The organism is Ruegeria sp. BB7 (assembly GCF_056539365.1).
This window is the reverse complement of sequence record NZ_JBQFUV010000005.1, coordinates 53344-109263: the sequence shown is the minus strand read 5'-3', so window position 1 is coordinate 109263 and position 55920 is coordinate 53344. Positions and strand designations below refer to the sequence as shown.

General features: G+C 58.4%; 56 protein-coding genes (2 of these 56 cut by a window edge). 21 read left to right on the top strand and 35 right to left on the bottom strand.

The features are described from left to right. Positions 1-413, top strand: the final stretch of a protein-coding gene (locus tag ACR0D7_RS10975) for a sensor histidine kinase (protein WP_480679048.1). The gene continues 1039 nt to the left of window position 1, outside the view; only the last 413 of its 1452 coding nucleotides appear in the window; the start codon falls outside the window, past its left edge; it ends in the stop codon at positions 411-413. A gap of 4 nt (positions 414-417) precedes the next feature. Here ACR0D7_RS10975 and fliP read toward each other — a convergent pair whose 3' ends face one another. From fliP to fliF, 4 genes are read right to left on the bottom strand one after another with little or no spacing between them, the layout of a single operon-like run. Then, positions 418-1149, bottom strand: a complete 732-nt coding sequence (gene fliP, locus ACR0D7_RS10970) for a flagellar type III secretion system pore protein FliP (protein ID WP_480679047.1) — start codon at positions 1147-1149, stop codon at positions 418-420. Next, positions 1149-1436, bottom strand: a complete 288-nt coding sequence (locus tag ACR0D7_RS10965) for a FliM/FliN family flagellar motor switch protein (RefSeq protein WP_480679046.1) — start codon at positions 1434-1436, stop codon at positions 1149-1151. Before ACR0D7_RS10965 ends, fliP begins: the two co-directional genes overlap by 1 nt. Further along, the gene (locus tag ACR0D7_RS10960; protein WP_480679045.1) at positions 1429-2025 is read right to left on the bottom strand and encodes a FliH/SctL family protein; all 597 of its coding nucleotides are present in this window, start codon (positions 2023-2025) and stop codon (positions 1429-1431) included. The genes ACR0D7_RS10965 and ACR0D7_RS10960 overlap by 8 nt, the downstream gene beginning before the upstream one ends. After that, positions 2025-3614: a flagellar basal-body MS-ring/collar protein FliF gene (gene fliF, locus ACR0D7_RS10955; protein ID WP_480679044.1), complete on the bottom strand. Its 1590-nt coding sequence runs from the start codon at positions 3612-3614 to the stop codon at positions 2025-2027. Before fliF ends, ACR0D7_RS10960 begins: the two co-directional genes overlap by 1 nt. A 119-nt stretch (positions 3615-3733) precedes the next feature. On the opposite strand from fliF, the gene ACR0D7_RS10950 reads away from it, so the two are divergent. The 5 genes from ACR0D7_RS10950 to ACR0D7_RS10930 are packed head-to-tail and all read left to right on the top strand — an operon-like array spanning position 3734 to position 8331. Beyond that, positions 3734-4231 (top strand): flagellar basal body-associated FliL family protein, encoded by a 498-nt coding sequence (locus ACR0D7_RS10950; protein ID WP_480679043.1) that lies wholly within the window; start codon positions 3734-3736, stop codon positions 4229-4231. Positions 4232-4240: 9 nt separating this feature from the next. After that, positions 4241-4723 carry a hypothetical protein gene (locus ACR0D7_RS10945; protein ID WP_480679042.1) on the top strand — a complete coding sequence of 161 codons (483 nt, stop codon included), beginning with the start codon at positions 4241-4243 and terminating at the stop codon, positions 4721-4723. Then, on the top strand, positions 4720-5295 hold the full coding sequence (locus ACR0D7_RS10940) for a MotE family protein (protein WP_480679041.1): 576 nt from the start codon (positions 4720-4722) through the stop codon (positions 5293-5295). Before ACR0D7_RS10945 ends, ACR0D7_RS10940 begins: the two co-directional genes overlap by 4 nt. Before the next feature lie 37 nt (positions 5296-5332). Further along, positions 5333-6202, top strand: coding sequence for a flagellar motor stator protein MotA (gene motA, locus ACR0D7_RS10935; RefSeq protein ID WP_480679040.1), 870 nt, complete (start codon positions 5333-5335; stop codon positions 6200-6202). Then, positions 6199-8331: a hypothetical protein gene (locus ACR0D7_RS10930; RefSeq protein WP_480679039.1), complete on the top strand. Its 2133-nt coding sequence runs from the start codon at positions 6199-6201 to the stop codon at positions 8329-8331. The genes motA and ACR0D7_RS10930 overlap by 4 nt, the downstream gene beginning before the upstream one ends. Positions 8332-8630: 299 nt before the next feature. Here ACR0D7_RS10930 and betB read toward each other — a convergent pair whose 3' ends face one another. Then, positions 8631-10085, bottom strand: coding sequence for a betaine-aldehyde dehydrogenase (betB, locus tag ACR0D7_RS10925; RefSeq protein WP_480679038.1), 1455 nt, complete (start codon positions 10083-10085; stop codon positions 8631-8633). 180 nt (positions 10086-10265) lie between these two features. On the opposite strand from betB, the gene ACR0D7_RS10920 reads away from it, so the two are divergent. Then, positions 10266-10595 carry a hypothetical protein gene (locus tag ACR0D7_RS10920; RefSeq protein WP_480679037.1) on the top strand — a complete coding sequence of 110 codons (330 nt, stop codon included), beginning with the start codon at positions 10266-10268 and terminating at the stop codon, positions 10593-10595. Between the two features lie 4 nt (positions 10596-10599). Here the strand turns inward: ACR0D7_RS10920 and ACR0D7_RS10915 are convergent, their stop codons facing one another. Together ACR0D7_RS10915 and trhO are read right to left on the bottom strand one after the other, a co-directional pair. Next, on the bottom strand, positions 10600-11103 hold the full coding sequence (locus tag ACR0D7_RS10915; protein WP_480679036.1) for a potassium channel family protein: 504 nt from the start codon (positions 11101-11103) through the stop codon (positions 10600-10602). A 75-nt stretch (positions 11104-11178) separates the two neighbouring features. Continuing rightward, complete coding sequence (gene trhO / locus ACR0D7_RS10910; RefSeq protein ID WP_480679035.1) at positions 11179-12084, bottom strand: oxygen-dependent tRNA uridine(34) hydroxylase TrhO; 906 nt, start codon at positions 12082-12084, stop codon at positions 11179-11181. Between the two features lie 92 nt (positions 12085-12176). Between trhO and pncA the strand changes: the two genes are divergently transcribed. Further along, on the top strand, positions 12177-12770 hold the full coding sequence (gene pncA, locus ACR0D7_RS10905; RefSeq protein WP_480679034.1) for a bifunctional nicotinamidase/pyrazinamidase: 594 nt from the start codon (positions 12177-12179) through the stop codon (positions 12768-12770). On the opposite strand, the gene ACR0D7_RS10900 is transcribed toward pncA, so the two are convergent. Beyond that, entirely contained in the window at positions 12767-13300 is a 534-nt protein-coding gene (locus tag ACR0D7_RS10900) for a hypothetical protein (protein ID WP_480679033.1), read from the bottom strand. The two genes, pncA and ACR0D7_RS10900, sit on opposite strands and share 4 nt — an antisense overlap. Positions 13301-13393: 93 nt before the next feature. Between ACR0D7_RS10900 and pncB the strand changes: the two genes are divergently transcribed. Next, a complete protein-coding gene (gene pncB, locus ACR0D7_RS10895; protein WP_480679032.1) occupies positions 13394-14686 on the top strand; it encodes a nicotinate phosphoribosyltransferase in 1293 nt (430 codons plus the stop codon). A gap of 3 nt (positions 14687-14689) precedes the next feature. Here the strand turns inward: pncB and ACR0D7_RS10890 are convergent, their stop codons facing one another. From ACR0D7_RS10890 to ACR0D7_RS10865, 6 genes are read right to left on the bottom strand one after another with little or no spacing between them, the layout of a single operon-like run. Next, positions 14690-16141, bottom strand: coding sequence for an aldehyde dehydrogenase family protein (locus ACR0D7_RS10890; RefSeq protein ID WP_480679031.1), 1452 nt, complete (start codon positions 16139-16141; stop codon positions 14690-14692). 19 nt (positions 16142-16160) lie between these two features. Beyond that, complete coding sequence (locus ACR0D7_RS10885; RefSeq protein WP_480679030.1) at positions 16161-17771, bottom strand: ABC transporter ATP-binding protein; 1611 nt, start codon at positions 17769-17771, stop codon at positions 16161-16163. Then, a complete protein-coding gene (locus ACR0D7_RS10880; protein WP_480679029.1) occupies positions 17768-18583 on the bottom strand; it encodes an ABC transporter permease in 816 nt (271 codons plus the stop codon). Before ACR0D7_RS10880 ends, ACR0D7_RS10885 begins: the two co-directional genes overlap by 4 nt. Next, on the bottom strand, positions 18580-19527 hold the full coding sequence (locus ACR0D7_RS10875) for an ABC transporter permease (protein WP_480679028.1): 948 nt from the start codon (positions 19525-19527) through the stop codon (positions 18580-18582). The genes ACR0D7_RS10880 and ACR0D7_RS10875 overlap by 4 nt, the downstream gene beginning before the upstream one ends. Positions 19528-19567: 40 nt before the next feature. Next, a complete protein-coding gene (locus tag ACR0D7_RS10870; protein WP_480679027.1) occupies positions 19568-20638 on the bottom strand; it encodes a ligand-gated ion channel in 1071 nt (356 codons plus the stop codon). 60 nt (positions 20639-20698) lie between these two features. Next, the gene (locus tag ACR0D7_RS10865) at positions 20699-22180 is read right to left on the bottom strand and encodes an ABC transporter substrate-binding protein (protein WP_480679026.1); all 1482 of its coding nucleotides are present in this window, start codon (positions 22178-22180) and stop codon (positions 20699-20701) included. Between the two features lie 173 nt (positions 22181-22353). Between ACR0D7_RS10865 and panB the strand changes: the two genes are divergently transcribed. The 3 genes from panB (at position 22354) to glpK (ending at position 25578) form a co-directional block, all read left to right on the top strand. Continuing rightward, complete coding sequence (gene panB, locus ACR0D7_RS10860) at positions 22354-23193, top strand: 3-methyl-2-oxobutanoate hydroxymethyltransferase (RefSeq protein WP_480679025.1); 840 nt, start codon at positions 22354-22356, stop codon at positions 23191-23193. Next, entirely contained in the window at positions 23190-24032 is an 843-nt protein-coding gene (gene panC, locus ACR0D7_RS10855; protein ID WP_480679024.1) for a pantoate--beta-alanine ligase, read from the top strand. The genes panB and panC overlap by 4 nt, the downstream gene beginning before the upstream one ends. A 67-nt stretch (positions 24033-24099) precedes the next feature. Continuing rightward, a complete protein-coding gene (gene glpK, locus ACR0D7_RS10850) occupies positions 24100-25578 on the top strand; it encodes a glycerol kinase GlpK (RefSeq protein ID WP_480679023.1) in 1479 nt (492 codons plus the stop codon). Between the two features lie 16 nt (positions 25579-25594). On the opposite strand, the gene smpB is transcribed toward glpK, so the two are convergent. The 10 genes from smpB to ACR0D7_RS10800 form a co-directional block, all read right to left on the bottom strand. Then, positions 25595-26077 carry an SsrA-binding protein SmpB gene (gene smpB, locus ACR0D7_RS10845; RefSeq protein ID WP_170382128.1) on the bottom strand — a complete coding sequence of 161 codons (483 nt, stop codon included), beginning with the start codon at positions 26075-26077 and terminating at the stop codon, positions 25595-25597. Between the two features lie 47 nt (positions 26078-26124). Then, positions 26125-26667, bottom strand: a complete 543-nt coding sequence (idi, locus tag ACR0D7_RS10840) for an isopentenyl-diphosphate delta-isomerase (protein ID WP_480679022.1) — start codon at positions 26665-26667, stop codon at positions 26125-26127. A gap of 205 nt (positions 26668-26872) precedes the next feature. Next, positions 26873-27286, bottom strand: coding sequence for a c-type cytochrome (locus ACR0D7_RS10835; protein WP_170571376.1), 414 nt, complete (start codon positions 27284-27286; stop codon positions 26873-26875). A gap of 114 nt (positions 27287-27400) precedes the next feature. Continuing rightward, positions 27401-28417: a P1 family peptidase gene (locus tag ACR0D7_RS10830; RefSeq protein WP_480679021.1), complete on the bottom strand. Its 1017-nt coding sequence runs from the start codon at positions 28415-28417 to the stop codon at positions 27401-27403. 81 nt (positions 28418-28498) lie between these two features. After that, complete coding sequence (locus ACR0D7_RS10825; protein WP_480679020.1) at positions 28499-29245, bottom strand: SDR family oxidoreductase; 747 nt, start codon at positions 29243-29245, stop codon at positions 28499-28501. A 54-nt stretch (positions 29246-29299) separates the two neighbouring features. Next, on the bottom strand, positions 29300-29719 hold the full coding sequence (gene arfB / locus ACR0D7_RS10820) for an alternative ribosome rescue aminoacyl-tRNA hydrolase ArfB (protein ID WP_170382133.1): 420 nt from the start codon (positions 29717-29719) through the stop codon (positions 29300-29302). A gap of 264 nt (positions 29720-29983) precedes the next feature. Next, complete coding sequence (locus tag ACR0D7_RS10815) at positions 29984-30628, bottom strand: queuosine precursor transporter (RefSeq protein WP_480679019.1); 645 nt, start codon at positions 30626-30628, stop codon at positions 29984-29986. Positions 30629-30719: 91 nt separating this feature from the next. After that, entirely contained in the window at positions 30720-31604 is an 885-nt protein-coding gene (locus ACR0D7_RS10810) for an esterase-like activity of phytase family protein (RefSeq protein ID WP_480679018.1), read from the bottom strand. Continuing rightward, a complete protein-coding gene (mepA, locus tag ACR0D7_RS10805) occupies positions 31577-32440 on the bottom strand; it encodes a penicillin-insensitive murein endopeptidase (protein WP_480679017.1) in 864 nt (287 codons plus the stop codon). Before mepA ends, ACR0D7_RS10810 begins: the two co-directional genes overlap by 28 nt. Continuing rightward, a complete protein-coding gene (locus ACR0D7_RS10800) occupies positions 32437-33804 on the bottom strand; it encodes an MFS transporter (RefSeq protein WP_480679016.1) in 1368 nt (455 codons plus the stop codon). Before ACR0D7_RS10800 ends, mepA begins: the two co-directional genes overlap by 4 nt. Before the next feature lie 129 nt (positions 33805-33933). Here ACR0D7_RS10800 and ACR0D7_RS10795 point away from each other — a divergent pair, with 129 nt between their 5' ends. The 3 genes from ACR0D7_RS10795 to yaaA all read left to right on the top strand — a co-directional run bounded on the left by ACR0D7_RS10795 (position 33934) and on the right by yaaA (position 37142). Beyond that, a complete protein-coding gene (locus ACR0D7_RS10795) occupies positions 33934-34221 on the top strand; it encodes a YggT family protein (RefSeq protein ID WP_170382138.1) in 288 nt (95 codons plus the stop codon). Positions 34222-34298: 77 nt separating this feature from the next. Further along, entirely contained in the window at positions 34299-36338 is a 2040-nt protein-coding gene (gene recQ / locus ACR0D7_RS10790; RefSeq protein ID WP_480679015.1) for a DNA helicase RecQ, read from the top strand. Positions 36339-36371: 33 nt separating this feature from the next. Beyond that, a complete protein-coding gene (yaaA, locus tag ACR0D7_RS10785) occupies positions 36372-37142 on the top strand; it encodes a peroxide stress protein YaaA (protein ID WP_480679014.1) in 771 nt (256 codons plus the stop codon). Here yaaA and ACR0D7_RS10780 read toward each other — a convergent pair. Genes ACR0D7_RS10780 through ACR0D7_RS10770 form a run of 3 tightly spaced genes read right to left on the bottom strand, consistent with a single transcriptional unit; the run spans position 37133 to position 39808 of the window. Continuing rightward, entirely contained in the window at positions 37133-37258 is a 126-nt protein-coding gene (locus tag ACR0D7_RS10780) for a VOC family protein (RefSeq protein ID WP_480679013.1), read from the bottom strand. The genes yaaA and ACR0D7_RS10780 overlap by 10 nt on opposite strands. A gap of 6 nt (positions 37259-37264) precedes the next feature. After that, a complete protein-coding gene (locus ACR0D7_RS10775; protein ID WP_480679012.1) occupies positions 37265-37591 on the bottom strand; it encodes a VOC family protein in 327 nt (108 codons plus the stop codon). Positions 37592-37600: 9 nt separating this feature from the next. Further along, positions 37601-39808 carry a response regulator gene (locus tag ACR0D7_RS10770; RefSeq protein WP_480679011.1) on the bottom strand — a complete coding sequence of 736 codons (2208 nt, stop codon included), beginning with the start codon at positions 39806-39808 and terminating at the stop codon, positions 37601-37603. 116 nt (positions 39809-39924) lie between these two features. On the opposite strand from ACR0D7_RS10770, the gene ACR0D7_RS10765 reads away from it, so the two are divergent. After that, positions 39925-40773, top strand: coding sequence for a 2-keto-4-pentenoate hydratase (locus tag ACR0D7_RS10765; protein ID WP_480679010.1), 849 nt, complete (start codon positions 39925-39927; stop codon positions 40771-40773). On the opposite strand, the gene ACR0D7_RS10760 is transcribed toward ACR0D7_RS10765, so the two are convergent. From ACR0D7_RS10760 to ACR0D7_RS10745, 4 genes are read right to left on the bottom strand one after another with little or no spacing between them, the layout of a single operon-like run. Then, positions 40774-42816 (bottom strand): hypothetical protein, encoded by a 2043-nt coding sequence (locus ACR0D7_RS10760; RefSeq protein ID WP_480679009.1) that lies wholly within the window; start codon positions 42814-42816, stop codon positions 40774-40776. It abuts the gene before it with no gap. Next, positions 42813-45575, bottom strand: a complete 2763-nt coding sequence (locus tag ACR0D7_RS10755) for a DUF4159 domain-containing protein (RefSeq protein WP_480679008.1) — start codon at positions 45573-45575, stop codon at positions 42813-42815. Before ACR0D7_RS10755 ends, ACR0D7_RS10760 begins: the two co-directional genes overlap by 4 nt. Beyond that, positions 45572-46447, bottom strand: coding sequence for a DUF58 domain-containing protein (locus ACR0D7_RS10750; RefSeq protein ID WP_480679007.1), 876 nt, complete (start codon positions 46445-46447; stop codon positions 45572-45574). The genes ACR0D7_RS10755 and ACR0D7_RS10750 overlap by 4 nt, the downstream gene beginning before the upstream one ends. Next, positions 46444-47451 carry an AAA family ATPase gene (locus tag ACR0D7_RS10745; protein ID WP_480679006.1) on the bottom strand — a complete coding sequence of 336 codons (1008 nt, stop codon included), beginning with the start codon at positions 47449-47451 and terminating at the stop codon, positions 46444-46446. The genes ACR0D7_RS10750 and ACR0D7_RS10745 overlap by 4 nt, the downstream gene beginning before the upstream one ends. A gap of 64 nt (positions 47452-47515) precedes the next feature. Between ACR0D7_RS10745 and ACR0D7_RS10740 the strand changes: the two genes are divergently transcribed. Continuing rightward, positions 47516-48094, top strand: a complete 579-nt coding sequence (locus tag ACR0D7_RS10740; protein ID WP_480679005.1) for a DUF1285 domain-containing protein — start codon at positions 47516-47518, stop codon at positions 48092-48094. On the opposite strand, the gene ACR0D7_RS10735 is transcribed toward ACR0D7_RS10740, so the two are convergent. Beyond that, positions 48091-49035 (bottom strand): DMT family transporter, encoded by a 945-nt coding sequence (locus tag ACR0D7_RS10735; RefSeq protein WP_480679004.1) that lies wholly within the window; start codon positions 49033-49035, stop codon positions 48091-48093. The two genes, ACR0D7_RS10740 and ACR0D7_RS10735, sit on opposite strands and share 4 nt — an antisense overlap. Positions 49036-49210: 175 nt before the next feature. Between ACR0D7_RS10735 and ACR0D7_RS10730 the strand changes: the two genes are divergently transcribed. Continuing rightward, positions 49211-49966 carry a hydroxypyruvate isomerase family protein gene (locus ACR0D7_RS10730; protein ID WP_480679003.1) on the top strand — a complete coding sequence of 252 codons (756 nt, stop codon included), beginning with the start codon at positions 49211-49213 and terminating at the stop codon, positions 49964-49966. A 62-nt stretch (positions 49967-50028) separates the two neighbouring features. Then, positions 50029-50259 carry a DUF2798 domain-containing protein gene (locus ACR0D7_RS10725; RefSeq protein ID WP_170382150.1) on the top strand — a complete coding sequence of 77 codons (231 nt, stop codon included), beginning with the start codon at positions 50029-50031 and terminating at the stop codon, positions 50257-50259. Between the two features lie 45 nt (positions 50260-50304). On the opposite strand, the gene polA is transcribed toward ACR0D7_RS10725, so the two are convergent. Both polA and ACR0D7_RS10715 read right to left on the bottom strand, forming a co-directional pair. Then, positions 50305-53106: a DNA polymerase I gene (polA, locus tag ACR0D7_RS10720; protein WP_480679002.1), complete on the bottom strand. Its 2802-nt coding sequence runs from the start codon at positions 53104-53106 to the stop codon at positions 50305-50307. Positions 53107-53233: 127 nt separating this feature from the next. After that, positions 53234-53413, bottom strand: coding sequence for a zinc-finger domain-containing protein (locus tag ACR0D7_RS10715; RefSeq protein ID WP_480679001.1), 180 nt, complete (start codon positions 53411-53413; stop codon positions 53234-53236). A gap of 87 nt (positions 53414-53500) precedes the next feature. Here ACR0D7_RS10715 and ACR0D7_RS10710 point away from each other — a divergent pair, with 87 nt between their 5' ends. Further along, the gene (locus tag ACR0D7_RS10710) at positions 53501-54490 is read left to right on the top strand and encodes an ABC transporter ATP-binding protein (RefSeq protein ID WP_480679124.1); all 990 of its coding nucleotides are present in this window, start codon (positions 53501-53503) and stop codon (positions 54488-54490) included. Here ACR0D7_RS10710 and ACR0D7_RS10705 read toward each other — a convergent pair. Next, positions 54487-54951: a DUF1203 domain-containing protein gene (locus ACR0D7_RS10705; RefSeq protein WP_480679000.1), complete on the bottom strand. Its 465-nt coding sequence runs from the start codon at positions 54949-54951 to the stop codon at positions 54487-54489. The genes ACR0D7_RS10710 and ACR0D7_RS10705 overlap by 4 nt on opposite strands. A gap of 110 nt (positions 54952-55061) precedes the next feature. Between ACR0D7_RS10705 and ACR0D7_RS10700 the strand changes: the two genes are divergently transcribed. Beyond that, positions 55062-55920: the start of an error-prone DNA polymerase gene (locus tag ACR0D7_RS10700; RefSeq protein WP_480678999.1), read on the top strand. 2060 nt of this gene lie beyond the right edge of the window; only the first 859 of its 2919 coding nucleotides appear in the window; the start codon lies at positions 55062-55064; its stop codon lies beyond the right edge, outside the window.

Below are 55920 nucleotides of genomic sequence, written 5' to 3'. Positions count from 1 at the left end.
TAGATCCGGTCGCGGTCGAAGGTGCGCCATCGCTGTTCATGTCCCGTCGCGGGCACGGATCGTTGCCGGAAACGCGGCGCATGCTAGTAATGGGGCGGCCAATTTCACTGAGGCGCGCTCTGACCAACCTGATCGACAACGCGCTGAAATATGGTCGCCATGCCGAGGTTCAACTGGAAACCGATGCCCGCACGGCCACTATTACAGTCGAAGACAAGGGTGCTGATCTGTCGGTCTCAGATATCGAGGACCTGATGGCACCGTTCCGGCGGGGTTCCAATATCGGCTCGTCCGACGGGTTCGGTCTGGGTCTGACCATCGCTGCAACTGTCGCAGAACAACATGGCGGCGCGCTGAGTTTCGAAGCCGGAGATCGGGGCTTGCGGGCGCGGCTGCAAATCACCCGACAATGATGGTTCAGGTCATGTAACTGCGCACCAGCGCACCGGCAATAAGCGACCATCCATCTGCAATAACAAAAAAGGCCAGCTTGAACGGAAGCGATACAGTCGCGGGAGGTACCATCATCATCCCCATCGACATCAGCACTGCGGCCACTACCAGATCAATAATCAGAAATGGTAGGAAGATCAGGAACCCGATCTGAAAAGCCCGTGCAATCTCGGACAACATGAAGGACGGCATCAAAATCGACAGTGGAGCATCGGGCGCTAACGCAATTGCGTCTCCGCCGGGGCGCAATGCTGCCATGGCGTGAAACGTGTTGGGGTCCAGCCTTGCGGCCATGAACGAACGGAAGGGTCGAATGGCGATCTGCAGCGCCGGTTCGACCTCTAAGGTTTCGTCGATCATCGGTCGGATACCGGTGGTCCATGCCTCGCTAAACACCGGTTCCATGATGAAATAGGTCAGGAACATCGCGAGGCTGACGATCAGCATGTTGGGTGGCGATTGCTGTAGGCCGATTCCCTGCCGCAGAATGGCCAGCACGGTGATCAGAAACGGGAAACAGGTGACCATGATCGCCAGCCCCGGCGCAAGGCTTAGGATCGTTATCAATAGAATCAGCTGAATTGTCCGCGCCGAGATAGATCCACCCTTGTCCAATGACAGCGACAGCTCCTGCGCCGCGACCAGCGAGGGGAACAGTGTTGCCAGTACGACCACAACCCAGAGCAGATGCCGCATCAACCGATTCCGTTCTGAAAATCTGCAATCTCGGTCAGGCGCACAGCAAGCTGCCCAGCCGGATCGCCCTCGACCTCTTCCAGCTGGCCACGGGCGACCAGTTGATCCCCGACATACAGGTCCACTGGGTCTTCGATCCGCTTGTCCAGCGTCAGAACGGCGTTTTCGCCCATGTTCAGCAAATCACGGATGAGTGGACGTGCGCGCCCAACCGAGACCGTCACCTCAATCGGAACTGCTTCAAACGGATTGGCTTTTTCGGGTTTTGGGGTCTGGGGATCACTCATTGTTCATTGCCTCTTTTGCCTCGAATACATACGCGTCAAATGCCGCTGCGACCGAGGCGAGCAGACCGCTGCAATCCACCTCGCGCTGGGATGTACCGACCTGCAATCGCGCTTGCCCTGGCTCAAGCGATAGGTCTTCAATCACGCGGGTAGGCAGCGATAGGTCTGGCGGCAGCAGCGCATCGACGTCAGCCGCACATCCTTTAGGAACATATATCTGCATGGGCTGGCCGATCTGCTCACGCGCCATATCGGTTAGTTGTTCGACCAGCCGGGCGGCAAAGCCTCGGTCCAGCATTTCGGGCAGGACGACATTCACCAGGCTTTGGAACATCGCCTCCAGCGACAGGGTCATGCGGCTGGTGGCTTCGTGATAGGTAAAGGACATATCCTCCAAAGATCTGGCCAGATCAGTCGAAATCTGACCCCGGCTTTGCCCCTGCGCCTGAACCGCGTCTTCCCATCCGGCGCTATAGCCCTGTTCGAAAGCAGCCAGTCGGTGTTCCTCCAAGGTCTCCTCATCCAGTAGCTGGAGCTTGCCGCCCTCGGCCTGCAACGTGAAATCCTGAAGAAGATGAGCAATCGACATCAGACACGCTCCTCACCTTCTTCAAGCCAACTGCGCAAGATTTCGACAGTCTCTTCCTGCTTGTCACCGATCATCGCCCGCAGACGATCCACCGGATCAGCGCCTTGCTGCACAGCCAACGCCGGAACGCCCCCAGCAGGCGCTTGCTCTGGAAGGGGGGTGAATTGACCGCTCTCGTCGGTTGCAATTTCGCCGGTCAGATAGGCTTCGGGCCCGGGAGTGGTCCCTGCTGGTAACAGCGCGGGTGCCATCACTGGTTTCGTCAGGATTGGGCGGATCACGAACAGGCCGAGCACCAGCGAGACAATCGCCAGAACCGCCATCTGGATCAGCGACATCGCGTCGAAATGCACTTTTTGCCAGATCGACATTGAAGCAAGCGTACCTTGTGGTTCAACCACCGGAAGATTAAGTGATTTCAAGGTGATAACGTCTCCGCGGTCCGCATCAAAACCCACGGCTGACGCCACCAGCTCTTTCAGCGCATCCATCTCGGCCTCAGGCATCGGTTCAAAAGTTTCTACGCCAGCAGCATCCACAGACCGCGTTCCATTGACCAGAACCGCAACCGTCAGCCGTTTGATCGCACCAGGGGCATTGTGGACCTCCAACTCGGTTTCCGAGACCTCATAATTCACCCGCTCCCTCGTCTGGGTCGCGTTGGAATTTGATCCGTCCCCGCCAGCGACATCGCCATCTGGCAAGTTCGAAGCCACGGTGACATCAGCGGATTGATTGCGGGCGCTGTCCGAACGTTCCTCGATATCGGTGCTTATGGCGACGCGGCCATTGGGGTCAAAACGGCGTTCACGGATGGATTCTGTTTTGGTCACCGTATCAACGCTGACCTCAACCACAGCATTACCCGCGCCAACGCGCGCCTCGACAAGCCGCATCACCCGCTCGCGCAACTGGCGTGCCTTGTCATCAGCGGTATCAGCGGCAACGGCAGTTTCCTGCCCCCCGATCACCGATCCGTTTGAATCGACCACCGTGACATTCTCGGGTGCCAAACCGCTGACTGCCGAGGCGACAAGAAAACGGATCGCCTTGGCCTGCTCGGCAGTGATCTGAGCCCCGGACGGCACCAGATAAACCGAGGCCGTCGGCGCAACGCTACGCTGAAACGGATTGTTTGAGCCGTTGGCGACATGCACCCGCGCCTGACTGACATGTGGGCTGCCGACGATTGTACGGGCCAGTTCACCCTCTTTCGCGCGCCAATAGGCAGCGTCGAACATCTGTGACGTTGTGCCAAACCCGCTGAGCGAATCCAGCAGTTCATAGCCTTGATTTCCATTGGCAGGCAGGCCCTCGCTGGCCAGTGTCAGACGCAGCTCATCCCGCTGCGAACCGGGCACATAGATCGAACTGTCGCGAACCTCGTACGGGATCCCACGCTGATCCAATGAGCGGACGATATCCCCTGCTGCACCGCTTTCCAGCCCGGCATATAGCAAGGTCATCGAGGGCGCTGTCACCAGTCGCGACATCGCGAGGACCCCGAGGAATACCAGTACGACCGCACCGGCGACGATGATTTGTTTACGCCTGTCCAAACTTGCCCAGACAGTTCCGATCTGCTGCACGCTCACCTCCGACTCGCCGACATTCTGCCCGGCGCATCCCTTGTTTGGACGATTGCCCTTAACAATCGGTTAGTCCCTGCCGGGTTATGACAATTGCTGAACGGACAAATGAGGACGCCATGGCTGACGCGACTGCAGAACAGGCAGAAGCCCCAGATAAATCTGGGAAAAAGGGGATGATCATCGGGGTGATTCTGGTCTTCATCGGGGCTGGGACAGGCTTTTTCCTGACGTCCTCTGGGCTGCTACCCTTTGGGGGTAAACCCACGGTGGAAGAGGTCGGGGAAAAGGGAAAAGACAAGTCCGTAGTGGCCTTGCCGCAGGTGGGGTTTATCGACCTGCCGCCAGTGATCGTCTCGGTAAACGCAGGCGATTCGCGGCATTTGAAGTTTCACGCTCAACTTGAGGTGAACAGCGAACACATCCCCGACGTTGAAAAGATGAAACCGCGAATCATGGACGTCCTGAATGGTTACCTGCGCGCGGTCGAAGTGTCCGACCTTGAGGATTCGCTCGCCCTGATGCGCATCCGTGGTCATCTGCTGCGGCGCATCGAACTCGTCGTCGGCGAGGGGCGCGTGCGCGATGTCCTCGTCATGGAATTTGTGCTGAATTAGGAGGCGAAATTGGAGCTGATTGCAGATATTTTGCTGGTCGCCGGCGCGCTGGGTGCGGGTCTTTATTGTTTCGTGCTTTCCCGGCGGCTCAGGCGGTTCACCGACCTGGAAAAGGGCGTTGGCGGTGCGGTTGCCGTTCTGTCGACACAAGCGGATGAGTTGAAGAAATCTCTGGATTCGGCGCGGGATGCTTCGGACCAATCCGGTGCGGTTCTGAAGGAGTTAACGCAACGGGCCGAAACGGTTGCACAGCGGCTGGAGCTGATGATGGCCTCTATGCACGATGTCGTTCCACCTGAGGAAAAGACAGAGGAACCAACGCCAGCCGCCCCACCAAAAGACGCAACCGAAGAGGAACAGGAAGAAAGCACCGAAGCTATAGAAAAGCTTGATGAGTCGGGCAGTGAAGTATCCGCCGCGGCTCAGGCCAAGCGGCCCAGTGGTTTGATGTTCTTCAGACATGACCGCTCACAGGGTGGGGCCACCATATGACCGGGCAACAGATTGATAGGCGTCCAAAAGGCGGCGTGCTGGCGGTCATCTCTTTGTTGATGATCGGGTCTGCCGCGATTCGACTTGGGTTAGAGGCCGGGCCCGCGCTGGCGAAAACGGTCGAACCTTCCGCACCCAAGATGAAGCAGGCGCAAGCTGATCTGCCCGGAGCACAGGTATTGCTGACTGAATTGCTGCGCCGGGAAGAAACCGTGAAGCGGCGCGAAGCGGCAGTATTGGACAAGGAAAAGGCGCTTTCCATAGCCAATCAGGCGATCGAGACGCGTCTGGCCGCCCTGCAAGAGGCCGAAGAGTCTCTGCGCGCAACCCTCGCCATAGCCGAAAAGGCAGCCGAAACCGACCTGACGCGCCTGACGGATGTCTATCAAAGCATGAAGCCAAAAGACGCGGCCGCTCTGTTTGAAACGATGGATCCGGGTTTCGCTGCCGGTTTCATGTCACGCATGCCTCCGGACGCGGCCGCGGGCATTCTGGCCGGGCTCAACCCCGAGGCGGCTTACACAATCAGCGTTATCATGGCCGGTCGTAATGCTGCGGCCCCTCAGGAATAAGATTTAACCCCTCAAAGGGCTTTGCTGGAGACTTACCATGATCGGACTAATCGGAATTGTCGTCATCTTCGCCATGGTGTTTGGCGGTTATCTGGCTGCGGGTGGCAAAATGGCTATCATTATGAAATCCCTGCCCTTTGAGATGATGATGATCGGTGGGGCAGCCGTAGGCGCTTTCTTGATCAGCAACGACATGAGCGCGGTCAAACACACGGCCAAGGACATGGGCAAAGTGTTCAAGGGGCCGAAATGGAAATCCGAGGACTACCGCGATCTTCTGTGCCTTTTGTTTTCGCTGATCCGTATCGCCAAAGCCAACCCGGTCGAGGTCGAACAGCACATCGAAGATCCCGAAAACTCATCACTGTTTTCGGCCTATCCGAAAATTCAATCGGATAAAGAGGCGGTTGACCTGATCTGTGACACGATGCGGTCGGCGTCGATGAACTATGACGATCCGCATCAGGTGGAAGAGGTGTTGGAGAAACGAATGGAAGCGAATTTCCACCACGCTATGCACTCTAGCCACGCCTTGCAGACGGTTGCAGATGGCCTGCCTGCCTTGGGCATTGTTGCGGCGGTGTTGGGGGTGATCAAAACGATGGGTTCCATCGACCAACCGCCAGAAGTGTTGGGCAAACTGATCGGTGGCGCCCTTGTGGGAACCTTTCTGGGCGTGTTCCTGGCCTACGGTCTGGTCGGTCCTTTTGCAGGCAAGCTGAAGGCCGTTGTCGAAGAAGACAACCATTTCTACCAATTGATCAAAGAGGTTCTGGTCGCCAACCTGCACAATCACAACGCGGCCATGTGCATCGAAGTCGGACGTCAGAATACGCCAACTCACAACCGTCCGAACTTCACCGAACTGGAAGAAGCACTGAAAGAGCTTAAACGGGCGGCGGCATGACCCGATTCGCAATCGTTGTCTCTGCCCTGATCGCGACGGCCAGTGGCGCGAGTGCCCAGAATTTGACGGTGCGCTCGGGCGAGCATGAAGGCTATACCAGACTGGTTGTTCAGGTTCCGCCAGATACAGGATGGGTTTTGAAACAAACGAAGAATGGCGCGCGTCTGAATGTCGAACTGAAGGATGTGGTCTTTCAAACCGGCTCAGTCTTTCAACGGCTGACCGAAAACCGATTGGCGGCAATTTCCCAACCGGAACCCGGCGCAGCTCTTGAGTTGGAGTTTGGTTGCGACTGTGTCGCCTCGGCCTTTTTGTTCAAGCAAACAATGATCGTGATGGACATCTCGCCCGGAACCTTCCTGCCACCGCCGACCAGCGACATCCCGTTACCCGTTCTGCCCAAGGCCCCTAAGAAAACGCGGGATTCCGATCTGACAATTGATGCCCCGGCCCTGCCGTTGCTGAATCTGAACGCAAACGGCTTCGAAGACCAACTGTCGACGCGGCTGCTGCAAGGGGCGGATCGAGGGATCGTGGACCTTAACATTGCTCCGGCTGGATCACGTACATCTACCAGTAATCAGACTCTGTTTATGCCTTCAAATGTCGAGCTGAACGTACAGGTGACTACAATTCTAGACGACCTGAACGGGCTATTGGGCCCCGACATCCCGCCGTTAGAACGCCGCCCACCCTGTATATCCAACGCCGAATTTGCATTTGAGAAATGGTCAGATCATCGACCATTTACCGAACAGGCTGCGCAGCTACGATCTGGTCTTTTTCAAGAGTTCGACATCATCGACAAAACGCATGCGCTCCAACTGGCTAAGCTCTATGCATATTCCGGCTTCGGTGCCGAAGCACAAACGGCTCTCGGTCTGCTGGGAGAACAATCGGCCGAATCTGAGCGTATCGCCGCTATTGCCCGCGTTCTGGACCATGGGCCGTTGACTGGGAAAAACCCGTTCTTGGGACTACAGCGATGCGACAGCGATGCCGCTTTGTGGGCAGTACTATCCGAAGGTCGCTTGCGCGCGGACGCCAACTTGACGGCGATAGAACAGGCATTTGCGCGTTTACCCGATCATCTACGGCGCCATGTCGGTCCGGCGCTGTCGGAAATTCTGGTGGACGGGGACGAACTGGAAGCCGCCCGCCGAATTTTGCGTTCGGTTGATCGGGTCAGAACACAAGCCCGGGCAAGTGTAACGCAGGCAAAGGCCAAAGTTTCATCGGCCGAAGGTGACGCACCCAGAACCGAAACGTTGCTGACCGAGGTGATCGGATCACCGGACGCCACCCTGGAAGCTCCATTGGCGCTGGTTCGCCTGGTCGACAAACGCTGGACCGAACGCGGATCAATGTCGCCTCAGGAACTCCAATTGTCCGAATCCTACACGGTCGAGTTCCGCAGGGCCAAGATCGGCCCAACGATGCTGCAGACCCATGCGGTTGCGCTGGGTTTGGGTCAAGAATTCGACGCGGCGCTCGACCTTTTTGCGGATATGCCGAAAGACCCAGCAAACGCCGAGATGCTGAATCGTGTGGTGTTAATTTTGACCGAACGGGCCGATGACGCCACTTTTTTACGCCGTATCCTCAACATGCCAACTGCGCAATCGATGGAACTGACAACGGACGCCGCCATTTCCGTAGCGGACAGGTTGGCAAACCTCGGGTTCCCGCGACAGGCACATGCTCTGGCAAAACGTCCTCAGGATAGGGTCAGGCGGGGTGAGAGAGCCCGCCTACGTGCCATGTCCGCACTTTTGGCACAGCGCCCCCATCAAGCGATGTTGGAACTGGAAGACGATCCAACGGAAGAGGGCGTTGCGCTGCGTGCCGAAGCTTTGACCGCAGTCCAGGATTATGCAGCGGCGGGTGCTCTGATGCGCGGTTCCGATCATGTGAATGAAGCAAACCGGCTGTTTTGGCTTGCCGACCTGCCAGATGAAGCGGATCTGCAATATGGCACGAAGTTCAGCAAGGTTGTGCAGATGACTCAGGATCTAACCGCGCCACAATTACGTGTGCCTGACAAACCACTGGCCGACGCCGAGAATTTACTGCGTGACAGCGCGGCGGCTCGCGAAAAGATAGCCGAGTTGTTCAAGGTACTGAAGTAGGAATAAGACGGCTCTAACACTGAGATTTTACGAGTCAGATGGATTATTAACTCTGCCTTTTGGTCCTCAAACTCTCAGAGACAAAGGCCGCAAACCGATTATGTTCCGATGAGATGAGTGCCGGGACTTGATCGCGATGTGTGAGTATCTCGAGATACCGGCGTCATTTATCTGAATTCAGCAAACAGTTTTACAAAAGGGCAAAGAAGCGCGGCTGAAAGCCACCCTTTTGGTTCCCACTGATCCGCCCTGTTCCGTACAGAGTTTTGTACGGAACAGGGCGTGGATCGCCATCTTGATCAGTAAGGCGCTTCGACGTCATTCATCGAAACATAAACCGTTTTCATCTCGCTGAAGTGATTGATCGCCAATTTCGAATTCTCACGTCCGACACCAGACATCTTCGACCCACCAAAGGGGGCCTCGACCGGGGCGAGATTGTAGGTGTTGATATAACAGGTGCCCGCCTCGAATCCCGCCACGATGCGATGGGCGCGGGTCAGGTCATTGGTAAACACCCCGGCTGCCAGCCCGAACTCGGTGTCATTGGCGCGGGCCAGAACCTCTTCCTCGGTGTCGAAATCCAGCACGGACATAACCGGGCCAAAGATTTCCTCGCGCGCGATGGTCATATCGTCAGTGACATCGGCAAAAACTGTGGGCTGCATGTAGAACCCGTCGCCGTCGATGCGCGCACCACCAAAGACCAGCCGCGCACCTTCGGCTTTGCCCTTTTCGACATAGCTCAGCGCAATGTTCATCTGGTTTTCACTGACCATGGGCCCAAAGTTGACATCTTCATCCAGAGGGTCGCCTATTTTCGCAGTGGTAAGTCGTTCAGACAGCCGCGCAAGGAATGCTTCTTTGATGCCTTTCTGAACGAATACTCGGGTGCCATTGGAGCAAACCTGCCCCGAAGAATAAAAGTTACCTAGAATCGCACCCGAAACGGCGTTTTCAATATCAGCATCTTCAAACACGATCATCGGGGATTTGCCGCCCAATTCCATCGTGACGTGCTTCATCCCGTCTGCCGCTGCGGCATATACCTTGCGGCCGGTCGGCACAGACCCGGTGAGCGAAACCTTGGCCACGCGCGGATCGGTGACCAGCGACGCGCCCACATCACCATAGCCCTGCACCACGTTATAAACGCCTTTTGGCGCACCGGCTTCGATCAGAATCTCGGCCACTTTCAACGCGGAAAGAGGTGTAGTTTCTGAGGGTTTGAACACCATCGTGTTGCCGCAGGCCAGTGCAGGTGCACCTTTCCAGCAGGCGATCTGAGTCGGATAGTTCCACGCGCCAATCCCCACGCAGACGCCCAGTGCCTCACGGATGGTGTAAACAAAGTCGCCGCCACCCAGTGGGATGTGTTCGCCAGTCAATGAGGCCGTCAGACCGCCGAAATACTCCAGCGCATCAGCGCCGCTTGTCGCGTCTGCCACGAGTGTTTCCTGCAAGGGCTTACCGGTGTCATGAGTTTCCAGGACCGACAGTTCATAATTGCGGTCACGCATGATGTCAGCAGCGCGGCGCAGAACACGCCCACGCTCGGTTCCTGACATCGCAGCCCATTCTGCCTGAGCCTGTTTTGCATTGTTTAGAGCCTTATTAACAATCTCAGGTGTGGCCGAATGCAGCCGCGCGATGACTTCTCCGGTCGCCGGGTAGATGACGTCGATCGGAGCGCCGTTCGTGTCCTCAACATATTCGCCATCAATGAAGTGGCTGGCCTTAGGCTGATATTTCATGCCGCGTCCTTTTCATGTGTGCCCGCCTGTCTGCACAGGGCATTTCCAAGCGGATTTATCGTTTATTGATTGGTCAGTCAATAAACAGGGAGCCTGCGGTTTCCCGCCCAGCCCCACCATCATCTCTTAAAAAAATGGTTAATGTTCTATATTTGTTTCACACAGTCAGAGGAACATCCGATGGCCCAGTACTCACGAAATTCCGCCCTGAGCGGACCATCCAATGACTATCACCTGCTCCCGGTGACAGACCGGCAGATGCGGTATGCCCGCGCGATTGCCGAACAGTCAGCGCTGGAAATCCCCGTTGAGGCGCGCCGCGACCGAAAGGCGATGTCAGCCTGGATTTCGGCGCATAAACCGCACGACCCATCGCCTTTTGCCAATTATCCTACCGGCAAACAGGTGGCCTTTGCCGAGCGGATTTCGCGCAGCAAACGCAGGCCTATCCCGTCCGAGTGTTTCCGGGACAAACACGCCATGTCTGCGTGGATCGACCACAATAAGTGATAGGTCAGTGTCGACCGTGATCGCGCGCGTAAATGCCCACTGCGGCCGCGACGAACAAGCCAAGCAATATATATCCGGTAATTGCCTCGGCCACAGCCAAACCTCGGCACAGGCCAGCGGGGTGCAGATCGCCGAAACCAACGGTCGTAAATGTGACGTATGAAAAATACAGAACATCCGAAGGCCCTTTGGCCCCCACAACACACAGATCGTAATATCCAAACGAGCCGTAGACAGCGGCGAACAGGAACGGCACGACCTGAATGAAAGAAATCCCCATCAGCAGCAGTTGACGGCGCGGCGATTTTACCTGGGTCATGTAGTACCAGGTCTGCGACACCAACCAGATCATCAGCAACACTGTGGTTGCCGTGCCGATCTTGTCCCCTGCGGTCGTCTCACTGAGCCGTGAAAGACCATACCAGGCGACAAAACTCACGATCACCAAACCTATTGCGGCGACCAGAGTCGATTTCCATTCTTCCAGAGTTTTCGGGTCGCGGCGCATGTAACCTCCGATACGGCGATACGGGCACTATGATCGACATTCCGGCACGCGCCCGCAACTTTATTTATCAGAGAGTTAGTCGGCCCCCAGGTGCTCTTGCCCGCGCTGGCGTGCCAGACCGATCTGTTTCTGCCGTTCGCGGAAACGTATTTTGTCGGCCTCGGATGTTTCGTTGACGCACTGGTGACAAGACACGCCGTGTTCATATTCCGGGCGTTTCATATCCTCGGGCAGGATCGGGCGGCGGCAGCCGTGGCACAGGTTGTGCGGTCCCTCGACCAACCCGTGTCCAACTGAAACGCGATTGTCGAACACAAAACACTCACCCTGCCAGGTGCTGTCATCAGAGGGCATTTCCTCAAGATAGCGCAGAATTCCGCCTTTCAGGTGATACACATCCTCGACCCCCTGCCCCAGCAGGAAGTTGGTGGATTTCTCACAGCGAATGCCACCGGTGCAGAACATGGCGACGCGCTTGTTGTGGAAACGGTCCTTGTTGTCTTCCCACCAAGCCGGAAACTCGCGGAAGCTAGCTGTTTCAGGGTCTATTGCGCCTTCAAACGTGCCAATCGCCACCTCGTAATCGTTGCGCGTGTCGATCACCACTACATCGTCTGAGCGGATTAGTTCATTCCAGTCCTCGGGTTCGACATAGTTGCCGACACGGGCGCGCGGATCGACATCCGGCTGGCCCATGGTCACGATCTCTTTCTTTAACCGCACCTTCATCTTGCCAAAGGGCGGATGATCGGCGGTGGCTTCTTTCCACTCAAGATCGGCGCAACCGGGCAGCGACTTGATATGCGACAGTACGGCGTCAATCCCGGCACGGGGGCCTGCGATAGTGCCGTTGATCCCCTCCTGCGCAAGCAGCAATGTGCCTTTGACGGATTGTGCGCGGCACAGGTCCAGCAGCGGCTCGCGCAGGGCAGCGTGATCCGGGAAACGGGTGAAGTGATAGAGAGCAGCTATCGTATACATAAGGGCCGTCTAAACCCGCATTCAAAGAGTCGCAAGGGATCGGATTGACGCCCCCTGCCCATCCCCGTACCGATAGTGAAAAGGAGACCGAGATGCCCCATGCCCTGCTCGTAATCGACGTTCAGAATGATTTCTGCCCTGGCGGCGCGTTGGCGGTCCCCGGTGGAGATGAGATTGTTCCCGCGATCAACGCCATGATGGATGATTTCGACTCTGTGATCCTGACTCAGGATTGGCATCCGGCTGGGCATTCCTCTTTCGCCAGCTCTCATGCCGGGAAGAACCCTTTCGACCTGACCGAAATGCCCTATGGCTCACAGGTCCTATGGCCGGACCACTGTGTGCAAGGAACGCAAGGCGCCGAATTTCACCCAGATCTGCGTACAGACGGCGATCTGATCCTTCGGAAAGGGTTCCGCAGTAGCATCGACAGCTATTCCGCCTTTTTTGAGAATGACCAGACCACGCCGACAGGGCTGCAAGGCTACCTGACCGCGCGTGGTATCGACAAACTGACTCTGGTGGGATTGGCTACGGATTTCTGCGTCTACTTCTCGGCCGTGGACGCAGCGCAGCTTGGGTTTGACGTAACTGTGCGGATGGACGCCTGCCGGGCAATTGATCTGGATGGGTCATTAGCTGCCGCGAAAAATGCGATGCGCGCCGGGGGCGTTACTTTGGCCTAGGGGGTGGCCCCGATCGATGCCAGAAATCTCAGGATAACAATCACAAGAACGGCCAGGCCAAACGCAACTCCGACACGCACGAGAATTGACCGCCTTTTTGGCTCGGCCTCAGGAGATTGCCTAGGCTTTGGAGTTTGGTCCGGCAGATCACGGATTATCTCTGCTTTTGGCCGCGCTCTTTTCACGTCATCGAGAAACTGCCAGAAATCGAAATCTCCACAATTCTCACCTTGCACACCCATGTTGCGGATATTTGCAAACAACCGTTTCAGGATACGTTCACGGTCTTGTGCGTCTTCGGCCCAGTAAAGGCCATGCGGTAGGTCTCCACCTCTTGCCTCAAGGCTAAAACCTGATTCAGCAAATATTCGGCGAATCTTCGGAGACGCACTGTGCAGAGCCTGAACAGTTCGAGTATTGCGAAACGAAGCACGCACGGCGCGGTGACCTGTTACGGCAGCCACACCGTGTTCAGGATCCACTTCATGCGGTGCGATCGCCACAATATCAAAGTCGTACTCGAGACCCATTCACTAATTAAACCTTGTCACTGTCCCCAATCTAGCCACTCTTGCCAATCCATGCACCTATTGATCTAACAACGGAAATCGCAGGAGTTCCCCATGGTCGATATTGCGACGCGCGTGTACAATCATAAATGGAAGATTGACCCGATTGTCCGGTCTTTAATCGACACAGACTTCTACAAACTGCTGATGTGCCAGTCAGTGTTTCGAAATAAGCCCCAAACGGATGTGGTATTTTCACTGATCAACCGGTCGAATCACATTCCTTTGGCTGAATTGATTGACGAAGGCGAGTTGCGCGAACAATTGGATCATATCCGGTCGCTCAGCCTCAGCCGGGGTGAAAGCACCTGGTTGCGGGGCAATACCTTCTACGGAAAACGGCAGATGTTCCGCTCGGACTTCATGGAGTGGTTCGAGAATATGCGCCTGCCGCCCTATCACCTGGAGCGCAAGGGCGATCAGTTTGAACTGACATTCGAAGGCAAATGGCATGAAGTCATGCTATGGGAAATTCCTGCGCTTGCGGTGCTCATGGAACTGCGGTCCCGCGCGGTGCTGAACAATATGCGCCGGTTCGAACTGCAGGTGCTTTATGCCCGCGCGATGACCCGAGTGTGGGAAAAAATCGAACAGCTGCGCCAGATCGACGGGCTGGGCATTGCTGATTTCGGCACACGCCGACGGCATTCCTTCCTTTGGCAGGACTGGTGCACACAAGCGATGATCGAAGGGCTGGGCTCGGCATTTACCGGCACTTCGAACTGCCTGATCGCCATGCGGCGCGAGGTTGAGGCAATCGGGACCAACGCGCACGAACTGCCCATGGTGTATTCCGCACTGGCTGAAACGGATGAAGCGCTGGCGCAGGCCCCATATGACGTTTTGAGCGATTGGCATGACGAGCACGATGGCAATCTGCGTATCATTCTGCCTGATACCTATGGCACGCAAGGGTTTCTGAACCATGCACCCGATTGGCTGGCGGGCTGGACCGGTATCCGCGTCGACAGCGGCGACCCGGCTGCAGGTGCCGAGATCGCCATCAGTTGGTGGAAGTCGCGTGGCGAGGACCCAACACAAAAGCGGATCATCTTCTCGGACGGGCTGGATGTAGAGAAGATTAAGGAACTGCATAGCCAATTTGCGGACCGTGCAAATATATCCTTTGGCTGGGGCACCTTGTTGACCAATGATTTCCGCGGGTTGGTGCCTGATGACGCACTGGCGCCGTTTTCACTGGTCTGCAAAGCAATCTCGGCCAATGGACGCCCGACCGTTAAACTGTCGGACAACCCGGAAAAGGCGATGGGGCCGAAGGATGAAATCGAACGCTACAAGCGGGTGTTCGGCGTCGGCACGCAGCAGTCGATTGAGGTCATCGTTTAGACCTTAACCATGGTACGCAGCCACGGTTTTTACCTGTGAAAACCCATAGAGCGCTTCGAACCCTTTTTCGCGCCCGTGACCTGACTTTCCAACTCCGCCAAAGGGCAATTCCACCCCGCCGCCCGCGCCGTAGTTGTTGATAAACACCTGACCCGAGCGCAACCGTTTCGCCAGCCGCATCTGCCGTGCTCCGTCGCGGGTCCAAACGCTGGCGACCAGACCGTATTCGGTGGCATTGGCGATCTGGATGGCTTCTTCCTCGGTCTCAAAGGGGATCAAAACTTGCACCGGGCCAAATATCTCATCCTGAGCCAGAATGTGATCAGGAGGGACATCGGCAAAAAGGGTGGGCTGCACGAAAGCGCCGTCATCTGGCGCATGATCAATAATGCGCCCCCGACCGGCGACGCTGAGATCCGCGCCCTTGGCTAGATATTCGGTAACAATCTGTTTCTGACGGATGGAGATCAGCGGTCCAACCCTCAAATCCTCTTGCGCCGGACCAACAGTCAGCTCGGAATAAGCTTCTGCCATTCGAGCTTTCACATGCTCATACACCCCACGCTGCACAAGAATACGGGACGAGGCCGAACAGGTCTGCCCTGCGTTCTGAATGCCCGCATTCACCAGAAACGGCAGTGCGGCGTCCAGATCGGCATCGTCAAACACCAGTTGCGGGGACTTTCCGCCCAGTTCCAGCGTCACTGGCACCACATTGCGCCCCGCCGCCTGCTGGACCAGCGCGCCCGTGGCGACCGAGCCGGTGAATGAGATATGGTTTACGCCCGGATGTGCCGCCAGCGCGGCCCCGGCTTCGGCCCCCAATCCCGGCACGACGTTCAGCGCGCCGGCAGGCAGACCGGCCTGTTGCGCCAAATGGGCAAAGGCCAGCGCGGTCAGACAAGCCTCTTCCGCAGGTTTCAGCACACAGGCATTGCCCATCGCTAGCGCGGCCCCAACCGAGCGGCCAATAATCTGCATTGGATAATTCCACGGCACGATATGGCCGGTCACCCCATGTGGTTCACGCAGGGTATATACAGTGTAGCCATCCAGATAGGGGATCGTCTCGCCCATCACCTTGTCCGCCGCACCGCCATAAAACTCGCAATATCGCGCCAGGGCCACTGCATCGGCGCGCGCCTGCGTCAGCGGTTTTCCCACATCCATTGCCTCAAGCTTGGCAAGGTCATCAACGCGCTCTAAAACCATCTGCCCCAGACGTGTAAGGATGCGCCCTCTCTCTAATGCGGTTTTGCGACCCCAGTCTCCATCCAGGGCAGCTTCGGCGGCGTCGACAGCCTTTTGTATGTCCGCGTCGGTTCCTCGTGCGATCTGGCAGATTTCCGAGCCATCCGACGGGTCGATCATCGGGATCGTCTGTTGTGAGACTGCGGGAACCCACGCGCCGCCAATCAGACAAAGTGAGGGATTGAACCAGAGTGGATTGGACATAGGGGCCTCCATCTAGGCTCTAACAAATAGGTTTATCCATATTTCTACCAATTTCAGGCAGTGCCGGCGCGGCCTGAATCAGGCTTTGGGTATAGGGGTGTTTCGGCTCCGAAAAGACCTGTTCTGTCTCGCCGTGTTCAACGATCCTACCCGCTTTCATGACCAAAACTCGGTCAGTGATCGTGCGTACGACACTCAGATCATGGCTGATGAAAAGATAGGTCAGATCATAGGCGGCGCAAAGCTCGGCCAGCAGATCCAGAATTTGCGCCCGGACCGAAACATCCAGCGCCGAGACCGCCTCATCAAATAGGATCAGTTCCGGGCGGATGATCAAGGCACGGGCAATGGCGATCCGCTGCCGCTGCCCGCCCGAGAATTCGTGGATGTATTTGCTGGCATCATTGGGGCTGAGACCGACAGCCGTCAGTATATCGTCGATACGGTCCTGTCGTTCCGCCCCGGTTGGCGGCGCGTCCAACAGATAAAACGGTTCGGTGATCAGACGCGCGACGCGATGGCGGGGATTGAAGCTGCCATAGGGATCCTGAAACACCACCTGCACCTTGCGACGCACATCCCGGTTGGGTGTGTGGCCCGAAAAGACAGGCTTACCGTCCAGCCGAATTTCACCGCTCTGTACGTCCTCCAGCCCTAATATTGCCTTTGTTAGGGTCGATTTTCCGCAACCAGACTCACCGACCAATCCCAGTCGCTCACCCCGATTGAGGGTGAAGCTGACATCATTCACCGCACGGTGCTGGCCCGGCACCCCGAACAGACGTTTCCTGGGCAGACGATAATCACGAACGACATTTCTAACTTCAAGCAATGGGCGCGGCTGTGGCGGTTCTGGCAGCGCCACCTGATGGCCCGAGGCTTCAAACAACATGCGGGTGTAAGGGTGCTGCATGTTGTACAACAAATCGGTGGTTGCCCCGCTTTCGACCACCTCGCCGTGCCGCATCACAACAATCCGATCTGCCAAATCGGACACCACCGCCAGATCATGGGTGATCATCAGCAACCCTATGCTATATTCCCCCACCAACCCTTTAAGCAGGTCGAGAATTTGCGCTTGCGTGGTCACATCCAGCGCCGTTGTCGGCTCATCCGCGATCAACAGCTTTGGTCGGAGGGCGATGGCCATGGCGATCACCACCCGCTGACGTTGCCCCCCGGACAGCTCATGCGGATAGCGTGACAGAGGGAAACGGTCAGACGGCAAACCGACACGGGTCAGGACCTCTTTGGCGCGTTCGCGGGCTTGCGCACGGGGCATGGCTTTGTGAATCAGGATGGTCTCCATCACCTGATCGCCGATGGTCTTGACCGGGTTGAGCGCCGTCATCGGTTCCTGAAACACCATCCCGATGGACGCGCCGCGCAGGGCGCACATCTCGGCCTCAGGACGGCTCAGCAGGTCTTGGCCCTCGAGCCGGATTGATCCTTCTGTTTTGGCTCCATTGGGCAACAACTGCATCACCGCCAATGCGGTCATAGATTTGCCCGAGCCGCTCTCACCTGTTACGGCCACGATCTGGCCTAGGTCGACGGAAAAACTGACCTGTTTCAGGATTTTCGTCCCGTGGATGGCCACAGACAGATTTTCGATCTGCAGCAAACTCATACGCGTGCCACCCTGATCCGTGGGTCCAACCAGTCGCGCAGCCCGTCGCCCAGCAGGTTCAATCCCAGCACTGTGATGATGATCGCCAAGCCGGGAATCAGAGCCAAATGCGGGGCAAAACTGACCATTGTCTGCGCATCGGCCAGCATTCGGCCCCAGCTGGGCGTGGGCGGCTGCGCACCCAAACCGACATAGGACAACCCGGCTTCGGCCAGAATGCCCAAGCTGAACTGGATGGTTCCCTGCACAATCAGCAGGTTCGCCACATTGGGCAGGATATGTTCGGCCGAGATGCGCGCTGCACCTTTGCCTGACACACGGGCGGCGAGAATGAACTCACGCTCCCACAGCGACAGAGCCGCGCCGCGGGTTATGCGAGCGAAGACGGGAATGTTGAAAATGCCGATGGCGATGATGGCATTGATGGCTCCGGCACCGAATACGGCGGTGATCAGGATGGCGATAACCAGCGAGGGAAAGGCAAAGACCAGATCATTGCCGCGCATGATTACCTCATCAAGCCACGACCCCTTACGCGCCGCTGCAGTCAGGCCAAGGGGCACGCCTAGCGCCATGCCGATACCCACCGCCACCAATGCCACGGCGATGGACGTCCGCGCACCGACCATGATCATCGAAAACATGTCCCGGCCAAAGTGATCGGTGCCAAACACGTGCTGCGTATTTGGCGGCTGTAGTTTTCTGGGAATGTTCAGCACCGCGTGGTCATAAGGCGTCCAGACGAACGAGATCAGCGCCGCCAGCAAAACCAGAGAAGACAGAGTCGCACCAAGGATTAGATTGCGCCTCATGTCCGGCTCCTCAGGCGCGGGTCAACGGCGGCATAGGCCAGATCAACCAGAAAATTCACAGTAATGACGGCGAAGACCAGAAGCATGACAACGGATTCAACCACGATCAGGTCACGCGCCGAAATGGCCTGAAACACCAACCGGCCGAGACCGGGTAAATAGAATACCTGCTCGATGATAATCGACCCGGCCAGCAGGAAAGAGAACTGTAAACCGATAATGGTCAGTACCGGGATCAGCGCGTTGCGCACCCCATGCCGCCACAGCGCCTGACGACGCAACAAGCCCTTGGCGCGCGCAGTGCGCATGAAATCCTCACCCAGGATATCCAGCAGGGAAGATCGCATGACCCTTGCCAGAATGGCCGCCTGAGGCAAGGCCAGCGCAATGGCGGGCAAGGTCAGCGAGTGTATTCCGGCCAAGAACCCTTTGTCCCAACCAACGAACCCTCCGGCGTTGAACCATCGCAGATCGATGGCAAAGATCAGCACCAGCATCATCGCGAACCAGAAATTCGGCACCGCGATACCCAGTTGCGTCGCGCCCATGACTGTCAGGTCTCCGGGTTTACCCCGGCGGGCTGCTGCATAGATTCCGGCTGGAAAGGCGATCACGGTGGACAGTGCCAGCGCATAAAGCGCCAGTGGCAGAGACACCCACAGCCGGTCCGTGATCATCTGCGACACCGGCGTGCGATAGGTGTAGGAGGTGCCGAAATCCCCCACTACCATGCCGCCTACCCACGTAAAATAGCGCTGCACTTTAGAGCCGTCCAACCCAAGCTCGGCCCGCAGCGCGGCTAGCGTATCCTCTTGTGCATTCACGCCCAACATGAATGAGGCCGGGTCGCCCGGTGCCACCTCGATCACTGAGAAAATGACAACCGAAGCAACCGCGAGGCTGATCAGCAAAGATATCAGACGTTTGAGGGCATAGCGGAGCATTGAGACCACGTTAGGATCACATATCTCGCGGGTCCAGCACCTAAGGCACCAGCAGATAGGCAAAAATCGCATAGCCGACGATGGCGGCATAGCCCAAAGGATAGATCCACTTGATCGCGTAATTGTCCAGCATTCTCGCCCCATCCTCTCGCCCAGAGACCTTCAACTTGCGCAAGGCCACGTTGAACACGATCAACGCCCCGGTCATCAGGAACATGCATTGCAGAACAAAATCCAGAAAGGTCAGGTATCCAAGCTTGGGCAGGTCGGCAGAAATCGCCCAATTGAAGGCTACAAAGACCAGCAGGTTGCCCCCGGCGATCTCAATCCGGCGTCGATATTCATCGAGGAAAAACAGCGCCCAGCCCACTGTAATCAGAACCAGCATCGGCAGGAAAACCCGGATCACGTAATAGGTCAGGTGACGGTGGCCCTCAAACGCCAGCGCAATCTGATCGCTGTCGCGACCGGACAGGCCAATGACTGTCGAGTGTTGAACCCTTGCGTTGTCCAGTATCCACTCTTCTTCTCCCAGCAAGTCACCGAGGCCGGAAAACTCTTCAAGCGGGTAGTAAGTCACGTAGTCGGACGGAAAAACCGACACGACTTCGAAAAAGAACTGTTGCGTGTCGAAAGGGTATTTGCGGAAATCAAAATGCGGGGCCTGCAAAGTCAGCGAAGATTTTTCGACATAAACCACCTCGCCGTCATGGCGCAGCGACGCTGCAGATTCGTGTATCCATTTGTTGGACTGCTGGTTATGGACAACAAAGGCCGGTACAATCGCCCCAAGACCACGCGCGTGATCGGCCAATGCCGGAGGGTTGAAGACTTGGAAGTCCCGCCCGATTGCCTCGCGATCAAAAGCCAGCGCCGGATCGGTCCACTCAGCCCGCAGAACAACCACAGCACCGTAATTCTCGGCCTTCTGATCTACGCTTGTGACCTGATCAATGCGGATGCCAATACCTACCTCTAACGGGTTTTCAGGCGTGCCGACCAGCGTCCCCAGCCCGCGCTCTAACCCATTCTGTGCCAATACCTGACCACCGCTGAAAGAGATCAGGCACACGGCTAAAACAATAATGCAAATGGCGCGGACCACGGTCATGTTCAGGCTCGCTCTAATATACACAAACCCGAGGCTACCGATTGCAGCCTCGGGAACTGGTTATTCGGACCAGCTGATTTGGGTCAGGTCGATGGCAGCGGTGGGTGCATTCTTCCACAACCCCTGCACACCCGCCTTGGCGACCCCCAGCTTGGCCAGTTGGAACAGGTAGCCATTGACAAAGTCATTGGCGATCAGACGCTGCATTTCACCCAGCAGCTTTTTACGCTCGTCCGGGTCGGTCGTTCCGTTCAGAATATCCATCAGCGTCTGCGCATCCAGGCTATCATACTGGAAATAATAGTCAGGGCGCGCGTAGATGCCGATATCCATCGGTTCGGTATGACTGACGATGGTCAGATCATAATCCTTGCCCTTGAAAACTGTTTCCAGCCACTGCGCCCACTCCACGTTGATGATCTCGGCCTTGATGCCGACTTCGGCCAACTGCGCGGCGACGATCTCACCCCCGCGTCGGGCATAGGATGGCGGTGGCAAGTGGAGTGTGGTCTCAAACCCCTTTTCATAGCCCGCATCTGCCAGCAGTTCGGCGGCCTTCTTCGGGTCATAGGCCGAGGTGCCAGTCAGATCGACATAGGCCGGGTTATGAGGCGCAAAATGAGTACCGATCGGGGTGCCGTAACCAAACATCGCGCCATCAATGATCGCTTGCCGGTCGATCGCATGGGCCAGCGCTTGCCGCACGCGAATATCGTCAAAGGGCGGTTTCTTGTTGTTGGTCGACACGATGGTTTCGCCTTCGGTTGTGCCAACAAGCACCTGAAAGCGTGGATCGGCCTCGAACTGAGGCAGGTTTTCAGGCGCAGGGAAATTGTCGAACACGTCCACATCCTCGGCCATCATCGCAGCAAAAGCGGCAGTCGGGTCCGAAATGAACTTAAATGTAGCTGTCTCTAACGCAGGCTGATCACCCCAGTAGTTCGGGTTTCTGTTCAGCGTAATGCTGTCGCCCTGCACCCAGTTGCCAAAGGTGAAGGCCCCAGTGCCCACGGGGTTGGTCTTGATAGTGTCGATACTGTCAGCCGAGACGATCACTGCATCGCCCCAGGCCATATTGAACAGGAAATTCCCGGTAGGCTCGGACAGGGTAACCTTGACCGTCAGAGGATCGACAACCTCAACGCTTTCAATGGCTGCAAACAGCGCCTTTTGCGCATTGGCACTGTCATCAGCCGTGGCACGATCCAAGGTGAACTTGACGTCTTCGGCGTCCATGGTGGTGCCATCGTGGAACGTGACGCCATCATGCAGCTTGAATGTATAAACGGTACCGTCCTCGGATATCTCCCAGCTTTCGGCTAGGCCCGGCACGACCGAACCATCCCCCATAAACCGGGTCAGACCCTCGAAGATATTTGTGTACACCACGGAATCGATCGCCTGCGCTGCAGCACTTGTGGGATCCAGATGCGGGGGCTCAAGCTGCATCGCGATGGTGATATCGGACTTGGCCAATGCCCCGGTAGCAAAGACGCTGGCCCCCAGCGCCAGTGCGGATGCAAATGATCGCAACGTCTGCATGGTTAAAAATCCCCCCGTCTGAAATAGCTGAACCCGCTGTTTTACGGGCGTTTCTTTAAACAATGTCCCCTTAAATCTCGGGTCAATCAAGGGAATGTTCGCGCAACCGGGGTTTCTATAACCATGCGCAATCTGCTATGCCGCGCTGCAACATGAACCCCGGAGGAGCGACCATGAGCGCCACCGCCCGTAAAAAAGCCCCAAATGCCGAGGACATTCGTGCCCGAAAAGGCACGGAACCACTGGTCAGCCTGACCGCCTATACCACGCCGATGGCGCGGCTGATGGACGCCCATTGCGATTTCGTTCTGGTGGGCGACAGCGTCGGCATGGTGCTACACGGGTTGGAATCGACCCTTGGTGTGACGATGGAAATGATGATCCTGCACGGTCAGGCCGTTGCCCGCGGCCTGCAAAAGGCAATGATGGTCATCGACATGCCCTTTGCCAGTTACGAAGAAAGCCCTGCACAAGCTTTTCGCAATGCCGCCCGCCTGATGGCGGAAACCGGCGCGGGGGCGGTCAAGCTGGAAGGCGGGGTCGAGATGGCCGAAACCATCCGCTTTCTGGTCAAGCGCGGCATCCCGGTTATGGCGCATATCGGCCTGACGCCGCAATCGATCAACACGCTAGGTGGGTACAAAGTTCAGGGCCGTGACGAACAGGCCGAAGCCGTTCTTGCCGATGCCCGCGCTGTGGCCGAAGCTGGTGCGTTTTCTGTCGTGCTTGAGAAGGTGCCGCAGGGTTTGGCCGACCAGATTACGGCCGAGGTCGCTATCCCGACCATCGGCATTGGTGCATCTGCTGGGTGCGACGGGCAGATTTTGGTGGTGGATGACATGGTGGGCTTTTTCACCGCCTTTAAACCGAAATTTGTCAAACGTTATGCCGAGCTTGGCCCCCTGGCCGAAGCCGCCATCGCCGAATACGCCGCCGAAGTGCGCGCCCGCGCCTTTCCGGCCGACGAACATGTCTTTGCCGATCAGGCTCCTTCAAAAGGGCCCAAGGCATGACTGCCCCTATCCTGCGCCGTCTGTCCGACCTGCGCGCGCTGACTACCGAATGGCACCGCAATGGTGAAACCATCGGCGTTGTCCCCACCATGGGCGCGCTGCATCAGGGTCATCTGTCACTGGTCGAGGCCGCAAAGGCCGGCACCGACCGGGTGATCGTGACGATTTTTGTGAACCCCAAACAGTTCAACAACCCCGAAGATCTGGCCAAATACCCGCGCACCGAACACGAGGATGCGCAAAAACTGGCCCCTTACGGTGTCGATGTGATCTATGTTCCTGAACCCGAACAGATCTATCCGCAGGGCTTTGCCACCAATGTCTCTGTGACCGGCCTGACCGATGTGATGGAGGGTGAGTTCCGCCCCGGCCATTTCGATGGCGTCGCCACCGTGGTTGCGAAACTATTCCTGCAAACGCAGGCAGATCGAGCCTATTTTGGGGAAAAAGACTATCAGCAGCTGATGATCGTCCGCCGCATGGCTCGCGATCTGGACATTCCGATCGAAGTGATCGGCTGCCCCACGGTTCGCGAGCCCTCGGGCCTTGCGATGTCATCGCGTAACCTGCGTCTGTCGCCCGACGGTTTGGCGATTGCTGCCAATAAGCATCGAATCATGCAGGGGATAGCCCAATCGCTGAAGGCCGGGGCCAGTTTCGATACGCTGGCCGCAAAAGCCGAGACCGACCTGCTGGCGGCAGGGTTCACTCAGGTGGAATATGTGCAGCTGCGCTGCGCCGAAACGCTTGAGCCTCTGACCCACGCAGACCGACCTGCGCGACTGTTCGCGGCGGCCTGGGCGGACGGGGTGCGCTTGATCGACAATATTCCTGTCTGAACGCACTGGTCCGATTGTCGTTGTTTGCGCTAAAGTCCCGCAAAACCAAACGGGAGGGGCGCGAGGAATGACGTATATTCTCGCCATTGATCAGGGCACCACATCATCACGGGCCATTTTGTTCGACGCGGATATGCAGCGCGCAGGCACCGCGCAGCATGAGTTCACGCAGCATTTCCCGCAAGAAGGATGGGTTGAACACGACGCCGAAGAAATCTGGGACAGCGTTCTGCGCGTTTGCCGCGAGGTGATGGAGACGACCGGTGTTACCCCCGATCAGATCGCCGGGATTGGCATCACCAACCAGCGTGAAACCACCGTCGTCTGGGACCGCGCCACTGGCAAGCCGATCCACAATGCCATCGTCTGGCAGGACCGCCGCACCGCCGAGATCTGCGCGCGCTACAAGCAGGCGGGGTGCGAGGATGACGTGACCGCCCAGACCGGTTTGCTGCTCGACCCATATTTCTCGGGTACCAAGGTCAAGTGGCTGCTGGATACAGTCCCTGGCGCGCGCGAAAGGGCCGAGGCCGGCGAATTGATGTTCGGCACCATCGACTGTTTCCTGATCTGGCGACTGACCGAGGGGCGCAGCCATGCCACTGACGCGACCAACGCCGCGCGTACCTTGCTGTTCGATATCCACAAAGGTGAGTGGAGCACAGAGATCTGCGATCTGCTGGACGTGCCCTTGAACATGCTTCCAGAAGTGCACAATTGCGCCTCGGATTTCGGGAATACGACCCTATTAGGGGGGAATATCCCGATTCTGGGCGTAGCCGGAGATCAGCAGGCGGCCACCATCGGACAGGCCTGTTTCCAGCCGGGTATGATGAAATCGACCTATGGAACGGGCTGTTTCGCGCTGTTGAACACAGGCGACAAACCGGTCGAGTCGAAAAACCGGCTACTCACGACGATTGCGTATCAATTGGACGGCAAGCGCACTTATGCGCTGGAAGGCTCGATCTTTGTTGCCGGGGCCGCAGTGCAATGGTTGCGCGATGCGTTGCAGATCATCGAGTCGGCCCCGGAGAGCGGTGAACTGGCGCAACGGGCCGATCCGAACCAACACGTTGTTCTGGTGCCTGCCTTCACCGGGCTCGGAGCGCCATATTGGAAACCCGATTGCCGTGGCGCTGTCTTTGGCCTGACCCGCAACTCGGGCCGCGCGGAATTCGCCAAGGCCACGCTGGAGAGCATCGCTTATCAAACCCGCGATCTGTGGCACGCCATGCAGGGCGACTGGGGTGCCGAAACCGACGTGATCCTGCGTGTGGACGGAGGTGCCAGCGCCTCGGACTGGGCCATGCAGGGGCTGTCGGACTACTTGGGCGCTGAGGTGGACCGCCCGGTCATGCAGGAAACCACCGCCCTTGGCGCCGCGTGGCTGGCCGGAATGCGGGCGTGTGTTTACCCGGATCAGCAGGGGTTTGCGGAAACCTGGGCGCTGGATCGCCGGTTCGAGCCGGAACTGCCCGCCGAGGATCGGGACGCCGCCTATGACCGTTGGAAACGCGCCGTATCCGCAGCGATGGCATTCTGAAACCGGGGTAGAAGGATCAGCTGTGATCCTTCATCAGCCGCTGTTTCTGACGTGACCAGTCGCGCTTGGCTTGAGTTTCGCGCTTGTCGTGTAACTTTTTACCCTTGGCGATGCCTATCTTCAGCTTTGCCCGACCCTTGTGATTGAAATACAAAACCAGCGGCACCAGCGTCATGCCCTTGCGCTGCGTCGCGTTCCACAGGTTCGACAGCTCTTTGCGCGAGACCAGCAGTTTGCGGCGGCGGCGTTCTTCATGCTTGAAGACCTTCGCCTGCTCGTAGGGCGCGATATAGCTGTTGATTAGCCACAGCTCTCCGTCATCAACCGAGGCATAGCTCTCGGCGATGTTTGACCCACCCGCGCGCAGGGATTTGACCTCGGACCCTTCCAGCACGATGCCGCACTCGATATCCTCTTCGATCGCGTAATCGAAGCGCGCACGCCGGTTCTCGGCGATGACTTTGTAATTCGGGTCAGTCTTTTGCTTTTGCTTGGCCATGACGCGTTGATTTAGGCGGCTTGGGCGGCCCTTGCAAGCAGAGGATGTCAGGATGAGGCCGAGATGATCAGATCAGGGCCAAAAATCGTGTCGGCGTGATTATGCAAGTAAATCTTCAACCACGGTGTGAACCGATCCGGATGGCGCTGCACCTCGGCCAGAAGATCGTGGTAATCGACCCAGCGGATATCCATGACTTCGCCCGGGTTAAGCTCGATTTTTAGCGGGCCGCGGACATGCGCAAGAAAGATGTCGACGACTTCGTGTTCGATCATGTTGTTGCCGACATCAGCGTGGTATTCCAGCCGGTGCCGGTATTCAGGGTACAGGCCGGTGATACCCAGTTCCTCTCGCAGACGACGCACGGCGCATTCCGAGGGCGTCTCACCCCAATCCGGATGAGTGCAGCAGGTATTCGCCCACAAGCCTGGCGTATGGTATTTTCCCAAGGCCCGGCGCTGCAGCAGAATCTCAGTGCCACGGACAACAAAGACCGACACCGCCTTGTGCCGGAGGCCCTTTTCATGCGCCTCAAGCTTGTCCACGGGGGTCAACTCGCCATCAACCCAGGCCGGGATCATGATTCCCATCTGTCGTCTCCTGCTGCCGATCCGCCAAAGCGGCGGGATGTACGGAATTGGCTGCCGCCGGATCGGCTTGGCTTTGCGAAATCATGCAAAGACATGATGAACCGCGCATCCTCAAGGTGGCGCTGATCCATCCGGTTATCAATCGCACGAAAGGCCGCAGGGGCTGCGGCCTTTTGTAACTTCTCTATTGAATGTGTTTCAGGCGTTATTCGCCAGACACGCTGACGATATAGGCGTAAACGTCCTCGGCGCCCGACTTTAGCTTGAAAGTCATTTTGGACTTGGCAGCGGTGTCATCCAGATAGGTTTTCAGGAAACCTTTGGGGTCCTGCGCGTATTCGACAAAGGTGGTTTCATCCCAGACCAGACCGTTTTCACCTGCGGCCACGATGCTGTCACCGTATTTAAAGCCTTCGACGGTGCCTGCAGTACGGCCTGCAACGCCATACAGGTTCGGCCCGGTCTTGCCGCCTTTGACGATCACTTCGCCAGCAGGGTCAGCAATCAGGTGGCAGGATTTACATTTATTGAAAGCCTTCTTACCGGCTTCGGCATCACCTTCAGCATAGGCGGGAAGGGCCAACAGGCCGACGATTGCGGTAGCGAGGATGCGATTCATAGCTTTTGCTCCGATACAAATTTGGCTGCACCGAATGGACCGTCGGCGCAAAAAAGAGTCAACGCGCGGATTGCCGCGCGGGCGCACTGTGCCACTGCGGCATATAGGCCGTCCTTAACTTAAGTCATGTGGAGCAGACCAGCAGGGCAAAAGATCACCTGCCGCCGGTGTCGCCAGATAAATCGCCCGCGCGATGGATCTTGCCAAACAGATCGCGGCCGCATGTCCGATCAGCCCAAGCTCGGCTTCAGCATTCACCGACTGTGTGCCGGTACTAACGCCAAAGACCAGATCTCCATCGCCCGGTGTGTGTGCGGGCAGGATGGCACGGGCGATACCGTCATGGGCAGCCACCGCCAGCCGTTGGCACTGCGGCTTTGAGAGGGCAGCATCAGTGGCAACGATGGCAATAGTGGTGTTACCTTTTTCAGGCTGAGCCAATCGCATGGCTTGCGCCTTGCGGCTCGGCGCGGGCATACCCAACCCGGTGCTGGAATCAGGCCCTAACCCGCCGAACTCACCGTCGAATTCGAACGGCGCGGCCCAGAAATGGCGATCTCCCGGCGTGGTCACGCTGCCCAATGGATTGGCGGCAACCAATGCCCCAACGGTCACGCCCGAATCCAGAACCAGCGAGGCAGAACCCAGCCCGCCCTTGTGCCGAGCGGCCAGTGCCCCGGCCCCTGCACCAGCTGTTCCCAAATCAAAATCTTCGGCAGCTTGCTCGAAAGCCGTTTTGCCCAAGGTGCGATAGGGGTTTTCACCCCACCCCTTATCGCCACCATTCAACAGGTCGAACAGGATTGCACCCGGCACGATCGGCACAACCGCATCACCCACCAAATACCCTCTGCCCTGAGCCCGCAATGCATCCGACACGCCAGAACAGGCATCCAACCCAAAAGCAGAGCCACCGGACAGGGTAATGGCGTCCACTTGCGCGACGGATTTATCCGGGGCCAGAAGATCGGTTTCCCGCGTACCCGGTGCGCCACCCATGACGTGCACGGAGGCCGTGAAAGCCTGACCCGAGGTCAGAACAGTGGTGCCGGATTTCAAAGCCTCGTCCTGCGCATTGCCGACCAGAAGGCCCGGGACATCGGTGATCAGGTTTCTGGGTCCGGGGGTCATTTCAACCTCAGGCGCGTTGGTAGGAAAGCGCGCAGGCGCGCTGCCTCCGGCGGGGATATTTTTGGCCAGATGAAGACCGGATCAGATACAGCGGCCACCGTCGACCTCCAATGCTGTGCCGGTGATCATGCTGGCCTCGTCCGAGCACAGGAAACAGGCTGCGTTGGCCATATCCTCAGGAGTGGAAAAGCGGCCCAATGGGATAGTCGAAAGGAACTTTGCGCGCATCTCGGGCGTGTCCTCGCCCATGAACGATTTGAGGAGCGGCGTTTCTCCGGCTACTGGGCAAATTGCGTTTACGCGTACGCCGGACGGCGCAAGCTCCACAGCCATCGTTTTGGTCGCGGTGATCATCCAGCCTTTGGAGGCGTTGTACCAGTTCAGGTTTGGGCGCGGCGACAGACCCGCCGTCGAGGCCACGTTCAGGATCGCACCTGCCCCTTGTGCTTTCATTGTGGGAACCAAAGCGCGGGCGGTCAGGTAGACCGATTTCATATTCACGCTGAAAACGCGGTCGAAATCTTCTTCTGTTACATCTTCCAGCGGCATTGGCAGATGAGTGATCCCCGCATTGTTGACCAAAATGTCCAGATGCCCAAACCGATCCATCGCGATATCGGCCATGGACTGTACCGAGGCAGCATTCGCCACATCAACCATATGAGCAACCGCATTCGGGCCAAGTTGATTGGCCTGCACTTCGGCTGCGTCGCCGTTGATGTCGGCGATGATGACCCGCGCACCTTCGGACAGGAATTTCTGCACGATCCCGGCACCAAAGCCCGACGCACCTCCGGTGACGATTGCGGTTTTTCCCTCTAACCTCATGATCTTGCTCTCCCCTACAAGACCAAAGTAGCAAGGACCCACGAAGTTTCCAGATCAATCTTCCGAGACTTTACCGCGCAGTGCCTTCACATCCGCCCGTGCCTTTTTCGCGGCCAACCGCCGTTTAACCGAGCCGTAGGTGGGCTTGGTAGCGATCCGTCGCTTGGGTTTAACCAATGCTCGGGCAATCAACTCTGCCAGCCGAGAGCGGGCAATTTCGCGGTTTCGGGCCTGGCTGCGGGTTTCCTCACACTGAATGATGATCGCACCATCCTTGGTCCAGCGCCGCCCAGCCAGTCGTTTCAGCCTGTTTTTGACTGGATCGGGCAAGGAGGGCGAGCGCGCAGCCTCGAACCGCAATTCTACGGCAGTCGAAACCTTGTTGACGTTCTGCCCGCCGGGACCGGACGAGCGCACAAAGCTCTCGGTCATTTCCCAGTCTTGCAGGGCGATATCATCGGTGATGCGCAACATGGGTTAGACCTTATCCGGCACGGGCAGAAACAAAAAGGGCCGCCCCGGCGGGACGGCCCTTCGAAAGTATAAGGAGGTCGGGTCGGTTAGATCAATCGACCAGCCGGAGCGAGCGCTCCGCCAAGGGCTGCCTTAACAGGCGATCCCCCCGGTTGTTCCGACACCTCTCTCCAATCTCTTTCTCGACACTGGATCACCTCTTTTTCTATCTGTTGTGGTTAACTTTGAGCCTGACACAAGATGCGCCATTCTCAAAGCACTTTTTTACGCAGGCTGAGCGGTCAACCGCGCAACGATCACCTTGAAGGGGATCAGCGCGATCAGCGCCAGCGACAGTTTCACCAGCCAATCCGCGAAAGCCAGCGTTACCCACAGAGGGGCCATCGGACCGGTCAGCATGAATGGCACGGGCTCCCACGCCCAGTTGATTGCGGCGTCTGCGTTGGCGCCGAAGAACGTGACCGAGGCCGAGAATGCGATGGTGAAGAAGATCGCGGTGTCCAACGCCGAACCGACCAAGGTTGAAACCAGCGGCGCGCGCCACCAGCGGCCACCACGCATCGCGTTAAACACGGTGACATCGGTCAGTTGCGCGATCAGGAAAGCCGTTCCGGACGCGACTGCGATCCGCAGAGGCACGGCGGCATAGGTAAAGCCATCGCCCTGCAGCATGATCTGGCTGCCGACCAGCGAGCAGACGATACCAGTGACAAACCCGGCAAAGACGACCTTGCGGGCCGGGCCTACGCCATAGACGCGGTTCATGATGTCTGTGACCAGGAAGGCCAGCGGATAGGTGAAAGCACCCCAGGTCAGCAGACCGTCAAGGATCAGGAACTGGACCAGGATGTTTGAGGCCACAACAATGGCGGCCATGGCAATGATGCCGGGAATAAAGCTGCGTTGCATTTTCAGATGCCCGTTTTGACAAGGTAGCGGCGACTTGGCCTCGGGCTCATCCCAAGGCAAGCCGTGCGTTTAGACCTTTGGCTGACCCGAGTCAATCAGGCAGAAGGTATTCCACCAATTCGGTACGCTGCAGGGCCATGAAATTATCATCCGAGACCATCGTGGCCCGCAGCCGCCCCTGATCATCGCGCCAGACGGACAGCCCTTCAAGGTTGTCATGCGCGCCAGTACCGGTCGTGAAAAGAGTTTCCTCGGCAATTGGTTCACCCTTTGTGATCTGCCATCGTCTCAGGCGTGACTGAAAGCCGATTAGGGAAAGCTTGCGCTCCAAAACATAGAACCTGCCATCGGGTCCGAAATCCGCAGAGACAGGCAGGAAATCACCTCGCTGTGGCAGCACGAATGGCGTCGACCAGACTTTTCCGTCCCAGCGATAAACCGGGATGTCGCCCTGATCGGTCCGGCTTTTTTCAGGCAGGGTGTATAACCATCCCTTTCCGTCTATTGCCAGCGCTTCGAGTGATCCATTCCCTCTTAGACCCTTGAACGCTTTGGGGCGCGGCAACACCTGCGCATTTGCACCCGGAGCTGCATAGCGGGCTACGCGATGCACCCCTTCGAACGAGATGAAAAAGCCGCCGTCCGACGTGACGGCGATACCTTCAGAGTCCCCCGCTCGTCCAGAAAGGGGACGACCTGTACTGGACAGAACAGGCCAGTTTCCAGTAATCCGAACGCCGGTGATATTATCTCGGTCCCGGGAAATAGCGGCGCGCACCAATACCGCTCGGTCGCTCAGCACGATCATCTGATGACCATCGTCCGAGATATGCAGGGCCGAAAACCCTCCAAACCAATCAGCGCTATGCCGCCAGGCAAAACTGCTCAGGTGTGTTGCCGTCTTGACCTCGACCGCCCATGCCGAAGCAGCCCACAGCAATGCCGAGCTTAGTTGGATTGCAAAACTGAAGCGCATTGCTGAGGCAAATCGGCCAGAACATACTCCCGGCGTTTCTTCGGTGGTGGTGCGTTTGGATCGGGTGGCGGCGGGTTGAGGATATTACGCACCCATTGCTGTGCCTCGGCACAACCATCCCCTTTGGGCGGCGGGTCCTGATTGACACAGCCGCGCGAGCCCTTTGGACATTTCAGGCGCACATGGAAATGATAGTGATGTCCCCACCACGGCCTGATTTTTCGCAGATAGGCTCGATTGCCTTTCTCATCATTGCACATCTGAACCTTGGCGCCGGGAAAAACAAAAATCCGCGCCACGCGCTTGTCCTTGGCGGCTTCGCGCAGGACGGCATGGTGCTGTTTGGTCCAGCTGCCATTCACATAGGCCCCGTTAGCGCGGCGCAGAGAAACGGACGAGATATTCTCGCGCGCCTTGCGCGACAACCGCATGTTGTCGCCGGGCAGCATCCAGATATCGATGTCCAGACCCAGTTGGTGAGAGCGGTGGCCAGATGTCATCGGCCCACCCCGCGGCTGGCTAATATCCCCGATATAGAGACCATTCCATCCTGGCTGTTTGGCCGCGAATTTACTGAGGTCCTGCACGTAATCGACCGCCTCTGGGTGCCCCCAATTACGATTGCGCGACAGGCGCATGGCTTGCCATGTAGGTCCTGTCTCGGGCAGTTGCACCGACCCGGCGGCGCATCCGCGCGAATAACTGCCGAAAGCCGCCGCATTTTGTTGTGAACTTTGCTTCTGCGCCCCGAACAATTGCTTGGCCAGGGGTTGTGCCCCCACCGTGCCTGCCAATGTCATCGCGGCAATTACTGCCAAAAAACGTAGTAAAATCATCTGCTCTGATCCCCTTCCGGTTTAACCCAGCGCATTAGGAACAGTCCCAGAATAAACAACAGAATGATCGGTGACACCCCCAGACGCGCGCTGCCGGTCATGGTTGTGGCAAACCCGATCAGTAATGGTGCGGCAAAGGCGGTCGCGCGGCCTGACAGACCATAAAGTCCAAAGCTTTCAACCGGGGCCTTGGGATCGGTGTGGCGTACCATCAAGGAACGACTGGCCGATTGCAAAATGCCCCCCATGCCGCCAATCAGAATACCGCAGCCGAAGAACACCATGTCTGGCAGGCCCGAGCCTTCGGTCAGGGGGATGCCGTAAATCTGCGTCCGATCCATCGAAACGACGGTAATACAGACAAAGATCAGCACCCATATGGCCACCAAAATCACCGGTTTAGGGCCGTATCTCTTGTCCAGCTTGCCGCCAATCCACGCAAAGATGGCCGAGGCGAGAACGCTGACAATTCCGAAAACGCCGATCTTGATCAGATCCCACTCCAGCACCAGTCGTGCATAGACACCGCCAAAGCTGTACAGCCCGTTCAGCGCGTCGCGGTAGAACATCGAGGACCCCAGATAAGTCGCCAAACTCACCCGGTGACGCAGCGCTGCCACTGATTTACCCAGTAACCGCAGCGCCTCACCCACGCTGCCCTTCTTTTCGGTGTTCGGGTCGTCCCGAACCCACAGGAAATAGGGAACCATAAACAAGACGAACCAACCGGCGGTAAACGGTCCGACAAAACGCGTACCCTCACGCGTCGCGGCCTCCAGCTCGAACAAAGGGTCCATTCCGACCAGCGTCTTACCGTTGGGCTGCTCCACGAATAGCGCCAGCATGATCGCAAGAGACAGCAGGCCCCCAAAATAGCCGAAGGCAAAGCCTGAACCTGAAATCTCTCCCACCTCGTTGTCATCGCCCAGATCAGGCAGCTGAGAATTGATGAAGATCAGCGCATATTCCGCGCCCACAAAACCCAGGCCAAAGGCCGACAGCATCAGCCACATGTTCGAACCGTCGGGCATCGTGTACCACAACGCGGCTGAGCCAACGGCATACATCGCTGAAAACGCGAATATCCACGGAATGCGCCGACCTGACACATCCGCCATCGCGCCCAAAAGCGGCGCGCCAAAGGCAATAACCAAACCGGTGATGGTCAGGCAATTGGCCCAGACCGTCTGCGCCCGCGCCGCGGCGGCCTCGGCATCCAATCCGGTTCCGGCGAAATACCCTGCCGCGACACCGGCGAAATAAGGGCCAAAAACAAAGGTGACCAGAAGCGTGTGATAGGGCTGACTGGCCCAATCGAAAAACCACCAACCCCAAATACGCCTGCGCTTGGAAATTTCTGCCATGACCGCCCCTGTTTTTGTTGCGCTCATAAGACGAACCTTTGACCCATTTCGCAAGCGTTCTGTTGGCGCGGGCTTGCTCTTTGTCGCAGGGGCGCTTACCTCTCGTCTCAACGACTTACCGGAGGCCCCATGCTGTCGCTGATCCAAATTCTGCTGCTGATCCTGGACATTGTCTGGTTCATCATTCTTGCCCACGTGATCATGAGCTGGCTGATCAATTTTCAGGTGCTCAACCTACACCAGCAGTTGGTCGCGCAAATCTGGTACGGCCTGAACCGGATTTTAGAGCCAATTTACGGCCCAATCCGACGCGTTCTACCCAATATGGGTGGGCTGGATCTGACGCCTTTGGTTGTGCTGATCGGGGTCTATGCGCTGCGGATCATTCTGATCAACAATGCGCCCTACTTCTACTGACCTCTTGTTCACCGAATCTTAGTATGTGATTGTCCTGTCTTAAGAGCAGATAAACCTTAAAACAGGGCAATCCCCACATGTTCGACGCCGCGCCTATGCTGCGAGATGTCTTTGGATTCGACGACTTCCGCCCCGGTCAGGAAGAGATCGTCGATGCCGTCACGCTGGGCGAAAACGTGCTGGCGATCATGCCCACTGGCGGCGGCAAATCCCTGTGTTTCCAATTGCCTGCTCTTCTGCGCGACGGGGTGACCGTGGTGATCTCGCCCCTGATCGCCCTGATGCGCGATCAGGTCCGTGGTTTGCAGGAAGCAGGGGTCGAGGCTGGCGCGCTGACCTCGGGCAACACCCCCGAAGAAACCGATGCCGTGTGGGAAGCGTTGGAGGCCGGGCGGCTGAAACTGCTGTACATGGCACCCGAACGTTTGGCTGCGGGGTCAGCATTGGGGATGTTACGGCGGATCAATGTCAGCTTGATTGCCGTGGACGAAGCCCACTGCGTCAGTCAATGGGGTCACGATTTCCGCCCCGATTACTTGCGGATCGGAGAGTTGCGGCGTGCATTGAACGTGCCGCTGGCCGCCTTCACCGCCACGGCGGATGCGGAAACGCAAGATGAAATCGTTCAGAAGCTGTTCGACGGCACTGCGCCACGCAAATTCCTGCGCGGGTTCGACCGACCGAATATTCATCTGGCCTTTGCTGCCAAAGACGGACCGCGCAAACAAATCCTCGACTTTGCCGCTGCCCGCAAAGGACAATCCGGCATCGTCTATTGCGGCACGCGCAACAAGACCGAAGTGCTGGCGCAGGCCCTACGCGCCGAGGGACACGTGGCCTGCCACTATCATGGTGGGATGGAAGCCGAAGATCGCCGCATCGTCGAAACCCGCTTTGCCCGAGAGGATGGGCTGATCGTTGTCGCCACCGTGGCCTTTGGCATGGGGATCGACAAACCTGATATCCGCTGGGTTGCCCATGCGGACCTGCCCAAATCCATTGAAGCCTATTATCAGGAAATCGGGCGCGCTGGGCGCGATGGCGGCCCTGCTGAAACCCTGACCTTGTTCGGCCCCGACGATATACGCCTGCGCCGCTCGCAAATTGACGAAGGATTGGCCCCGGCTGAACGCCGCATGGCGGATCACGCGCGCCTGAATGCACTCTTGGGATTGGCCGAAGCGCTGGAATGTCGCCGCAAGACTCTGCTTGGGTATTTTGGCGAAAATATCGCGCCATGTGGCAAATGTGATCTGTGTGACTCGCCGCCCGAGATATTCGACGGCACCACACCCGTCCGCATGGCTCTGTCCGCGATCCTGCGCACCGAGGAGTGGTTTGGCGCGGGCCACCTGATTGACATACTTGTGGGCAATGAAACGGATAAAGTTCGCGCCCGTCGGCATGACAATCTTTCCACTTGGGGCATCGGCAAAGAATGGTCGCGCCCACAATGGCAGGCGATCTTTCGGCAGATGATGGGGCACGATCTGGTCCGACCCGACCCCGAGCGCCACGGTGCCCTGCGCATGACCGAGGCCGCCAAGCCGATCCTGAAAGGTGAGGCGCAGATCAGTCTGCGCAAGGACACAATCCGCAAGGCCACCCGCCGCCCCGCCGTCAAGGCAATGGTGACCGAGGAAGACGCGCCTCTGCTGTCGGCACTTAAAGCCAAACGCCGCGCACTGGCGGAATCCGCGCGCGTGCCTGCCTATGTCATCTTCCCTGACCGTACCCTGATCGAAATGGCCGAGACCCGCCCCATGACGCTGGACGAGATGGCCCGGATCGGCGGCGTGGGCGCGAAAAAGCTGGAGCGCTATGGCGACACTTTCCTTGAGGTGATCGCTGGTGAGGCCGCGACCCTGCACCCTGCCCGCCGTAAACTGGCAGGCCGGGATCAAGGCGAAATCTATGACCAATTGCTGGCCGTGCAGAACGATCTGGCGCGAGGGCCGGAAGGTATCGACAAGCCGCTGACCTGCTCGGCCTCGCAACTGGCCAAGGTCGCACAACTGCGCCCCAATGATCCGCGCGGGATGGAGCAAGTGCTGGGCGACCGTCGTCACGAAAGGTTTGGTGCCGCATTTCTGGACGTGTTGCGTCAAGCGGGCTAGATACCCAGCATCAGGCAAGGAATGAGGGCGGATATGCTGGTAGTGGTTTCCCCGGCCAAGCGGCTGGATTGGGCAGAACGGGACATTGAGGTCACGCAACCCGACTTTCAGGATGACGCGATCCGGCTATCGAAAACCGCACGCAACCTGACGCTGGGCGATCTCAAGAAACTGATGGACCTCAGCGATGATCTGGCGCGCCTGAACCGCGATCGGTATCGTGCCTTTTCCGATACCCCGGAGGCAGACGTGACCCGCCCTGCGGCGCTGGCCTTTGCGGGAGATACCTATCAGGGTCTGGAAGCGGCCTCGTTGGATGCTGATGAAATGGCCTGGGCGCAGGATCACCTGCGTATTCTGTCTGGCCTTTATGGTGTGTTGCGTCCTTTGGACGCCATTCAGCCCTACAGGCTTGAGATGGGCAGCAAGCTGAAGACCCGGCGCGGCAAGAACCTGTATGAATACTGGCATGACCAGTTGAGCAAGGCCCTGAACGCGCAAGCGGCCGAGATCAACTCGGATGTTCTGGTGAACTGCGCCAGTCAGGAGTATTTCGGGGCCGTCGACCTGAAAGCGCTGAAATTGCGGGTGGTCACCCCAGTTTTCATGGAAGACAAGGGCGGCACCCCCAAGATCGTCAGTTTCTTTGCCAAGAAAGCACGCGGTGCTATGGCGCGCTATATCATTCAACATCGGCTGTCAGACCCCAAGGGTCTGCTAGATTTCGACACCGGTGGTTATGAATACCGTCCCGACCTATCGGAAGAGGACAAACCCGTCTTCGTGCGGCCCTATCAGGCCTGATCCAGCATTGAAGGGTCATAGGCGACCAGTTCAATGGTGTTGCCCTCAGGGTCTTCGGTGAAAATACCGCGCCAACCGATCCAGCCGAACTGTTCAACGCGATAGGGTTGGCCCATTTTATCCTACCACCGCATCGCGGCTTCTTGCTCGGCAAACGGCAGCGAGAGCGCGATGTGGTGCAAGGATGATCCGCCCCCGGTCACAGGAGTGCTGTCGCCCGCTGGGTGCAATCCGGGCCGTGGCGCTGCTGTGTAGTGAAACAGGGCCAACACCTGTGTGTGCCCGCCAAACCCCTCGGCAATACGAAAAAAGGTAATGGCGGCGTTGTGATCACCAGACAGGCGCTGAAGTCCAATTACATTTTCATAAAACTCAACCATGGCACCCATATCGGCGCAGCGAATGGCAATCTCGCCTAATGCGCGAGGGTGAAATCCACGGTCTGACATGGGTCCAACCTAATCAGCCTCAGACCCTTCGGCAATCACTGGCAATGCTTCCTTAGGGCGGTGATCCAGAATCATCTGGTGGATTTTCCGTTTTTGCAGCGGCTTGGTCAGGTAATGATCCAACCCAGCCGACAGGATGCTCTGATCATCCCCGGCCATGGCATGGGCAGTCAGAGCGACGATTGGCACGTGCCGCCCTGTTTCAATCTCGCGCCGCCGGATTTCGGCTGTGGCCTGTTTTCCATCCATCTTTGGCATTGAGATATCCATGAAGATCAAATCCGGATCGAAGTGCTGATGCTTGGCCACCGCCTCGGCCCCATTGCCCGCAAATTGCAGGTCTATGTTCAGGTCCTTGACCATCTTTTGCAGGATCAGCTGATTGGTCCTGTTATCCTCGGCCGCCAGCACGCGCATCTGGCGTTGGCCTCCTGCGGCGTCCTTCGAAGAGGTTTCCGGGGCAACTGACACAGTTTCCCGCGGCACCGAAATCTGACCCAACGTGCTGAGGCGCGAATAGAGTTCGGCCCGAGGGATCGGTTTCTGCAGAACTCCTTCAATCAGATGGCGGGCCGGGCTGGCGTGGATGACGCCGGGATTGGCCGACATCACCACAACAGGCAGATCACCCCATCCACGATCTTTCAACGTCGTTGCCAATTCCAGCCCGTCCATATCCGGCAGGTCATGATCGCACAGCACCAGATCGACAGTATCATCAACCGCCGCAAGTGCCTCTCGCCCCGAAGCGCAAACGGTGACCCGTGATCCCAGCCGCCCCAATTGTTTGGTCAGAATAGCGCGGTTGACCGCCATGTCCTCGACTAGGAGCACGTGGTGCAGGTGGCCCGCCAGATCGGGTGGCGCAGGTTGTGGGCATTCTGCTGCAGGCAAGGAAACCCGGAAACCAAAGCACGATCCTTGCCCCGGCTCGCTTTCGACCCACACAGCGCCACCCATCAGAGTGATCAGACGCTTGGTGATGGCCAGACCCAGCCCGGTACCTTCGAATTCACGGTTCTTCTCATCCTCGACCTGATTGAACTCTCCAAAGATGTGCCCGATCTTGTCGGTTTCGATGCCGATACCGGTGTCCTCGATCGCCACGTGTATATCGCAAACATTAGTTTCAGAATTGGGAACTCCGGTCACCCGGATCAGCACGTGACCCTCTGACGTGAACTTGACAGCGTTGCCCACCAGATTGGTCAGCACCTGCCGCACACGGCCGGGATCGCCCACGAACAAGGTCGGCAGGAACAGGTCATAATCGACCATCAAAGATAGCCCCTTGTCGCGAACGCTGGGTTGCAGCAGCATCGCGACCTCAAGAATGCAGCGCTCAAAGTCGAACTGTTCGGGGTGCAGGACCATCTTGTCGGCTTCAATCTTGGAATAATCCAGCACGTCGTTGATGATCACCAGCAGCGCTTCACCCGAGTTGCGAATGGTGTTGAGATACAGCCTCTGATCCTCGTCCAGAGGCGTTTCCGACATCAACTCGGCCATCCCGACAATGCCGTTCATTGGGGTTCTGATCTCGTGACTCATATTGGCCAGAAAAGCCGATTTGGCCCGGTTCGCCGCCTCTGCCCGTTCGCGGGCGGCCTTTAGCTCGGTTTCCTGCCGGACCGCAGCGGTGATATTCAGACCCAGACTAACCACATCGCCGCCATTGCCGCGCTGGTCAATCATCTTGAAATACTCTCCGTTCCATAGCTTGATCACAACCGAGTCGGGCTGCGGCTGCGCCCAGCGCCTTAACATTCGAGCCTGCCACTCCACCGGTGATTCCGCGCCGATGTCTATCAGCCCCTCTTCGGTCAGAATCTCAAGAATACGGGCATAAGAGATGCCGGGCGCAACCTCATCCAGACCGTCAAACAGGCTAAGATACGTTGCGTTGGCACCAATCAGGCGGCTTTGGTCATCAAAGAACGCAAACCCGTCCTGAATGGTCTGCATCGAATGCCACAAACGACGCTCGGCCACTTCGATCTTGGCATTGGCCTCGGTCAGATCGGATTTGACTTTTTCATTCTCATCCCGAACCGTCTCGACCTCGGCCTGGGTTTCGCCGATGCGTTTGGTCAAGGCCATCGCGTGCTGACCCAGCTTGCGGTTAGCCGCCGACAGTTCGGCTTGCTTCATCTCCAACAGGCGCTCGGCCGTCAGCCGCGCACGCCGTTCCTGTGCCAGTTTGGTAGCAAGACTCATCTTTGGCGATCCCAGATACTTTGCACCCAGCATCCGAACAGAGCGTGAAGAAGTGTTTAAGCCGTTGCCCCTGCTCCGACGATCATGTCAGGGTTACTGAAAACCGGAGTTCGGCCATGCGACGAAAGACGTACTTATTCATACTCTGCGCCGTCATTCTCGGCTCTCAGGCAGCGGCAGAATGTGCTTCGGACGCTCAGATCGACCAGTACGTGCAGGACTATCTGAACAATACACCCACAGTGGCTTTGTCTGCGGGTGGCAGCATGCAGGACGCGTTGTGCACACAAACCAAAGTGATAGCCGCGTTAGAGCCGCATCTGGGGCCGGTGATCGGCTATAAGACGGGTCTGACCAGTGCCCCCGCGCAGGAGCGGTTCGGCGCTTCCGAACCGGTGCAGGGCGTCCTGTTTCGCGACATGATGTTGGATGATGGGGCGAGGGTGCCAATTGCGTGGGGCGCGCGCCCGGTCTTTGAGGCCGATTTGGTGTTGGTCGTCGGGGATGACGGGATCAATCAAGCAACAACTCCGGCCGAGGTTATCGCCAATATCGCATCCATACGCCCGTTCATCGAACTGCCTGACCTGACACTGGCCAAAGGAGAGCCGATCTCGCCAGTGACCCTGACTGCCATTGGGGTCGCGCCGAAACTTGGCGTATTAGGCTCTGAAATACCGGTAACTGACCCTGATGCGATGACACAAGCTCTGACGGATATGACTGTAACCCTCAGCGCAGCGGACGGAGAGGTTCTGGCACAGGCACCGGGCGCAGTGGTTCTGGGGCATCCGGCCAACGCTGCCCTCTGGTTGATGTCGAAAGGGATCGAGTTTCAGCCCGGCGACCTGATCTCGGTCGGGTCTTTCGGGCCGCTCATGCCGCCAGCAAAAGGCAAGGGCGGGGCATCCGCCACATATATCGGCCTGCCCGGCGACCCCACTGTCAGCGTGGTGTTTGAATAATCACCGCCGTCCTTCGCGCAGCCAACCGCCCAGCAGGAAGCCGCCCGCCAGCATCAGCACCAGCCAGGGCGGCAACAGCCCGGCCTGTGTGACATCGCGCGTCTCATATGCCTCGCGCGGGGTAAGACCGATCCAGCCCCGCCCCGAGGCCGGGCGCCCGGACCTTACGTTACGGATCGAGGGCAACCCGTCTTCCAACCGCATCACGCCGCCTCGCAACTCGTCCAGAACCGGCTCCAGAATCTCTCCGGTTGCGATGGTGCGCTCGAACTCCTTTGGCGCCGCGGGGCCAAGACCGATCACTGCCATCTGATCGCCTTCCCAAAGGCGATAAAGACCAATTTCCGGCCCGTAATACAGCGCCTCGAACCGACCCGGAGACACCTCTTCCAGCGTGATTTCAAGCGTTTCACCATTGGGTCGCGTGATGGTGACCGGCCCGACCTCATCCTCCAAAGTTTGGCGGATGATGCGCATGACCTGACCGTTGGCCTCGGCCCACAACGCTTCTTCCTCCAACTCGGGCTCTTTCATCATCCAATGGGCCAGACGACGCAGCAATTCCAGTTGAGGACCGCCGCCTTCAAACCCCCGGCTCCACAACCAGGCATGGTCCGATGCCAGCAGCGCCACGCGCCCCTCGCCCACGCGGTCCAGCACCAGCAAGGGGCGTTCATCCACGCCGGTCATCAACATCTCACCCGTGCGGTGGTTGACGTCGATCTGGCGCAACCACGCGCCCCATTCCTCGGAATCACCCAGATCGGTGGTCACCGGATGGCGATGGCCCAAATCGGTTACCTTGGGAACAAACCGTTCTTCGATCACGCGTGCGGTAGGCTGCGCAGGCAGGATGGGCGCCAAAGGCGAACGAAAGATACTGTCGGCACTGGCGAAATCCGGCCCCGCCGCAATCAGAACCGCACCGCCTTCGTTGATATAGTTGGTGACATTGTCCAGATAAATCGCTGGCAGGATGCCTCGTCGCTTGTAGCGATCAAAGATGATCAGGTCGAAATCGTTGATCTTTTCCAGAAACAGCTCACGCGTCGGGAAAGCGATCAGCGACAGTTCGTCCACCGGCACACCGTCCTGTTTCTCGGGAGGGCGCAGGATGGTGAAGTGCACCAGATCAACCGAACTGTCGGATTTCAGAAGATTGCGCCATGTCCGCCCGCCGGGATGAGGCTCGCCTGAAACCAGCAACACCCGCAGCCGGTCGCGCACGCCGTTCATCTGGATCAGCGCCGTGTTGTTGCGGTCAGTCAACTCGCCCTCGGCCTGCGGCACAGAGAATTGCAGGACGTTGCGTCCTCCATGCGGCAGTGTGATGGGCAATTCCACATCAACGCCGATGGGAAGGCTGAATTGCTCGGGCTCGGCCCCATCCACCGAGATCTCAAGTGGCGCGGTCGGGGCACCAATCGGCGCGGCACCACTGTCTTCGACCCGCAGGGTAAGAGTGACGGGCTCGCCGATAATGGCAAAAGCCGGGGCGTTGCTGACGATCAGGCGGCGGTCCCAGTCGCTTTCACGCCCGGTCTGCAACAGATGCATCGGGGCGGGCAGATCGGGCGCTTGATCGACATCGTGCACAATCCCATCTGAGACCACGAGAATACCGGCGATCCGTGCACGTGGCTCCTCGGCCAGCGCGGCGTTGACGGCGGCCATGACCTGCGTGCCTTCGTCACCATCACCGTCGCCGACCCTAATCCGGCGCAGTTCGGTGTTGTCACGGGCTTCAATCTCGGCTGCCAGTTCTTCAGCCGCCTGCGTGGTCTGCTCAGCACGGTCCGAAAGGGTTTGACTGGCGCTTTCATCCTCGATCATCAGCACGATATCTGTCAGTGGCGCGCGATCTTCGATCTGATAGACCGGCCCGGCCAACGCCGCGATCACCACCAAGGCAGCCAGACCGCGCAGAGCCCAACCGGACAGGCCGCGCCATAGGGCAAGAATGACGCCACCCACCGCGATCGCAGCAACGATAGCAAGCACGGGCCATGGGATCAGCGGATCAAATATGACGGTTCCTGTCATTGTCCCAACCTGTCCAATAGTGCAGGCACATGGACCTGATCGGATTTATAATTCCCGGTCAGCACGTGCATCACCAGATTGACCCCGAAACGATTGGCCAGTTCTCGCTGACGTTCACCTGCATAACCACGCCCGACCGGCAGCAGCGCCTGACCGTTGCGGTCCACCGCCCAGGCTGATGCCCAGTCGTTGCCACCAATTACAACCGGCGTCACGTTGTCGTTGAGATTGCGGAAGGGCATCCCTTCGATCTGTTCCGCATCCAGTGGGGCGGCTTCGACCCAAACCTCGGTACCGGCATAGCGGCCCGGAAAATCCTGCAGCAGGTAAAAAGCACGCGTCAGCACATGATCGCGAGGAACCGGCTCTAATGCGGGAATATTCAGCGGTGCGGCCAGTTGTTGCAGCTTGCGTCCATTGGGGCTGGAGGCCCCGAACTGCGCAACATCCGAATCCCGCGTATCAAACAGGATCATACCGCCCGAGCGCAGATACGCATTCAGCTTCGCATAGGCGTCTGCCGAGGGTTGCGGTTGGTTCGGAGTGATCGGCCAGTAGAGCAGCGGGAAGAACGCCAGTTCATCACGCTCCAGATCCACGCCTATGGGTTCGGCGGGTTCAACCGATGTGCGATAGAACAATGTCTGCGCCAGCCCGCGCATCCCCGCACCGGCCACATCATCGACCTGCGCGTCGCCGGTCAGCACATGAGCCAAAACCAGTTCATGTGTTGCGTTCAGGGCAAATTCAGTCTCTTCAGGCGTCTGTGCCTGCACCTCGGGCACCAGCAGCACCGCACCCAGAGCAACAGCGGCGACTTTGGCCAACCCAAGACGGCCGGACAATGCCAGTGAGGCAATCACATCAACCGTCAGCAGCAGCAGAGCGAGGCTCAGCAAAATACCCCCGATGGGTGTTTCATTTGTTACTTCCTGACCTTTGATCGGCACATCCGATGGCCAAGCCAACGGGGTCAGCACCGTGTCCTCGGACAACACGTTCAGGGCCAGCTTCTGCTTACCACTTTCATATAGGCCCGGCTGCAAATCCGGGCCGATGGTACCAGAGACCAGCTCAACCCCGTCCACACCAGCCAGATTGCCCGCGTCGGACAGGGTACCAAAGCCGTCCATGACCTGAATCGGTTCCCATGTAGTTCCCTGAAACTGGGCGTCTTCGCGGGACTTCGCAGCCGACGCCACGGCCAGACGGTCCAGCATTTCAACAAATAGACCCGAAAGAGGCAGGCTGGACCATTCCGCATCCGCCGTCACATGGAACAGCACCACTTGACCCAGCCCCAGCGCCTTACGCGTCACCAGCGGCGTGCCATCCGACAATGAGGCAATCACCCGGTCAGCCAAGTTAGGATCAGGCTGCGCCATGACCTGAGTGGTAACCGAAACGTCACCAGGCACCTGCAACCCATAGAAGGGCGAGTTTTCGGGGAAAGGCGCCAGCCCCTTGGCCTCACCCCAGCTCATCGCACCACCGACCGAGCGGCCACCGCTGCGCAAGCGAACCGGCAGCAACGTATCCTCGGCGTCGCGCCCCAGATCACTTGCCGCCATGCGCGGGCCAGCAAAACGCAGCAGCAGACCGCCTTGTTCCACCCATTCGACCAGCGCGGATTGTTCTCCGTCAGACAGTTTCGCCACATCGGCCAACACGATCACATCCGGGTTTGCGGGCAACACCTCCAGCAACCCGCCATCAACGAAATCCGCCGTGGGGATGAGAACCTGGGTCAGGTAGTGCAGCGGCGAAAGCAGCTCCAAACCCTCACGGTTCAGCGTTCCGGCGATCAAGGCGACCTCGCGCCTTCGCAGGCTGTCATCGGTCAGTGTTACCGCGCCTGCCGAGCGTTCGCCCTGAAGTTCAAACCGGGTGATCCGGGCACGCAGCTCCGACGGCAGCGCCAGATCCACCTGTGCCTGTGTTTCCCCTGCGGGAAATTCCATCTCGGCCGATTGCAGAACCCGCATCGCACCGGCCGGGTCCCGCCCTTGTGCCGACACTGTGATGGATTCGTTCGGACCGGGCTCTGCTCTTTGAGCCGTCAATTGGATCACCCCGTCCTGATATGCAGCGGGCAAGATGGCCATGACCGGCCTTGGCGACTGATAAACCGTTACCTCGCCCCGCGCCTGCAGCGCAGTCAGAATCCTGTCATGACCGTCATAGGCCAGTCGATCACTGAACCAATGAGTGTCAAAACCAGCATCCAGTTGGTCTATCGCAGCCAGCGCCTGATCTATTTGCACCTCTGTCGGCTGCCACGGGGTTGGGGCCAAGCCCGGCAAACGCCCGCGCCAGGCTTCCGCCGATTGAAACACCGGTGCTTGCGGCTGGGTCAGGCTTAGGATTGCCACTGTGCGACCTGCCCGTCCGGCTTCGGTCAATTGCACATCGACCTGGTCCAGCGTGGACGACCACTGGCTTGCCCCAGCCCAGCTGGCATCCAGCACCAACAGCAAAGGTCCGGTGCCGGTCTGATCGCGTGACGGGTTAAGTACAGGCCCTGCCAGCCCAATGATGATTGCCGCCGCCGCCAGCATCCGCAGCAACAAAAGCCACCACGGAGTCCGGTCCGAAACACTTTCGTCATCCTTCAGCCCCAGCAGCAATGTCACTGCCGGGAACAGCCTGCGGATCGGCGCAGGTGGTACCGCGCGCAGGATCAGCCACAGGATCGGCAGGGTCAGCAGACCCAGCAGCACCCAAGGCGCGGTAAAGCCGATGCCCGCCAGAACCGTCATCGCGTTCCCCCATCCAGCGCCCGATAGAGCCATAATAGAGCCGCTTGTGCGCTGTCTCCGGTGTGGTGCAGACCCAACTGCCAGCCCGTTACGCGGCACAGTTGCGTCAGCGCATCCTTGCGTTTCGCAAGACGCTCCAGATAACGGTCGCGCAGCTCTCCGGCCTTAAGGGTCTCGTGACGGGTCGTGCCGCCGACACTCTCAAAGATGGTGCGACCCCGATACGGGAAGGTTTCTTCGCTCGGATCCAGAACCTGCAATAGAACACCCCGTACACCGCGATCAGCGGCTTTGGTCAGGGCCAGCTCGACTTCGTCCATCGGGCCGAGGAAATCGGAAATGAAAACAGCACGGGCATGCGGGATCATGGCACGGTGTTCAGGCGGAGAATAATCCGTCTCAACATCCTCGGACCACGCTTCTGCAAGCCGAATGATCTGTGCATTGCCGCGCCGGGGCGGCAGGGTGGTACCAGTCAGACCCACACGCTCGCCTCCGCGCACCAACAGGATGGCGGTCGCCAGCCCCAGCAAGCGCGCGCGATCCGCCTTGGTGGGATGGTTCTTGTCCGAGGCAAACCGCATCGACGCGCCCTGATCCACCCACAGCATCACCGATTGCGCGATCTGCCACTCGCGCTCGCGCACGAACTGCTGATCCCCGCGGGCCGAGCGCCGGTGGTCGATCATTCGGCGGCTGTCACCCACCTGCGCGGGCCGATATTGCCAGAAATCATCGCCAAGGCCCGAGCGTCTGCGCCCGTGGTCCCCCAGCAGAACGGTTCCGGCCAGATGTTCGGCACGTGCCAGCAGCGGCGGCAGCCGGGACGCCTCGGCCTCGGATCTTTCACGAAGGGTCAGCGCGGCATTCACGCCGCTGCCTCAGAACGGATCAGACCGGCGGCTGTCGTTTCGATCAGGTCAGCCAGACTGTCGCCGCGCGCGCGCGCCGCGAAGTTCAGCGCCATCCTGTGGCTAAGCACCGGGCGCGCCATGTCCAGCACGTCCTCGGCATTGGGCGCCAGCCGCCCTTGCAACATTGCCCGCGCCCGCACAGTCATCATCAATGCCTGCGCCGCACGAGGTCCGGGGCCCCAAGCGACAGTCTCGGCTACGCGTTCGGATACGCCCGCCTCTTCGGGACGGAATGCCCGAACCAGATCGAGGATCAGTTCAACCACCGAATCCCCCACCGGCATCCGTCGCAACAAAACCTGCGCGGCCAACAGTTCCTCTTTGGTGAATATCTCATGCGCGTCTTCCTCTTCGACACCCGTGGTTGCCAAAAGGATATCGCGTTCGGTCTGACGATCCGGGTAGTCCACGTCGATTTGCACCAGGAAGCGGTCCAACTGCGCCTCGGGCAGCGGATAGGTGCCTTCTTGTTCGATCGGGTTCTGCGTGGCCAGCACGTGGAACGGCTCACCCAACGAACGATCCTCGCCCGCCACTGTCACCGTGCGTTCCTGCATCGCCTGCAGCAGCGCCGACTGGGTGCGCGGGCTGGCACGGTTGATCTCATCCGCCATCAGCAACTGACAGAAGATCGGGCCAGAAATGAACCGGAAATGCCGCGATCCATCATCGGCGGTGTCCAGAACTTCGGAACCGAGGATATCGGCCGGCATCAAGTCAGGGGTGAACTGAATACGGTTGCCGTGCAGCCCCATCACGGTCGACAGCGTCTCGACCAATCGCGTCTTGCCCAACCCTGGCAAACCGATCAGCAAGGCATGCCCGCCGCATAGCAGCGAAGTCAGGGTCAGGTCGACGACCCGTTCCTGTCCGATAAAGCGACGGGTGATCGAGGACTTGGCCTCTTGCAGTTTGGTTTCCAGCGCTTCGATCTCGGACACGAGGTCGGCAGGTTCGGTCATGACTTTCCCTTCCGTGGACTATTATGATTGAAGTGTATCGCGCTGAGAGGAAATGGCAAAAGCAATGAGCGGACAAAAACCTGTGACACCTTCGCCTGATGGCCTGGCTGCATCAGTCAAAGCAACAAAATCCAAGGGTTTGCCTCCCGTTCACCTTTGGAATCCTCCGTTTTGCGGCGATCTGGACATCCGGATCGCAAAAGATGGCACATGGAGTTATTTAGGGTCGCCCATCAACCGGTTCGAGCTTGTGAAGCTTTTTTCCTCGATTCTTAAGAAAGAAGACGGGAAGTACTTCCTTGTGACACCGGTCGAAAAGGTGGGAATCAGCGTCGAGGATGCACCGTTCATTGCGGTCGATTTCGACTTGGAAGGCGAAGGGACGACCCAAACCCTGTCCTTTACCACCCATGTTGGCGATGTGGCGACGGCCGGGTCAGACCATCCGATCCGAATTGTCACCGATCCGGACACAGAAGAACCATCACCCTACATATTGATACGCGCAAACCTCGAGGCACGGATCGACCGCAAAAGCTTCTACCGCCTCGTGGACATCGCCGAACACAAGGACGACTGGTTCGGAGTCTGGTCCAGCGGGCAGTTTTTTCCGCTGATCCGATCAGGCGATCTGCCGGACTAAACCCGGCGAGATGCCCGGCGATCCTGTGCCAGCACGACGGCCAGCGCGACAATACAAGCGCCCAGCGCACGGGTGCTGTTCCACTCTTCACCCAGTATCATCATGATCACCATCACGTAGAACGGTGCGATGTTAATGTGGAATGAGGACAGGGCAACACCCAGCCTTCCGACGGAAGCAATGAAAAACACCTGGCTCAGACCCATAGATATAAGCGCGTAAATCACCAGCATCCCGGCTTGTTGCATGTCAAAAGCGGTTGAGGGCATGAAATCCATTCCAAATAGCGCCGCCCCGGACAGCAGAACCGAGGCCATGACCAAACCTCCGATAAAGGTAATCGTGGCTCGGCCTGTCTGGCTCAATTCAGGAAAATCCCGCGCAGTTGCCATGCTGGCCCAGCAGAACAGGCCGGTCGAGGCAATCGCAAGAGCAGCACCAAGACCCAATTGCGCCGGTGCCACTGCACTTGTTGCAATCAACCCACCGACAATCGACACCAGCACACCTAAAGCGAAATTCCAGTTCAACCGTCGCGTGCCCGCAGTCAACTCCAACAAAGTCGCCGTCAGCGGCGCACAAGATGCGATAATTGCAACTGTCACCGGATCGGTCACCTTCTGCGCCACGATCAATAGGATCATGCCCAGACCGATCCCAAAGCCGCCAACCACCATCGCGCGCATCCAGCGCGCATTCAGCACCCTGCGCGGCCCGTCGATCAACAGCCAGATCGGAACCATCACCGCCACCGCCAGAGCAAGCCGTGCCGCGAACAACGCCACGGGGGGCCAGGTCTGCAAGAGCACCTCGGCCGCGGGAAATCCTGCCGCCCATGTGAGCATCGACGCCACAGCCAATCCGTTCCCGGACAAGGCCGAATTCCCGCCTGCAGACATCGAAAGAGCGTTCCCGCGCGCGGGGTCAGGGCTCATCGCCATTGTGATCAAACCTTCTGTAGGCACGGCGCGCAAAAATGATTCGCCGCGTTTCTACAAACGTCTCTGATTCACATCGGGCGATCTGGTCGATTTTCGACAATCTGTCGTTTTTGGTCCCCTTCCCCAAAAAACGCTGCACCGTTATGGTCCGGCCGACAACTGCCCGAGACCACGCATGCCCAAATTCGCCGCCAATATCTCACTGCTCTTTGCCGAGCTGCCGTATCTCGAGCGTTTCCAGGCGGCGGCAGAGGCCGGGTTCAAAGCGGTCGAGATTCTTTTTCCCTATGAATTGGCTGCCAAGGAAACTCGTCGCGCCCTGCTGGCCAACGGGCTGGAGTTGGTCTTGATCAACGCACCACCGCCGAATTACACGGGCGGAGAACCCGGCTATGCCGCCGTTCCGGGCGGTGAGGCGCGTTTCCAATCCGATGTCCGTCGCGTCCTGCGCTATGCCGAGGCCCTGCGACCGAGCCTGATCCACATTATGGCAGGTTATGCCACCGGGACTGGGGCGCAGGATTGTTTCGTAAGCAACCTGCAATGGGCCGCAGATTTTGCACCGCAGCAGCAGTTCACAATTGAACCCCTCAACCCGTTATCTCAACCGGGTTACTTCCTGAACGATTACGATCTCGCAGCGCAGGTGCTTGATCGCGTAAACCGCACGAATGTCGGTTTGCAATTTGATAGCTTCCACGCCCATTTGATCCACGGCGATGCACAAGCCGTCTGGGATCGCTTTCACCCGCGGATTGTTCATGCTCAAATCGGTGCCGCGCCTGATCGGGCCGAACCGGGAAACGGGCCGACGGATTTCCAGAACCTGTTCTCGGCCATCGACGCCGCGGGTTATACCGGATGGGTCAGTGCCGAATACACGCCCTCGACGCCACGAACACCCGACAGCCTTGACTGGATGCGGGTATAGCACTGGAAATTCAACTGAAAATACGGCACATCAAGGATATCTCGACCACTAGGAAGCCCAATATGATCCCTTCCCGCTATGCACGCGCCATATTCAGCCTGATCATGTCGGGCCTCATGTCCTGCATCGTGACCGGCATCGCGACGGTGAAGGCCATCGGGTTCAGCCCCAGCACGGTCGGAGACTGGCTGGCGTCCTGGGCCTTTTGCTGGCCCATCGCATTCACGGTAATCCTGTTGCTTGGCCCCTCTGTACAACGGTTGGTCAATCGCATGGTCAGTCCACAGGACTGACCCGCTGCGAAGAGGGCCCGCCGGGCCTGATGAGCAGCGCCTTGCTTAGTGCGCCTCGGCCCAATTGGCCCCTTGCCCGGCATCCACGCTCAGCTTCACATCCAGTTTCACTGCCGGGTCCGAGGCGCCTTCCATCACGTCGCGCGCCACGTTGATCACCTGATCCACCGAGTCTTCGGCCACTTCGAACAGCAGTTCGTCGTGAACTTGCAACAGCATCTTTGCGGGCAACCCGTTGATCGCATCCGGCATTCGCACCATCGCGCGCCGGATAACATCCGCTGCAGTGCCCTGAATCGGTGCATTGATCGCTGCCCGGCGCGAGAACCCGGCATGGGGGCCCTTGGCGTTGATTTCAGGCGTATGGATCTTGCGACCGAACAGAGTTTGGACATAGCCATGCTCTTTGGCAAAGGCGACCGTATCGTCCATATAGCGGCGAATACCCGGAAACCGTTCAAAATAGCGGTCGATGAATCCTTGCGCCTCGGCCCGAGGAATGCGCAGATTGCGCGCCAGACCAAAGCCCGAAATACCATAAATTACACCAAAATTGATCGCTTTGGCCTGACGGCGGATGTCCGGTGTCATTTCGTCCAGCGGCACATCGAACATCTCGGACGCCGTCATGGCGTGAATGTCCAAACCATCCGAAAATGCCTGTTTCAGAGCCGAAATATCAGCGATATGCGCCAGAATGCGCAACTCGATCTGACTATAGTCCAGGCTGACCAGCACATTCCCCGGCTCAGCTATAAACGCCTCACGAATGCGACGCCCTTCTTCTGTCCGCACGGGAATGTTCTGTAGGTTCGGATCGGTCGAAGCCAGACGCCCCGTATTGGCCCCGGTGATTGAATAAGACGTATGCACCCGGCCAGTATCCGGGTTGATATGGGTCTGCAGCGCGTCCGTATAGGTCGATTTCAACTTGGACAGCTGCCGCCAGTCCAGCACCCGACGCGGTAGTTCGTGCTCGGTTGCCAGGTCCTCAAGGATGTCGGCACCTGTGGAATACTTTCCGGTCTTACCCTTCTTGCCGCCTTCAAGGCCCATCTTGTCGAACAGGATCTCACCCAGCTGCGCGGGCGAGCCGACATTGAAGTTTTCGCCAGCTAGTTCGTGGATTTCAGCCTCTAACCCGGCCATTTTTTGCGCAAACGCGTTCGACATGCGGCTTAGCACATCGCGGTCAACCTTGATGCCATGCATCTCCATCTCGGCAAGAACCGGGACCAGCGGACGCTCAAGCGTTTCGTAAACCGTGGTCACCTGCACCTGATGCAGCTGCGGCTTGAACAGCTTCCACAGGCGCAGCGTGATGTCGGCATCCTCCGCGGCGTAAGCCGTAGCTTCATCAATCGGCACCTTGTCGAAGGTGATCGCCGATTTGCCCGAACCCAGCAACGGCTTGATCGGGATCGGTGTATGGCTCAGGTACCGCTCGGACAACGTGTCCATGCCATGCCCATGCTCGCCCCCATGCATGGCATAGGACATCAGCATCGTGTCATCGATCGGGGTCACGTCGACGCCGTAACGCTTAAATATCTTGGCGTCGTATTTCATGTTCTGCCCGATCTTCAGGATCGAAGGATCCTCAAGCATCGGTTTCAGCAGGGTTAGAGCCTCATCCAACGGCATCTGACCCTCGGCCAGAGCATCCGAGCCGAACAGATCATCCGCCACTCCCTCGCGGTGGGTCAGCGGGATGTAACAGGCTTCTCCTGCCTCAACACACAGCGAAATACCAACCAGATCGGCGATCATTTCGTTGAGGCCGGTGGTTTCCGTATCAACGGCCAACCAACCCCGTTCATAGGCCTGATCGATCCATTTCTGCAGCACCCCTGCGTCCCGTACACATTCGTATTTGGACGCATCAAACGGCAAGGCCTCGGCCTCTTCCACCTTAGCAGCCGGCGCAGGGGCATCGGCGATCACCGGGGCTTCGGCGCCCAGCTTGTCAGCGATCCGTTTGGTCAGGGTGCGGAACTCCATCTCGGCCAGGAACCCCAGCAGGGTCTCGGCATCCGGGTCCTTCACCTCCAGATCATCCAGCGTGAAATCCAGCGGTGTGTTTTCGTCTAACTGCACCAGCTTTTTCGACAGCTCGATCTGGTCGCGCTTCTCCAATAGCGTTTGACGACGCTTGGGCTGCTTGATTTCTTCCGCACGATCAAGAAGCGTTTCAAGATCGCCGTATTCGTTGATCAATAGCGCCGCCGTTTTCACGCCAATCCCCGGCGCGCCCGGCACGTTATCCACCGAATCTCCGGCCAAGGCCTGAACGTCGACCACCCGTTCCGGCCCCACGCCGAATTTCTCGAACACGCCATCGCGGTCGATGCGCTTGTTCTTCATCGCATCCAGCATTTCCACGCCGCCGCCGACCAGCTGCATCAGGTCTTTATCCGAGCTAACGATGGTGACGCGCCCACCCGCCTCACGCGCCTGCACAGCAAGCGTTGCGATGATGTCATCGGCCTCATAGCCCTCAAGCTCTTTACAGGCGATGTTGAAGGCTTTCGTCGCCTCGCGCGTTAGCGGCATCTGCGGGCGCAGATCCTCGGGCATCGCCTCACGATTGGCTTTGTAGAGATCGTAAAGATCGTTGCGGAACGTATGTGACCCCTTGTCGAAGATCACAGCCACATGGGTCGGTGCGTCCGGCCCGGCATTTCCTTCAACATATTTCTGCAGCATGTTGCAGAACCCTGACACGGCCCCAATCGGCAAACCGTCCGATTTCCGCGTCAACGGAGGCAACGCGTGATATGCACGGAAGATAAAAGCCGATCCGTCGATCAGATGCAGATGGCAGCCTTTTCCGAAATTCGTGGTCATCTTGCGCCCTCTCCTGATCTTATCCGACAACACTAATGCCACGGGCGCGGCGGCAGAACCACCCGCACCAAAGCCTCAAACTTCATCTTTTCAAAAATACTCAATGTCCGGCGCGGACAACGCACATTCAGGCTTCGGCCTCACGCCCGGCCAGCACGTATTTGCAGTCGCAATAGGGGCATTCGACCCAGCCGGCATCCTCGGGAATCTGAAGCCAAACACGCGGATGGCCCAACGCTCCTTCGCCACCGTCACAGGCGACACGGGCGGTTTCGACGATCTTGGTTTCCGGTGCTTCGATGGTCACGGCTGGCGATCCTTCTTCGGTTGTCGGCCTCGCGGGCATGTATTAGGTGCGTTTATGAGCGATGAGCAAACCGGGGGCAAGGGTCACATGAGCGATGCGGCAATCAGGATCGAAGGGCTTCGCAAGACCTACCGGGGCAGCAAGGGTCAACCTGAAAAGCATGCACTGAAAGGCATTGACCTCTGCGTTCCGCGCGGTTCGGTCTTTGGCCTGCTGGGTCCGAACGGGGCGGGAAAATCAACCCTAATCAACATTCTGGCTGGTTTGGTAGTGAAATCGGCGGGCAACGTGTCGATCTGGGGATTCGATCAGGACCAGAACCCACGCCAGTCCCGCGCCGCGATAGGTGTGATGCCGCAGGAACTGAACCTCGACCCATTCTTCACCCCACGCGGCGCGTTGGAGGTGCAGGCCGGCCTTTACGGCGTGCCAAAGGCGCAGCGCCGCAGCGATGAGATACTCGACCTGGTTGGTCTCAGCGACAAGGCCGAGGCCTATGCCCGCACCCTGTCCGGCGGGATGCGGCGGCGGTTGCTTCTGGCCAAGGCGCTGGTCCATCACCCAAAGATTCTGGTGTTGGACGAACCCACGGCAGGCGTGGATATCGAACTGCGCCAGATGCTCTGGGCCAATGTCCGCAAGCTGAATGAACAGGGCATGACCATCATCCTGACCACCCACTATCTGGAAGAAGCGCAAGAGATGTGCGACGAAATCGCTATCATCAATCATGGCAAAAAGATCGCGCAGGACAGCACCGCCAATCTGCTGGGCCGCATGGACAGCCGGACAATGGTCATCTCGCCCGACAGCCCGGTTGTTGATCTGCCGATAACGGACGGCGTCGAGGCCACCTTGCGCGATGATGGCAATCTGGTGCTGCAATATCACAGCGCCGAGACCAGCGCCGAGCAGGTGCTGGAATCCGTCCGCGCCGCGGGTATTCGCATTCGCGACGTTCGAACCGAGGAAGCCGATCTCGAAGATGTCTTCCTCGCCCTGACGTCGTCTCGCGCGGATGAACCCGCCGAGGATCAGGACCAGCCGCGCCGGGGGATGCACCGGGTCAAGCTCTAGGCGCGATCGATTCGCGCCTGATAGCAATTGTTCCGGGCTGACCGGACATGGATATAGGTCACTTCCGGACGGGCAAAGATATCCCTGACTTTCGCGTCAATCTGGTCCGTGGGCGTGATGAATCCGGTGCCATAAACGATCCGGTCATCCTGTCCGTACCCTTTGATCAGATAGTCTGGGGATGTGGTCAAAATCTCGGGTATTTCGCCGCCTTCATACCGCTGACACGGCTCTGCACATAGAAAAATCGGGCCGGTTTCAGCGTAAGGATGTGTCTCTAAGAAAGGCCGGTGCGCTAAAATCAACATCTCCTCTCCCTCAGGGATGTTTTGCAAACAATGGCGGCATGGGCTGCCTGGCCCAGTGGAAGTTGCGCGCTCGGGCGGCGCGCCGTAAGCATCCGGCCCTCCGGCCTGAAGGGCACGCACTTCGTCGGTTGGCAATGCAGTGATCTTGAACATATCAGGTCTCCGTTTTTCCCGAGCATACTGGGCTGGCCAAACTCAGGCGACCCGTTTCCTGCGTAAAGGACTCGAAAAAGAACAAAACGTGAATATAATACGGAGTCGCCATGTATGCCGAGCTGTCGATCACGTCGAACTTCACCTTCCTCACCGGGGCCTCGCACCCCGAGGAGTATATGGAGCGTGCCGTGACCCTGGGCCTGCCCGCCATCTCCATTGCCGATGACAACTCTGTCGCCGGAATCGTCCGCGCCCACACCCAGGGGCGCGAGATCGCCCGCAAGGTGCGTGAACGGCTGGAGTGGGAGGCGCAGAACACATCCATCGGTCCACCCTGCCCCGATCACATCCCCAAGCCGCCCTCCTATCCGATCCACGCGGTACCACGCCTGATCCCGGCAGCACGGTTGATCTTCACCGACGCGCCCACCGTCACCGCCCTGCCCCTGAACCGACAGGGCTGGGGGAACCTGTGCCGTATCCTGTCGGCGGGCCGCTTGCGCGCCGAAAAGGGCGACTGCATCCTGCACCTGTCCGACCTGCTGGAGTTTTCCGACGGCCTCCACCTGCTGCTCTGGCCACAGGCGACACCGTCTCCGGGCGGCGCGAGCGCATGGCGGACACAGGCGCAACAGTTGGCGCGCCGCTTTGGTGGGCGGATGCATCTGTTGATGCACCCTCGGTATGATGGCGCGGATGGCACATTTTTCTCTTTATTAGAGATTGAATCGCGGCAACTGAACATCCCCACTCTCACCAGCGCCACGCCGCTGATGCATCACGGCGCCCGCCGCAAACTGGCCGACGTCCTGACCGCCATCCGCCTGCGCCGCAAGGTGGATGATCTGGGCCGAGACGCATTGGCCAATGGCGAACAGCGCCTGCGGTCCGAATCTGAGATGCTGCGTATCTTCAAGGGGCATGAGGGCGCCGTTGCCCGCGCCCACGCGCTCAGCGAAGACCTCA

What these genes read in the sequence shown, in the direction of transcription:
- ACR0D7_RS10710 (WP_480679124.1), top strand. Translation starts at nt 53,501, where the DNA reads ATGAGCGATGCGGCAATCAGGATCGAAGGGCTTCGCAAGACCTACCGG.
- trhO (WP_480679035.1), bottom strand. Translation starts at nt 12,084, where the DNA reads ATGTATACGATAGCTGCTCTCTATCACTTCACCCGTTTCCCGGATCAC.
- ACR0D7_RS10830 (WP_480679021.1), bottom strand. Translation starts at nt 28,417, where the DNA reads ATGACCCCCGGACCCAGAAACCTGATCACCGATGTCCCGGGCCTTCTG.
- pncB (WP_480679032.1), top strand. Translation starts at nt 13,394, where the DNA reads ATGGTCGATATTGCGACGCGCGTGTACAATCATAAATGGAAGATTGAC.
- ACR0D7_RS10930 (WP_480679039.1), top strand. Translation starts at nt 6,199, where the DNA reads ATGACCCGATTCGCAATCGTTGTCTCTGCCCTGATCGCGACGGCCAGT.
- ACR0D7_RS10870 (WP_480679027.1), bottom strand. Translation starts at nt 20,638, where the DNA reads ATGACCGTGGTCCGCGCCATTTGCATTATTGTTTTAGCCGTGTGCCTG.
- ACR0D7_RS10705 (WP_480679000.1), bottom strand. Translation starts at nt 54,951, where the DNA reads ATGTTCAAGATCACTGCATTGCCAACCGACGAAGTGCGTGCCCTTCAG.
- ACR0D7_RS10740 (WP_480679005.1), top strand. Translation starts at nt 47,516, where the DNA reads ATGAGCGGACAAAAACCTGTGACACCTTCGCCTGATGGCCTGGCTGCA.
- glpK (WP_480679023.1), top strand. Translation starts at nt 24,100, where the DNA reads ATGACGTATATTCTCGCCATTGATCAGGGCACCACATCATCACGGGCC.
- arfB (WP_170382133.1), bottom strand. Translation starts at nt 29,719, where the DNA reads ATGTTGCGCATCACCGATGATATCGCCCTGCAAGACTGGGAAATGACC.
- panB (WP_480679025.1), top strand. Translation starts at nt 22,354, where the DNA reads ATGAGCGCCACCGCCCGTAAAAAAGCCCCAAATGCCGAGGACATTCGT.
- ACR0D7_RS10835 (WP_170571376.1), bottom strand. Translation starts at nt 27,286, where the DNA reads ATGAATCGCATCCTCGCTACCGCAATCGTCGGCCTGTTGGCCCTTCCC.
- yaaA (WP_480679014.1), top strand. Translation starts at nt 36,372, where the DNA reads ATGCTGGTAGTGGTTTCCCCGGCCAAGCGGCTGGATTGGGCAGAACGG.
- ACR0D7_RS10725 (WP_170382150.1), top strand. Translation starts at nt 50,029, where the DNA reads ATGATCCCTTCCCGCTATGCACGCGCCATATTCAGCCTGATCATGTCG.
- ACR0D7_RS10765 (WP_480679010.1), top strand. Translation starts at nt 39,925, where the DNA reads ATGCGACGAAAGACGTACTTATTCATACTCTGCGCCGTCATTCTCGGC.
- ACR0D7_RS10950 (WP_480679043.1), top strand. Translation starts at nt 3,734, where the DNA reads ATGGCTGACGCGACTGCAGAACAGGCAGAAGCCCCAGATAAATCTGGG.
- ACR0D7_RS10940 (WP_480679041.1), top strand. Translation starts at nt 4,720, where the DNA reads ATGACCGGGCAACAGATTGATAGGCGTCCAAAAGGCGGCGTGCTGGCG.
- ACR0D7_RS10865 (WP_480679026.1), bottom strand. Translation starts at nt 22,180, where the DNA reads ATGCAGACGTTGCGATCATTTGCATCCGCACTGGCGCTGGGGGCCAGC.
- ACR0D7_RS10775 (WP_480679012.1), bottom strand. Translation starts at nt 37,591, where the DNA reads ATGTCAGACCGTGGATTTCACCCTCGCGCATTAGGCGAGATTGCCATT.
- smpB (WP_170382128.1), bottom strand. Translation starts at nt 26,077, where the DNA reads ATGGCCAAGCAAAAGCAAAAGACTGACCCGAATTACAAAGTCATCGCC.
- fliP (WP_480679047.1), bottom strand. Translation starts at nt 1,149, where the DNA reads ATGCGGCATCTGCTCTGGGTTGTGGTCGTACTGGCAACACTGTTCCCC.
- panC (WP_480679024.1), top strand. Translation starts at nt 23,190, where the DNA reads ATGACTGCCCCTATCCTGCGCCGTCTGTCCGACCTGCGCGCGCTGACT.
- ACR0D7_RS10825 (WP_480679020.1), bottom strand. Translation starts at nt 29,245, where the DNA reads ATGAGGTTAGAGGGAAAAACCGCAATCGTCACCGGAGGTGCGTCGGGC.
- ACR0D7_RS10745 (WP_480679006.1), bottom strand. Translation starts at nt 47,451, where the DNA reads ATGACCGAACCTGCCGACCTCGTGTCCGAGATCGAAGCGCTGGAAACC.
- betB (WP_480679038.1), bottom strand. Translation starts at nt 10,085, where the DNA reads ATGAAATATCAGCCTAAGGCCAGCCACTTCATTGATGGCGAATATGTT.
- idi (WP_480679022.1), bottom strand. Translation starts at nt 26,667, where the DNA reads ATGGGAATCATGATCCCGGCCTGGGTTGATGGCGAGTTGACCCCCGTG.
- ACR0D7_RS10770 (WP_480679011.1), bottom strand. Translation starts at nt 39,808, where the DNA reads ATGAGTCTTGCTACCAAACTGGCACAGGAACGGCGTGCGCGGCTGACG.
- polA (WP_480679002.1), bottom strand. Translation starts at nt 53,106, where the DNA reads ATGACCACGAATTTCGGAAAAGGCTGCCATCTGCATCTGATCGACGGA.
- ACR0D7_RS10815 (WP_480679019.1), bottom strand. Translation starts at nt 30,628, where the DNA reads ATGCAACGCAGCTTTATTCCCGGCATCATTGCCATGGCCGCCATTGTT.
- ACR0D7_RS10800 (WP_480679016.1), bottom strand. Translation starts at nt 33,804, where the DNA reads ATGGCAGAAATTTCCAAGCGCAGGCGTATTTGGGGTTGGTGGTTTTTC.
- ACR0D7_RS10795 (WP_170382138.1), top strand. Translation starts at nt 33,934, where the DNA reads ATGCTGTCGCTGATCCAAATTCTGCTGCTGATCCTGGACATTGTCTGG.
- ACR0D7_RS10885 (WP_480679030.1), bottom strand. Translation starts at nt 17,771, where the DNA reads ATGAGTTTGCTGCAGATCGAAAATCTGTCTGTGGCCATCCACGGGACG.
- motA (WP_480679040.1), top strand. Translation starts at nt 5,333, where the DNA reads ATGATCGGACTAATCGGAATTGTCGTCATCTTCGCCATGGTGTTTGGC.
- ACR0D7_RS10755 (WP_480679008.1), bottom strand. Translation starts at nt 45,575, where the DNA reads ATGACGGTTCTGGCGGGCATCGGCTTTACCGCGCCTTGGGTGCTGCTG.
- ACR0D7_RS10965 (WP_480679046.1), bottom strand. Translation starts at nt 1,436, where the DNA reads ATGAGTGATCCCCAGACCCCAAAACCCGAAAAAGCCAATCCGTTTGAA.
- ACR0D7_RS10900 (WP_480679033.1), bottom strand. Translation starts at nt 13,300, where the DNA reads ATGGGTCTCGAGTACGACTTTGATATTGTGGCGATCGCACCGCATGAA.
- mepA (WP_480679017.1), bottom strand. Translation starts at nt 32,440, where the DNA reads ATGATTTTACTACGTTTTTTGGCAGTAATTGCCGCGATGACATTGGCA.
- pncA (WP_480679034.1), top strand. Translation starts at nt 12,177, where the DNA reads ATGCCCCATGCCCTGCTCGTAATCGACGTTCAGAATGATTTCTGCCCT.
- ACR0D7_RS10960 (WP_480679045.1), bottom strand. Translation starts at nt 2,025, where the DNA reads ATGTCGATTGCTCATCTTCTTCAGGATTTCACGTTGCAGGCCGAGGGC.
- ACR0D7_RS10730 (WP_480679003.1), top strand. Translation starts at nt 49,211, where the DNA reads ATGCCCAAATTCGCCGCCAATATCTCACTGCTCTTTGCCGAGCTGCCG.
- ACR0D7_RS10915 (WP_480679036.1), bottom strand. Translation starts at nt 11,103, where the DNA reads ATGCGCCGCGACCCGAAAACTCTGGAAGAATGGAAATCGACTCTGGTC.
- ACR0D7_RS10890 (WP_480679031.1), bottom strand. Translation starts at nt 16,141, where the DNA reads ATGTCCAATCCACTCTGGTTCAATCCCTCACTTTGTCTGATTGGCGGC.
- ACR0D7_RS10810 (WP_480679018.1), bottom strand. Translation starts at nt 31,604, where the DNA reads ATGCGCTTCAGTTTTGCAATCCAACTAAGCTCGGCATTGCTGTGGGCT.
- recQ (WP_480679015.1), top strand. Translation starts at nt 34,299, where the DNA reads ATGTTCGACGCCGCGCCTATGCTGCGAGATGTCTTTGGATTCGACGAC.
- ACR0D7_RS10760 (WP_480679009.1), bottom strand. Translation starts at nt 42,816, where the DNA reads ATGACAGGAACCGTCATATTTGATCCGCTGATCCCATGGCCCGTGCTT.
- ACR0D7_RS10875 (WP_480679028.1), bottom strand. Translation starts at nt 19,527, where the DNA reads ATGCTCCGCTATGCCCTCAAACGTCTGATATCTTTGCTGATCAGCCTC.
- ACR0D7_RS10735 (WP_480679004.1), bottom strand. Translation starts at nt 49,035, where the DNA reads ATGGCGATGAGCCCTGACCCCGCGCGCGGGAACGCTCTTTCGATGTCT.
- ACR0D7_RS10780 (WP_480679013.1), bottom strand. Translation starts at nt 37,258, where the DNA reads ATGGGCCAACCCTATCGCGTTGAACAGTTCGGCTGGATCGGTTGGCGC.
- ACR0D7_RS10920 (WP_480679037.1), top strand. Translation starts at nt 10,266, where the DNA reads ATGGCCCAGTACTCACGAAATTCCGCCCTGAGCGGACCATCCAATGAC.
- ACR0D7_RS10880 (WP_480679029.1), bottom strand. Translation starts at nt 18,583, where the DNA reads ATGAGGCGCAATCTAATCCTTGGTGCGACTCTGTCTTCTCTGGTTTTG.